56 protein-coding genes (2 of these 56 only partly in view) are annotated in these 57671 nt (G+C 45.8%); 17 read left to right on the top strand and 39 right to left on the bottom strand.

All coding sequences use genetic code 11. From position 1 onward, the window contains the following. From ICN22_RS05415 to ICN22_RS05385, 7 genes are all read left to right on the top strand, one after another. Positions 1-208, top strand: the 3' portion of a protein-coding gene (locus ICN22_RS05415; RefSeq protein ID WP_216169232.1) for a VOC family protein. It extends 251 nt beyond the left edge of the window; only the last 208 of its 459 coding nucleotides appear in the window; its start codon lies off the left edge, out of view; the stop codon is at positions 206-208. Positions 209-214: 6 nt separating this feature from the next. Further along, positions 215-1453 (top strand): FAD binding domain-containing protein, encoded by a 1239-nt coding sequence (locus ICN22_RS05410; RefSeq protein WP_216169231.1) that lies wholly within the window; start codon positions 215-217, stop codon positions 1451-1453. Positions 1454-1557: 104 nt separating this feature from the next. Continuing rightward, positions 1558-2793, top strand: a complete 1236-nt coding sequence (locus ICN22_RS05405) for an ABC transporter substrate-binding protein (protein WP_255533850.1) — start codon at positions 1558-1560, stop codon at positions 2791-2793. Between the two features lie 88 nt (positions 2794-2881). Beyond that, the gene (locus tag ICN22_RS05400; protein ID WP_216169230.1) at positions 2882-3766 is read left to right on the top strand and encodes a branched-chain amino acid ABC transporter permease; all 885 of its coding nucleotides are present in this window, start codon (positions 2882-2884) and stop codon (positions 3764-3766) included. Between the two features lie 14 nt (positions 3767-3780). Next, positions 3781-4743 (top strand): branched-chain amino acid ABC transporter permease, encoded by a 963-nt coding sequence (locus ICN22_RS05395; protein ID WP_216169229.1) that lies wholly within the window; start codon positions 3781-3783, stop codon positions 4741-4743. Further along, the gene (locus ICN22_RS05390; RefSeq protein ID WP_216169228.1) at positions 4740-5495 is read left to right on the top strand and encodes an ABC transporter ATP-binding protein; all 756 of its coding nucleotides are present in this window, start codon (positions 4740-4742) and stop codon (positions 5493-5495) included. The genes ICN22_RS05395 and ICN22_RS05390 overlap by 4 nt, the downstream gene beginning before the upstream one ends. 10 nt (positions 5496-5505) lie before the next feature. Then, positions 5506-6210: an ABC transporter ATP-binding protein gene (locus ICN22_RS05385; RefSeq protein WP_216169227.1), complete on the top strand. Its 705-nt coding sequence runs from the start codon at positions 5506-5508 to the stop codon at positions 6208-6210. Between the two features lie 16 nt (positions 6211-6226). Here ICN22_RS05385 and ICN22_RS05380 read toward each other — a convergent pair whose 3' ends face one another. Continuing rightward, positions 6227-6730 carry a YqaA family protein gene (locus tag ICN22_RS05380; RefSeq protein ID WP_216169226.1) on the bottom strand — a complete coding sequence of 168 codons (504 nt, stop codon included), beginning with the start codon at positions 6728-6730 and terminating at the stop codon, positions 6227-6229. A 144-nt stretch (positions 6731-6874) separates the two neighbouring features. On the opposite strand from ICN22_RS05380, the gene ICN22_RS05375 reads away from it, so the two are divergent. Continuing rightward, a complete protein-coding gene (locus ICN22_RS05375; RefSeq protein ID WP_216169225.1) occupies positions 6875-8044 on the top strand; it encodes an acyl-CoA dehydrogenase family protein in 1170 nt (389 codons plus the stop codon). Between the two features lie 46 nt (positions 8045-8090). Next, positions 8091-9275 (top strand): CaiB/BaiF CoA transferase family protein, encoded by a 1185-nt coding sequence (locus tag ICN22_RS05370; protein ID WP_216169361.1) that lies wholly within the window; start codon positions 8091-8093, stop codon positions 9273-9275. On the opposite strand, the gene cls is transcribed toward ICN22_RS05370, so the two are convergent. From cls to ICN22_RS05355, 3 genes are read right to left on the bottom strand one after another with little or no spacing between them, the layout of a single operon-like run. Further along, a complete protein-coding gene (gene cls / locus ICN22_RS05365; protein WP_216169224.1) occupies positions 9272-10747 on the bottom strand; it encodes a cardiolipin synthase in 1476 nt (491 codons plus the stop codon). The two genes, ICN22_RS05370 and cls, sit on opposite strands and share 4 nt — an antisense overlap. Further along, positions 10744-11463 (bottom strand): endonuclease/exonuclease/phosphatase family protein, encoded by a 720-nt coding sequence (locus tag ICN22_RS05360; protein ID WP_255533849.1) that lies wholly within the window; start codon positions 11461-11463, stop codon positions 10744-10746. The genes cls and ICN22_RS05360 overlap by 4 nt, the downstream gene beginning before the upstream one ends. 32 nt (positions 11464-11495) lie before the next feature. Then, a complete protein-coding gene (locus ICN22_RS05355) occupies positions 11496-11741 on the bottom strand; it encodes a hypothetical protein (RefSeq protein ID WP_216169222.1) in 246 nt (81 codons plus the stop codon). A 21-nt stretch (positions 11742-11762) separates the two neighbouring features. On the opposite strand from ICN22_RS05355, the gene ICN22_RS05350 reads away from it, so the two are divergent. Together ICN22_RS05350 and ICN22_RS05345 are read left to right on the top strand one after the other, a co-directional pair. Beyond that, on the top strand, positions 11763-12458 hold the full coding sequence (locus tag ICN22_RS05350) for an ABC transporter permease (protein ID WP_216169221.1): 696 nt from the start codon (positions 11763-11765) through the stop codon (positions 12456-12458). Then, positions 12451-13161 carry an ATP-binding cassette domain-containing protein gene (locus ICN22_RS05345; RefSeq protein WP_216169220.1) on the top strand — a complete coding sequence of 237 codons (711 nt, stop codon included), beginning with the start codon at positions 12451-12453 and terminating at the stop codon, positions 13159-13161. The genes ICN22_RS05350 and ICN22_RS05345 overlap by 8 nt, the downstream gene beginning before the upstream one ends. Here the strand turns inward: ICN22_RS05345 and ICN22_RS05340 are convergent, their stop codons facing one another. From ICN22_RS05340 to ICN22_RS05285, 12 genes are all read right to left on the bottom strand, one after another. Continuing rightward, on the bottom strand, positions 13162-13446 hold the full coding sequence (locus ICN22_RS05340; protein WP_216169219.1) for a hypothetical protein: 285 nt from the start codon (positions 13444-13446) through the stop codon (positions 13162-13164). Positions 13447-13455: 9 nt separating this feature from the next. Then, positions 13456-14514 (bottom strand): formate dehydrogenase subunit gamma, encoded by a 1059-nt coding sequence (locus ICN22_RS05335; RefSeq protein ID WP_216169218.1) that lies wholly within the window; start codon positions 14512-14514, stop codon positions 13456-13458. Between the two features lie 29 nt (positions 14515-14543). Continuing rightward, a complete protein-coding gene (locus tag ICN22_RS05330; RefSeq protein ID WP_215327476.1) occupies positions 14544-14795 on the bottom strand; it encodes a hypothetical protein in 252 nt (83 codons plus the stop codon). Then, positions 14792-15451 carry a formate dehydrogenase FDH3 subunit beta gene (fdh3B, locus tag ICN22_RS05325; protein ID WP_216169217.1) on the bottom strand — a complete coding sequence of 220 codons (660 nt, stop codon included), beginning with the start codon at positions 15449-15451 and terminating at the stop codon, positions 14792-14794. Before fdh3B ends, ICN22_RS05330 begins: the two co-directional genes overlap by 4 nt. A 27-nt stretch (positions 15452-15478) precedes the next feature. After that, positions 15479-18463 carry a formate dehydrogenase subunit alpha gene (locus tag ICN22_RS05320; protein WP_216169216.1) on the bottom strand — a complete coding sequence of 995 codons (2985 nt, stop codon included), beginning with the start codon at positions 18461-18463 and terminating at the stop codon, positions 15479-15481. A 61-nt stretch (positions 18464-18524) separates the two neighbouring features. Continuing rightward, complete coding sequence (locus tag ICN22_RS05315; protein ID WP_216169215.1) at positions 18525-18746, bottom strand: formate dehydrogenase; 222 nt, start codon at positions 18744-18746, stop codon at positions 18525-18527. A 133-nt stretch (positions 18747-18879) separates the two neighbouring features. After that, positions 18880-19524 carry a TorD/DmsD family molecular chaperone gene (locus ICN22_RS05310; RefSeq protein WP_216169214.1) on the bottom strand — a complete coding sequence of 215 codons (645 nt, stop codon included), beginning with the start codon at positions 19522-19524 and terminating at the stop codon, positions 18880-18882. Beyond that, complete coding sequence (locus tag ICN22_RS05305) at positions 19521-21611, bottom strand: 4Fe-4S binding protein (protein WP_216169213.1); 2091 nt, start codon at positions 21609-21611, stop codon at positions 19521-19523. The genes ICN22_RS05310 and ICN22_RS05305 overlap by 4 nt, the downstream gene beginning before the upstream one ends. A gap of 10 nt (positions 21612-21621) precedes the next feature. Further along, positions 21622-22182, bottom strand: a complete 561-nt coding sequence (locus ICN22_RS05300; protein ID WP_216169212.1) for a DUF3306 domain-containing protein — start codon at positions 22180-22182, stop codon at positions 21622-21624. Continuing rightward, complete coding sequence (locus tag ICN22_RS05295; protein ID WP_216169211.1) at positions 22182-22721, bottom strand: DUF3305 domain-containing protein; 540 nt, start codon at positions 22719-22721, stop codon at positions 22182-22184. The genes ICN22_RS05300 and ICN22_RS05295 overlap by 1 nt, the downstream gene beginning before the upstream one ends. Before the next feature lie 6 nt (positions 22722-22727). Next, positions 22728-23816 carry an iron-sulfur cluster carrier protein ApbC gene (apbC, locus tag ICN22_RS05290; protein ID WP_216169210.1) on the bottom strand — a complete coding sequence of 363 codons (1089 nt, stop codon included), beginning with the start codon at positions 23814-23816 and terminating at the stop codon, positions 22728-22730. A 132-nt stretch (positions 23817-23948) separates the two neighbouring features. Further along, positions 23949-24143, bottom strand: a complete 195-nt coding sequence (locus ICN22_RS05285) for a heavy-metal-associated domain-containing protein (RefSeq protein WP_216169209.1) — start codon at positions 24141-24143, stop codon at positions 23949-23951. Between the two features lie 73 nt (positions 24144-24216). Here ICN22_RS05285 and ICN22_RS05280 point away from each other — a divergent pair, with 73 nt between their 5' ends. Continuing rightward, positions 24217-26502, top strand: a complete 2286-nt coding sequence (locus tag ICN22_RS05280; protein ID WP_216169208.1) for a heavy metal translocating P-type ATPase — start codon at positions 24217-24219, stop codon at positions 26500-26502. Between the two features lie 4 nt (positions 26503-26506). Here ICN22_RS05280 and ICN22_RS05275 read toward each other — a convergent pair whose 3' ends face one another. Beyond that, the gene (locus ICN22_RS05275; protein WP_255533848.1) at positions 26507-27271 is read right to left on the bottom strand and encodes a DUF3047 domain-containing protein; all 765 of its coding nucleotides are present in this window, start codon (positions 27269-27271) and stop codon (positions 26507-26509) included. Positions 27272-27361: 90 nt separating this feature from the next. Here ICN22_RS05275 and ICN22_RS05270 point away from each other — a divergent pair, with 90 nt between their 5' ends. Genes ICN22_RS05270 through ICN22_RS05250 form a run of 5 tightly spaced genes read left to right on the top strand, consistent with a single transcriptional unit; the run spans position 27362 to position 32901 of the window. Continuing rightward, positions 27362-28858, top strand: coding sequence for a glycosyltransferase family 39 protein (locus tag ICN22_RS05270; protein ID WP_216169207.1), 1497 nt, complete (start codon positions 27362-27364; stop codon positions 28856-28858). Between the two features lie 48 nt (positions 28859-28906). Beyond that, positions 28907-29950: a lysylphosphatidylglycerol synthase transmembrane domain-containing protein gene (locus ICN22_RS05265; protein WP_216169206.1), complete on the top strand. Its 1044-nt coding sequence runs from the start codon at positions 28907-28909 to the stop codon at positions 29948-29950. A gap of 19 nt (positions 29951-29969) precedes the next feature. Further along, the gene (locus ICN22_RS05260) at positions 29970-31229 is read left to right on the top strand and encodes a glycosyltransferase family 9 protein (RefSeq protein ID WP_216169205.1); all 1260 of its coding nucleotides are present in this window, start codon (positions 29970-29972) and stop codon (positions 31227-31229) included. A 5-nt stretch (positions 31230-31234) separates the two neighbouring features. Then, positions 31235-32032, top strand: a complete 798-nt coding sequence (locus tag ICN22_RS05255; RefSeq protein ID WP_216169204.1) for a phosphatase PAP2 family protein — start codon at positions 31235-31237, stop codon at positions 32030-32032. 2 nt (positions 32033-32034) lie between these two features. After that, positions 32035-32901: a 23S rRNA (adenine(2030)-N(6))-methyltransferase RlmJ gene (locus tag ICN22_RS05250; RefSeq protein ID WP_216169203.1), complete on the top strand. Its 867-nt coding sequence runs from the start codon at positions 32035-32037 to the stop codon at positions 32899-32901. Positions 32902-32944: 43 nt separating this feature from the next. On the opposite strand, the gene ICN22_RS05245 is transcribed toward ICN22_RS05250, so the two are convergent. From ICN22_RS05245 to ICN22_RS05140, 22 genes are all read right to left on the bottom strand, one after another. Then, entirely contained in the window at positions 32945-33316 is a 372-nt protein-coding gene (locus ICN22_RS05245) for a phosphate-starvation-inducible protein PsiE (protein WP_046330394.1), read from the bottom strand. A 55-nt stretch (positions 33317-33371) separates the two neighbouring features. Beyond that, complete coding sequence (locus ICN22_RS05240) at positions 33372-34223, bottom strand: cobalamin B12-binding domain-containing protein (RefSeq protein ID WP_216169202.1); 852 nt, start codon at positions 34221-34223, stop codon at positions 33372-33374. 241 nt (positions 34224-34464) lie between these two features. Beyond that, entirely contained in the window at positions 34465-35742 is a 1278-nt protein-coding gene (locus ICN22_RS05235) for a Coenzyme F420 hydrogenase/dehydrogenase, beta subunit C-terminal domain (protein WP_216169201.1), read from the bottom strand. Next, the gene (gene dxs / locus ICN22_RS05230; protein ID WP_216169200.1) at positions 35690-37573 is read right to left on the bottom strand and encodes a 1-deoxy-D-xylulose-5-phosphate synthase; all 1884 of its coding nucleotides are present in this window, start codon (positions 37571-37573) and stop codon (positions 35690-35692) included. The genes ICN22_RS05235 and dxs overlap by 53 nt, the downstream gene beginning before the upstream one ends. Positions 37574-37579: 6 nt before the next feature. Beyond that, positions 37580-38881: a glutamyl-tRNA reductase gene (hemA, locus tag ICN22_RS05225; protein ID WP_216169199.1), complete on the bottom strand. Its 1302-nt coding sequence runs from the start codon at positions 38879-38881 to the stop codon at positions 37580-37582. Positions 38882-38893: 12 nt separating this feature from the next. Continuing rightward, positions 38894-39346: a TspO/MBR family protein gene (locus tag ICN22_RS05220; RefSeq protein ID WP_216169198.1), complete on the bottom strand. Its 453-nt coding sequence runs from the start codon at positions 39344-39346 to the stop codon at positions 38894-38896. Between the two features lie 29 nt (positions 39347-39375). Continuing rightward, complete coding sequence (locus ICN22_RS05215) at positions 39376-40581, bottom strand: geranylgeranyl diphosphate reductase (RefSeq protein WP_216169197.1); 1206 nt, start codon at positions 40579-40581, stop codon at positions 39376-39378. 5 nt (positions 40582-40586) lie between these two features. Beyond that, entirely contained in the window at positions 40587-41915 is a 1329-nt protein-coding gene (locus ICN22_RS05210) for a BCD family MFS transporter (RefSeq protein ID WP_216863482.1), read from the bottom strand. Continuing rightward, the gene (gene chlG, locus ICN22_RS05205; protein WP_216169196.1) at positions 41912-42793 is read right to left on the bottom strand and encodes a chlorophyll synthase ChlG; all 882 of its coding nucleotides are present in this window, start codon (positions 42791-42793) and stop codon (positions 41912-41914) included. The genes ICN22_RS05210 and chlG overlap by 4 nt, the downstream gene beginning before the upstream one ends. Before the next feature lie 115 nt (positions 42794-42908). Further along, positions 42909-43850, bottom strand: a complete 942-nt coding sequence (ispH, locus tag ICN22_RS05200) for a 4-hydroxy-3-methylbut-2-enyl diphosphate reductase (RefSeq protein WP_216169195.1) — start codon at positions 43848-43850, stop codon at positions 42909-42911. Between the two features lie 12 nt (positions 43851-43862). Continuing rightward, entirely contained in the window at positions 43863-44621 is a 759-nt protein-coding gene (gene puhE / locus ICN22_RS05195) for a putative photosynthetic complex assembly protein PuhE (protein ID WP_216169194.1), read from the bottom strand. A gap of 6 nt (positions 44622-44627) precedes the next feature. Further along, positions 44628-45704 carry a magnesium-protoporphyrin IX monomethyl ester (oxidative) cyclase gene (gene acsF, locus ICN22_RS05190; RefSeq protein WP_216169193.1) on the bottom strand — a complete coding sequence of 359 codons (1077 nt, stop codon included), beginning with the start codon at positions 45702-45704 and terminating at the stop codon, positions 44628-44630. Then, complete coding sequence (locus ICN22_RS05185; protein ID WP_216169192.1) at positions 45701-46054, bottom strand: O2-dependent cyclase accessory protein; 354 nt, start codon at positions 46052-46054, stop codon at positions 45701-45703. Before ICN22_RS05185 ends, acsF begins: the two co-directional genes overlap by 4 nt. After that, positions 46054-46500, bottom strand: a complete 447-nt coding sequence (gene puhC, locus ICN22_RS05180; protein ID WP_216169191.1) for a photosynthetic complex assembly protein PuhC — start codon at positions 46498-46500, stop codon at positions 46054-46056. The genes ICN22_RS05185 and puhC overlap by 1 nt, the downstream gene beginning before the upstream one ends. Beyond that, a complete protein-coding gene (puhB, locus tag ICN22_RS05175) occupies positions 46497-47177 on the bottom strand; it encodes a photosynthetic complex putative assembly protein PuhB (protein WP_216169190.1) in 681 nt (226 codons plus the stop codon). Before puhB ends, puhC begins: the two co-directional genes overlap by 4 nt. Continuing rightward, entirely contained in the window at positions 47174-47938 is a 765-nt protein-coding gene (gene puhA / locus ICN22_RS05170; protein ID WP_216169189.1) for a photosynthetic reaction center subunit H, read from the bottom strand. The genes puhB and puhA overlap by 4 nt, the downstream gene beginning before the upstream one ends. 23 nt (positions 47939-47961) lie before the next feature. Then, positions 47962-49392 (bottom strand): BCD family MFS transporter, encoded by a 1431-nt coding sequence (locus ICN22_RS05165; RefSeq protein WP_216169188.1) that lies wholly within the window; start codon positions 49390-49392, stop codon positions 47962-47964. Then, complete coding sequence (gene bchM, locus ICN22_RS05160) at positions 49389-50090, bottom strand: magnesium protoporphyrin IX methyltransferase (RefSeq protein WP_216169187.1); 702 nt, start codon at positions 50088-50090, stop codon at positions 49389-49391. Before bchM ends, ICN22_RS05165 begins: the two co-directional genes overlap by 4 nt. A 2-nt stretch (positions 50091-50092) precedes the next feature. Next, on the bottom strand, positions 50093-51004 hold the full coding sequence (bchL, locus tag ICN22_RS05155; RefSeq protein ID WP_046330404.1) for a ferredoxin:protochlorophyllide reductase (ATP-dependent) iron-sulfur ATP-binding protein: 912 nt from the start codon (positions 51002-51004) through the stop codon (positions 50093-50095). Then, positions 51004-54765 carry a magnesium chelatase subunit H gene (locus ICN22_RS05150; protein WP_255533845.1) on the bottom strand — a complete coding sequence of 1254 codons (3762 nt, stop codon included), beginning with the start codon at positions 54763-54765 and terminating at the stop codon, positions 51004-51006. The genes bchL and ICN22_RS05150 overlap by 1 nt, the downstream gene beginning before the upstream one ends. Positions 54766-54775: 10 nt before the next feature. After that, complete coding sequence (bchB, locus tag ICN22_RS05145) at positions 54776-56407, bottom strand: ferredoxin:protochlorophyllide reductase (ATP-dependent) subunit B (RefSeq protein WP_216169185.1); 1632 nt, start codon at positions 56405-56407, stop codon at positions 54776-54778. A gap of 9 nt (positions 56408-56416) precedes the next feature. Further along, positions 56417-57671, bottom strand: partial view of a ferredoxin:protochlorophyllide reductase (ATP-dependent) subunit N gene (locus ICN22_RS05140; protein ID WP_216169184.1) — the 3' portion only. It continues 38 nt past the right edge of the window; the window shows 1255 of its 1293 coding nt (coding positions 39-1293); its start codon lies beyond the right edge, outside the window; the stop codon is at positions 56417-56419.

The following is a 57671-nucleotide window of genomic DNA, read 5'->3' as shown; positions in this document are numbered from 1 at the left end:
CTCTGGGGCAGTAGATCACATCGCCTTCTTTGCTACGGGATTAGAGGCCAAACTGGCACTGCTGGAGAAGTTGAGCGTACCTTGCAGACAGCGCACCGTTCCTGCAATTAAATTACACCAAGTGTTTATGGATGATCCTAATGGCATTGTGGTTGAACTGAACTACCCTGCTGCAGAAAAGGCAGCCCTAGACGCCAAGGCTGCATAAGTAAAGATGGCCAAAATACTTGTCATCGGCGGATCTCTTGGAGGCTTATTTGCAGCCAATATATTGCTGCGCCAAGGGCATGATGTCACCTTGCTTGAAAAAGCCATCGGCTCTTTAGATGGTCGAGGTGCTGGAATCGTGACCCACGATGCTCTTGCAGATGCTTTAAGTGAAGCAGGTATTCAGGTTGATGACAGTCTAGGAGTTGCTGTATCGAAACGGGTTACCTTAGGTGTTGATGGCGAGAACCTCGGTGAAATGCCGCTCCCGCAAATCTTGACTTCATGGAGCCGTTTGTATCACCTACTTAAAGAGAATTTTCCAAGCGAGCGTTACTTGCAGGGTAAGAATGTCAAAGTAGTGACACAGGATACTAATAGCGTTCAGGTCATCTGTGAAGATGGTAGCACCTATCAGGCAGAGCTTCTGATTGCATCAGATGGTATACGCTCCACAGTCCGATCCCAAGTAGCACCAAACATCCAACCTGAATACGCAGGATATATTGCGTGGCGTGGAGTTTGTGATGAGAGCAATTTATCAAATTACACCTTAGATACCCTATTTAATTATTTTGGATTCTGCTTACCTAATGGTGAACAGATGCTGGGCTATCCAGTTGCAGGGCCTGGCAATGACACCAGACCAGGCAAGCGTCGCTATAACTTTGTTTGGTATCGCCCTGCTTCTGAAGATGGTGAGCTAGTCAAGCTGCTAACTGATGCGGATGGTCATTATTATCCGACTGGTATCCCGCCACTAAAAGTCTCATGGAAGCATATTGCCGAAATGCGCACAATTGCGCGCGATATTCTGGCGCCACAATATGCTGAAATTTTAGAAAAAACGCCCTCACCTTTTTTGCAGACGATTTATGACGTTCGTTCAGAGCAAATCGTCTTCGGGAGAATTGCCTTAATGGGTGATGCTGCTTTTGTTGGTCGACCTCATGTTGGTATGGGGGTAACCAAAGCAGGTGATGAGGCAATGGTAATTGCACGTCACATCGCAGCCTTAGGGGCAAGCCCTGCAGCACTCGAAGCGTACAGCAAAGAGCGTCTTGAGTTTGGGCAACAGGTTGTTGCAAGAGCGCAATACTTAGGGCGCTATATGCAAGCACAAGGTAGCAAAGGCAGCAGAGACAATACTAGCCTTCGTAGAAATGCAGATACCGTCATGGCAGAAACGGCCATCGATATCAGTACTTTGTTGGTGGCTGGAAAAGCAGTGCCAGAGTCACATTAACTTAAAACTGTTGTAGATTTTAGTATCACTAGAAGCATTCAGTTAAGATTTATATATTACGAAGTAGCCCTATTAACAAACTGCTTTAAATGGAGGAGACAACCATGAAACAAAAAGTAACGAATCAAACGAGAAGAAAAATGTTGATCGGCGGAGCTGCTGCTGCAAGTACTCCACTGTGGATGAACGTAGCAAGCGCCCAGTCTGAAACAATTAAGATTGGCTTTCCGACACCGCTGACCGGGCCATTTTCCGCAGAGGCGCAAGATCAAGTAAAAGCAGCTGAATTAGCCATTAAAGAATTTAATGATGCTGGTGGCTTTAATGGTCGCAAAGCTGAACTGTTGGTTCGTGATGACAAACTCAATCCAGGTGAAGCTGCAACGCGTACTCTTGAGTTGATCGAAAAAGATAAGGTCAATTTTGTTGTGGGCTCACTGTCTGCTGCAACCCAGCTCTCTATCAATGCCGTTTGTAAAGAGCGTAAAGTTCTCTTCAATTCAATTAGCCAGTCTGATGCGATTAACGAAGTGAAAGACTGGAGTATTTACACATTCCACGAAGCACTTAATCCAACGATGACAGCAGGCGCTGTAGCACGCTACTCCATTCCCCGTTTCGGGAAAAAGATCGTCTTCCTCACCGCTGACTATGCTTATGGCCACGAGATGGTGCGCGCTTTTGAGCGCGTAGGTAAGGAAATGGGTGCCACAACCTTGGCCGATATTCGTCATCCCTTGGGCGCATCTGATTACTCTGCTTTCTTGCCGCGTATTAAAGCCTTAAATCCTGATATCTTGGTGCTTTGTAACTTTGGTCGTGACCTCGTGAATGCGGCTAAACAATGTACTGACTTTGGCTTGAAGTCCAGCATGAAAATTGTGACGCCAGTCTTGCTCTACACTGCACGCCTTGCTGGTGGACCAGAGGCATTTGAAGGCATCGTCGGCGGCACCTCTTACTACTGGGGTCTCGAGGACCGTATCCCTACAGCCAAGACCTTTAATGATGCATTCCGTAAGATGTACAACGGTTCAGTGCCATCAGATTACGGTGCACTAGGTTACGCCGGAGTAAAAACAGTTCTCACTGCTGTGAAGAATGCTAAATCTACCGATACAAATAAGGTAATTACTGCACTAGAGAATCTCAAGTACGACTTTTATAAAGGTCCTGAGTACTATCGCAAGTGCGACCACCAAGCGGTGCAAACGGTCATCATTGTGGAATCTAAATCTAAGAATATGAAGGACAAGTATGACGTCTTTAATATTCTAACGATTGAACCGACTACTGAGAAGAATATGCGTAGTTGCGCGGAGCTAGGCCACAAGGCTTAAATCTGAAATTTCAAGGCAAATCAACTGATTTGCCCTGAGCACCTCCCCTGATGCCAATAGCTGATGGGGAGTTTTTCTGAGTATATATATGACCGGTCTTACATTTGAACTTCTCTGCATGCAGCTACTCACAGGAATTGCCCTGGGTAGCATCTATGCACTTCTGGCACTGGGCTTGTGTCTTATTTTTGGCATGCTCAATGTAGTGAACTTTGCACACGGCGCTTTCTTCATGGTTGGCGCATTTATGGGCGTCTATTTTTTAGGCGTCACTGGTAACTTTTGGTTCAGCTTAATTCTCACACCACTCGCCACTGGGGTTCTCGGATTATTGACCGAGCGATTCTTGGTGCGCCCACTATACGGTCGAGGTATTGACTACCCATTGCTCCTCACCTTTGGATTGTCTTATGTCCTGATTGAGGCAATGCGCGTCACTTTTGGTATCGAAGGTTTACCCTCTCTTACTCCTGATGGACTAAAAGGTACCCTCGACGTTGGTATTGGCTACTTCCCTAAATATCGTCTGTTCCTGATTGCAGCTACAGCTGTCATTATTTTTGCAGTCTGGTTTTTTATTCAAAAGACTCGCTACGGACTCATCATCAAAGCAGGTGCTGCCGATCAAGAGATCGTTAAGGTACTTGGCGTAGATATTGCCAAGGTGTGGTTAATGGTATTTGGACTAGGCTGTGCAATCGCTGGCCTCTCTGGGATATTGGCTTCACCGACTCGCTCGGTTAATCCAGAAATGGGTATTCCAATCTTGGCAGAGTCCTTTGTTGTGACAGTTGTTGGCGGTATGGGCTCGGCAGTCGGTGCAGTTGTTGCAGGCCTACTGGTTGGCGTGGTTTACAGCATGACTTCCCTATTCTTCCCAGATCTTGCCGAGCTTTCCATCTTTGTGCTGATGGCAGTAGTACTCTTAATTCGCCCACAAGGTTTATTTGGTAAAGCGGGGGCGATGGGTTAATTCCCGAAATATTTATGAAATCATTTGTCCAACTCATTGCCCGCCACCGGGTGCTAGCAAGCAGTCTCTTCTTGATAGTTTTTCCTTTCATCATGCCGTATGAAGCGCTTGCTATCAATATCTTGATCTTTGGCTTATTTGCTATGGGATTCAATCTCTTGTTTGGCTACATGGGACTACTATCCTTTGGACATGCCGCCTTTCTCGGTATCGGTAGCTATCTCACCGGTATTGGGATCGTCCATTACGCCATGCCTTGGGGTGCAGCTATATTGGTAGGCGTCATTGGTGCAGCTATCGGTGGACTGCTAATGGGCTTTCTAGCCATTCGCACCAGAGGCATTTACTTCTCTATGGTGACACTCGCATTAGGTCAAATTGTGTTTTATTGCTTCTACAAGGCGGAGAGTTTGACTGGTGGGGAGAATGGCTTACGAGGCGTCCGCGTTGATAACTTCAACATTCTTGGTATCACGGTGGATTTTCTAAACCCCTTAGTGAAGTACTACATCATTCTCTTTTTTGTAGTCATCGCAATGTGGCTCATATCCCGAATATTGAGCTCCCCTCTTGGCGCCGTAATGGAGGCGATTCGTGAGAATGAAAAACGTGCTGCAGCTTGCGGCTTTGATGTCGCTCGTACAAAACTATTGGTATTCGTGTTGTCAGCTGCAATCTGCGGTTTGGCAGGCTCATTGCGCGCTTTACACCTTTCCATTGTTCCCATCGATTCGCTTCACTATCTCCAATCTGGACAAGCCGTCATGATGAGCATCTTGGGCGGCATGGGTACTTTCTTTGGGCCGTTTATTGGTGCCGCTGTCATGCTCTATTTAGAAGATGTGGTCACTACCTTTACCAAGCATTGGATGGCTGTTATTGGTCTGGTATTTATGTTCTTCGTTTTGTTCTTCCCTAAAGGAATTTGGGGAACCATCTTGAGCAAGCTAAATCTCAATCAGGATTCGAAATCATGAGTAGCTCAAATCAAACTCCAATTCTAGAGGCTCGTAATGTCAGCAAGAGCTTTGGGAAATTTATAGCACTGCAGGATGTCTCAACCACATTTATGCCTGGCTCCCTTACGGCGATCATTGGGCCAAATGGTGCAGGCAAGAGTACCTTCTTTAATGTGCTTAGTGGTGCGTTTCCACCCTCTAGCGGACAAATCTTATTTAACGGTAAAGATATTACTGGTATGGAGCAATATGAGTTTGCTCGTATCGGTATCTCTAAGAGCTTTCAGATTACCAACGTCTTTAAGCAGCTCACTGTTCATGAAAATGTGCGCGTTGCCGCCCAAATGGAAACAGCGCGTTATAACTTTTTACGTAATGCACAAAGTTATCCAGAGCCCATTGAGCTTGCAGATCAACTCTTACGTCGCGTCAACTTAGAGCATCTCAGAAATAAAAAAACAGGTGACTTGGCTCATGGTCAACAACGTGCTTTAGAAATCGCAATGGCCCTCGCCTGCAATCCCAGTCTTCTTTTGCTTGATGAGCCGACCGCAGGCATGTCTCCCGAGGAAACACTCGTCATGATGGACCTCATTCGCACGCTTGCAAATGAAAGAACAGTGATTTTGGTTGAACACAAGATGAAACTCATCATGGGTTTATGCAAACGCATTATTGTTCTCCATCATGGTGAGTTTTTAGCTGAAGGCACGCCAGAAGAAATTCAAAATAATGCAGAGGTACGACGTGTGTACCTAGGTCAAGGTTAAAGGTTCATATATGTTGCGTGTAGAAAATTTAAATGCCTGGTATGACCGTAGCCACGTTCTGCAAGGCGTCTCCTTAGAAGTCAATAGTGGTGAAATCGTTACCTTAATGGGCCGCAATGGTGCTGGTAAGACCACTACCCTGCGCTCCTTAATGGGCCTACTCTCGAAGAGAGAAGGTAAAGCCTCGATTGATGGCACCTCCTTCTTGGATCTTGCAGCACATGAGCGCTACCACCTAGGCTTAGCTTATGTCCCAGAAGATAGGCGGATTGTTCCAGGACTAACTGTTAAAGAAAATTTAGAGTTGGGTGTGATTGCCAAGAAAAGTCGTGGCGATATGAGCACTCTGGTTGATGAAATCGCAGAAACCTTCCCTCGCCTGAAAGAGCGATTGCAGCAGGATGGCACTTCGATGTCTGGTGGAGAACAGCAGATGCTAGCGATTGCTCGCGCCATGATTGCTAAACCAAAAGTAATCTTGCTGGACGAACCATCAGAAGGCATCATGCCGGTATTGGTTGAAGAAATGTTTGAACTATTTGCCAAACTAAAGCGGCAGGGTTTAACCATTCTGCTTGTGGAGCAAAATGTTCAGCAAGCGCTCAAGATCTCCGATCGAGCTTACATACTGGATCAAGGTCAAATTGTTTTCCACGACACCGCTCAAAATCTTTTGAATAACGACGAGATTCAGCAAAAATACTGCGCTGTTTAATCTTTCAAAGTCTTGCCTAGATTAGGTCTAGCCAATGTCCTAGTTGGTGCCAAAAGCTGGTAGGTACTAAGGTTAACAACCAGGTCATCGTGAGATAGCGTAGTAGCTTGCCAATAAACATGTAAATTAAGCATGGTCCCCAAGCCAATCTAAGCCAGCCTGCTGCCAAACATAAGGGGTCGCCAAAGCCTGGCAACCAAGATAATAAGAGCATCTTTGGCCCCCGCTCTTCCAGCCAGCGCTGCATTCTGCCATTAGTAGGCCCTTTGAGGGACTCAAAACTATTACGGCTAATCAGTCCGAGCCACCAATCCAACATACCCCCTAATGTATTACCGATAGTGGCCACCATAATGGCGATCCAATACAAGTGGGGATTAACTGAAACATAGCCAAAAAGTATGGGCTCCGAGCCAAAGGGTAGCAAGGTTGCGGAGATAAAAGCACTGATAAACACCGCCGGCAAACCAATCGCTGGCATTCCAAAGAAGTCAAAGAATTGACTGAGCATTTGCTCCATTAAGCAATGACTCCGGATAAGCGGACATTAAAGGGCTGAATCATAAGCTCAGTATGCCCCATCCTCGACCGCCCGCTATTCTGAAATCTTGCTTAAACTATAGGTCTTGAACATTAATTGCTCCATTAACTCACTCATTAATCTATGAATCACCCCATCCCTAAGCCAGATCAATATCAAGACATGCGTGAAGCTTTGCGCGACCTCTGTGGCAGCTTTGATTCTGCTTACTGGCAAAAGGTAGATCACGAACGCGACTATCCCGAAGCGTTTGTTGATGCTATGGCCAAAGCAGGCTGGTTAGCAGCATTAATTCCTGAGGAATACGGTGGCTCTGGTTTGGGTTTAGCTGAGGCCTCAGTCATCATGGAAGAGATTAATTTTTCCGGTGGCAATGCCGGCTCTTGTCATGGCCAGATGTACAACATGGGCACCTTGCTGCGTCATGGCTCTGACCTACAGAAGAAACTCTATCTCCCCAAAATCGCTACCGGTGAATTACGCCTCCAAAGTATGGCGGTGACTGAACCCACTACGGGCACCGACACCACCAAACTCAAAACTACTGCCGTCAAACAAGGTGATAAGTACATTGTGAATGGTCAGAAGGTATGGATCTCTCGTATTCAGCATTCTGATTTGATGATTCTGCTAGCGCGCACCACCCCCCTGGCAGATGTGAAGAAAAAATCAGAGGGCATGTCGATCTTTATCGTCAACCTCAAAGACGCTATTGGCAATGGCATGGCGATTCAGCCGATTGCCAATATGGTTAATCATGAAACCAATGAAGTCTTCTTTGATAACTTAGAGATCCCCGCTGAGAATCTCATTGGCGAAGAAGGTAAAGGCTTTAAGTACATCTTAGATGGACTCAATGCCGAGCGTGTTCTCATTGCAGCCGAGTGTATCGGTGATGCCTATTGGTTTGTGGATAAAGCACGTCGTTATGCCAATGACCGCGTGGTGTTTGATCGCCCCATTGGCAAGAACCAAGGTATTCAGTTTCCGATTGCCGATGCTTTTATTGAGACTGAGGCGGCTAATCTAATGCGTTTTAAAGCATGCGAACTATTTGACAACAATCAAGCTTGTGGTGCAGAGTCCAACATGGCAAAGTACTTAGCTGCAAAAGCCTCTTGGGAGGCGGCAAACGTTTGTCTACAAACGCATGGTGGCTTTGGTTTTGCTAATGAATATGATGTCGAACGTAAGTTCCGCGAGACCCGTCTCTATCAAGTTGCGCCCATTTCCACGAACTTGATCTACTCCTACGTTGCAGAGCATATTTTGGGTCTGCCACGCTCCTTTTGATGTTGTAGATCTTTTGATTGATGCAGTTTTTCAGATAAGTAATGACATGAGTATTCGTCCTTTGGATGGCATCACCGTGATTTCCCTAGAGCATGCTATTGCAGCTCCTTTTTGCACGCGCCAATTAGCCGACTTAGGTGCGCGCGTTATCAAGGTGGAGAGACCCGGTGCCGGGGACTTTGCCCGCGCCTATGATGAGCGTGTCAATGGTATGTCCTCTCACTTCACTTGGGTCAATCGTTCCAAAGAAAGCCTGACCTTAGATCTCAAGCAAGAATCTGCGTTAGCGGCACTGAAGATGCTACTCAAAACGGCTGATGTCCTAGTACAGAATTTAGCACCTGGTGCAGCGGCACGGATGGGATTGACTGCAGAGCTCTTACAAAAAGACAATCCTGGTTTGATTTTGTGCGACATCTCAGGTTACGGAAACAATGGCCCTTATCGCGATAAAAAAGCTTATGACCTGTTGATTCAGAGTGAGGCTGGGTTCTTATCCGTTACCGGCACTCCAGATACCCCTAGCAAATCAGGTAACTCCATTGCCGATATTGCTGCAGGCATGTATGCGTATACCAATGTACTGGCGGCACTCTTGCAACGGGGTAAGACTGGCAAGGGATCTACGATCGATGTTTCGATGCTCGAGTCTTTAGGCGAATGGATGAGCTACCCCCTCTACTATGCCTATGAAGGTGAAACGCCCCCTCCTCGTAATGGTGCATCCCATGCAACGATCTATCCCTATGGGCCATTTAAGGCTGGCGATGGCGGCACCATCATGCTGGGCTTGCAAAATGATCGTGAGTGGGTTTTATTCTGTGAGGTGGTGCTTGAGAATCAAGCACTGGCCAAAGATGAGCGCTTTGATAAAAACTTCAAACGCAATGAAAAGCGCGATGAATTACTTTCCATTATTGATGCGTGTTTTAGTAAACTCACTACCGAGCAGGTCATAGCAAAGCTGGATCAAGCTCAAATCGCCAATGCCCGACTCAATGACATGCAGGGTTTGTGGAATCATGATCAACTCAAAGCACGCGAGCGCTGGGTACAAGTTGGATCACCCGTAGGTCCCATTACAGCAATGCTGCCGCCTGGTAGCAATAACAGCTTCGAATACCGCATGGATGATATTCCTGCTGTTGGGCAGCATACGGAAGCAATCCTATCTGAGCTTGATATTGCCGTAAGCGAAATTGAGTTAATGCGTAGCCAAGGAGCGATTTAAAGTAGAGGTGAAGCTAAGTGTGCCGCGTTCTCTAACAAAACACGCCAACGTGGTCGCTTAGCCCAACTTATTGGATCAACTAAATCAGATTGGGCTAAGTAGGACTCAATCAAGGTCTCGAGTTTGGCGCAAAACGCATCGTTGTAGACGATTAAGCTGATCTCAAAATTAAGACGCAAGCTACGTTGATCAAAATTCACGGATCCAAAAATTGATACTTGCTTATCTATGAGCAAACTCTTGGTATGCAATAAACCACCATGAAATTCAGCGATATTGACACCCGCATCCATCAGGTCAGCATAAAAGCTATGGCTACTCCAGGCGACTAGCGCTGAATCGTTCAATTTAGGAACAATTAAAGTTACCTTCACGCCACGGCCAGCCGCTGCCATCAGCGCCTGAATCAAGCCATCATCCGGACCAAAGTAAGGTGTAGTAATGATGAGCTCTTTGCGTGCATCTATGATGGCGGAGAGTAGCACCTGGTACAAGATATCGTCGCGATACACCGGTCCAGAAGAAAACTCCTGGGCAAGCACTTGTCCCTCGTTCGGACTAGGAGTTGGTACCACATCATTGAAATGGGTGATCTTGGGATTATCAACACTCCAGTCAAAAGAGAATGTCAACTCGAACTGAGATGCAACCGGGCCTTCAATTCTGACCATAGCATCTACCCACTCACCCACACCAGAGTCTTGCTTAAAAGTGCGCGGATCGACCATATTCATACTGCCAGTCCAAACGACAGTGTTATCAATCACAAATATTTTTCGATGTAACCTGAGGTCAGCACGACGAAATTGAAAGCGACCAATTTGAATTGGTAACGCCTCAGTCACTTGAATGCCGGCATTTCTAAAACGATTAGGCCAGCTGGATTTAAACCAGTCTTTGCTTCCTAATGAATCCAGTAACACCTTACAAACCACGCCACGTTTAGCCGCTGCAATTAAGGCCTCGCCCACTCGATCAGCATCGCCACCCAATGCCCATATATAAAACTCTAAATGCAGTGATTTTTTTGCCTGATTAATTTCGTTAATGAAATCCTGCAGAATTTCTAGTGAGCTCGTAAATAACTCGATCTTGTTACCAGCAATCACAGGGGATCCATTTTTTGATTCTGCTAATACGCTAAGAGCCCTACCCTCGATTGGGAGTTGCAACTTATCGGCTTGATAGTGCTGACGCATCTCTGCCGTGATAGCTGCGTATTCTTTATCCATCCGAATAATTTTTCTCGTGAGCTTGCGACCTACAGGGCGTTCTCCAATCAAGATGTAGAGACTGATACCTAGAATTGGAAATAAGACAACAATCAAAAACCATGCAATCGCAACACCGACTGGTCTTCTCACGGAAATTAATCTAAATCCAAACAGAATCACAATAACCGCATGGATTATGGGAACCCATATTAAAGAGAACCCAAAAATAGAGCCCAGTAGAAAATTTAATATGCTCATATGATTTCCAGTTCAGCAGTAATACCCAAGTGATCAGAGAGCTTTAGCCATTCATGCAAAACTGCTGCTGAATGAATCTTTAAGCCTCGTACATAAATTCGGTCCATGGGAAGCATAGGCTTCACACTGGGAAAGGTTTTTGCAGGAGCACCTGTCAGCACCTCAAAAACCTCTTGAAAACCAGCGGCGCGCATCGGGGCACTCACGCGATTGCGCCAATCGTTAAAGTCACCCGCCACAATAGTTGGGCCACCCTCTGCAAGCGAATCAATGTAACGAATAATTTCATCTAATTGACGCTCTCGCCCTCTTTCAAATAAAGCCAGATGCACACAAAAACAATGGATCGGCGTTTCATTGCCTTCTAGCTGAGTAACGCTATGAAGCAAACCCCGCCTCTCGAATCGATAGGCCGAGATGTCATAGTTTTCACCCTTGTGCAATGGTCTCTTTGAGAGAATAGCGTTGCCATGATGACCGTCTGGATACTCAACATTCTTACCGTAGTGCCAATCATGCCAAAAGTCTTCGGATAAAAAATAGGTAAGCTCTGTTAGCGGCCACTGGCCAAATCTCCTGATCCGCCCACGATGTTCTTGCTGAAGCTCTTGTAGAAATAGCAGGTCTGGATGATGGCTGCGCATTTTTTGACGCAACTCATAAATCGTAGATTTTCTATGTAGAGGCGATAGTCCTTTGTGGACATTCATGGTCATGACACTAAAGCGACCGAATTGCACTAGCGTCATCAAAACTGTCCTGCAGCGCGCTGTCGTCGCACCCGCGCCAAATAGATTTCACCCTCAACTAATTCTTGGCACTGCATGCACTTATTACAAATAGAGGCCTGCTCGCGCAAATCTTCAATCGAATCGATCGGATGCCCATCGAGATATTCGCGAAGATCAACATCGAGGACCTCATTACAGAGGCAAATGACTTCAGCCATGAGTGCAAAAAAGAGAAATTGTGTGCATTCATGCCATTTTGCCATCCCCTTGCTAGAATCTAGCCCATGTTGATGACCTTTCAGGATGCTTTCAGATTACTTTTGCATTTAGATGCTGGAGTTATTGGCATTGTGCTGGTCTCGCTTCAGGTCAGTTTGAGCGCTCTATTACTGGGCACCTTACTAGGACTTCCCATTGGCGCCCTATTAGCTACAGAGGAATTCCAGGGCAAGCAAACCATTACGCTGATCTTAAATACCCTCATGGGCGTCCCAACCGTGATTATTGGCGTCATTGTCTATCTACTGCTCTCTAGAACAGGGCCTTTAGGAGTGTGGGGATGGCTTTTTACACCCAAGGGCATGATCCTAGCCCAAACACTGCTCACAACCCCCTTAATTGCTGCTCTGAGCCGTCAAATCCTGGAGGATTCTTGGAGAATTCACCGGGATTCCTTTATGGCCCTTCGCCTACCTAGACTTTCTGCCCTCAAATGGCTTGTTTGGGACTGCCGCTTTTCTCTTACGATTGCAGTTTTAGCAGGACTGGCCAGAGCCATTTCTGAGGTCGGTGCAGTCATGATCGTCGGCGGCAATATTGATCAATCTACCCGCACTATGACAACAGCAATTGCCCTAGAAACCAGTAAAGGCGATCTCCCCTTAGCGCTTGCCTTAGGCATTGTTCTGTTGGGCATTGTTTTACTGGCAAATCTCTTTACATTTGCAGTTCGCCAAATTGCGGAGCGTCGCTATGGTTAATCATTCCGAACAATTCAAACAATTTGTCGAGTTCAAAGACGTCATTGTTAAACGTAATGGACGCATCATCTTAGACATCCCTCATGCAGTCATTCCTGCAGATCGTATTTGCGCTTGCATTGGACCTAATGGTGCTGGTAAAACGACTTTCCTAAAATTAATTGATGGCCTAATCAACCCAGACTCAGGTACTGTTACCCATTCAAGTGGCTCAATAAAATCATCTCTGGTATTGCACCATACGCCAATGATCAAAGCCTCAGCACGAACTAATATTGCGATGGTGAAAGACTCAGACTCTTCAATTAATTCTCTGGCTATTGATGTGGTGATGGAGCAGATCGGCTTAAGTCATCTTGCCAACAGTCCTGCACACAAACTCTCGGCAGGTGAAAGACAAAAGCTTTGCTTGGGTAGAGTCATTTTGCAAAAGCCTCATTTAGTTTTACTAGATGAACCTACTGCTAATTTAGACCCAAATACCACAGAGCAAGTAGAAGAGATCATTCGCCAATTTAAGTCTCAAGGCTCTGACGTCATCTTCACATCCCACCAACTTGCACAAGTACAAAGAATCGCTGAGTACATCATCTTCATTGATCAAGGCCAGATTAAAGAAAAGGGACCCGTAGGTCCCTTCTTTGCCGATCCCCAGACACAAGCAGCTAAACGCTACTTACATCAAGAGTTGCTAGTCGACTAATTACTTTGCTGCTGGTGCTGGCGCTGCTGCTGTTGGTGCACCCGGCGCAACAAATGGTGGCGGAGCCACACAAGCTGCTGGTGCTGGAGTACCAGGAACACGGTATTGATCAGCCACCTTATTAATTGCCTGACATAACTGAAAAGCACCTACTCGACCTGCATAAGCTGTTTTAGCTTTTGCGAGATCATCAGCTGCTTTGGCTTCTGGTGTAAGTGGCGGCAGAGTAGCAAACACTGATGCACTTGCAAATGTACAGAGCATAAAAGCAATGAGTTTTTTCATGGCTTGACCTTATTTATTAACCTTGTTGTACCAAATTTCATGGTGTTCTTTAGCCCAGGTAGCGTCTACGTAACCATTCTTCATACCATCGAGCGAACCTTGCATACCAATCGATCCGATGTAGATATGACCCATAGCCATCGTAGTCATCAAGATTGAAGCTGTACTGTGGATGATGTTCGCCAACTGCATGGTTCCACGAATGTATTGAACTTCCATGAATGGAACAATCATGTCGAGCACAAAACCAGATCCTGAGATGACTAAGCCTAGGAAAGTCATACCAAACCAGAACCAGATTTTCTCACCGAAGTTAAAGAAGCCTGCAGGAGGATGTTTTCCACCAAACATGCCGCCAAATGACTTGATCCAAGTGAGATCACCCTCTCCAGGAATGTTTCTAGTTGCGAACAGCAAGAAGAAAATCACCACGCTCAAAGTAAAGAGTGGGCCGGAGTAGTTATGAATATTTTTGCAAATATTCAAGAAGGTGCCATAGGCAACACCGCCCATCATTGGCATCACAAAATATTTACCCCACAAAATCAACATACCAGTCAAAGCTAGTCCAATGAAACTGAAAGCCATTACCCAGTGAGTAAAGCGCTCAAAGCCGTTAAACCGTTTAATTTTTTGACCAGACATCGGGGCATGTAACTTGATTGGGCCCTTGATGATAAACACGGCAGCAATACCGAAGAAAGCAAGAGCTAGCAACCAACCACCGTAAACAGTGATCACGCCGTTACGGATAAAGCGCCATTGCTGACCAGCTCGCTGAATCAAAACGCTCGCCTCTTTGTCGGGGATGCTAACAAAGTTGTAAGGATCACTGTTCGCTGAGTTCCAAAGGAACTGCTCACCCACCTGAGCAGAATTCGCAGGCTGGGATTGAGCTTGAGTGCCATCAGAAACAGCGCCAAGGTTCTTTGGATAATCAATACCACTTGGAGATGGAAGCGGTGGCATTGGGGCACGTTCTGCCATGGATACACCGCTAAGCAAACTGAGCGATACGCCAAGGGCTAGCAACCAGGAGCGACTAACACTAGAGAATGATCGATTCATACAAATATCCTTAAACGTTTTCATTTTATTTATTGTTTAACTGATGACTTAAAGCGTGAATACTCAGACTGATTCTGATTACGCTTATCGACCGATTCGGTCCAGCTTTTTTCATCCTTTGGAGTCCAGCCCTTAGTCATGAAGCCGTTATCAGCTCCCATGTAAGGCGCAACGTCTGGACGCTTTGCAGCTTTAGCCGCAATCTCAGGAGGCTCGGAGCAAGCAGCCAAGGTGGCGCCTGCAACGAGACATAAACCAATGGTTTTCAGATTGAATCTCATGATTTAGCTCCTGGGATTTTGGCAGCAGGCGTTGGTTTTGGCGCAGGAGAATCCATTGGGCCGTAAGCAGTAGACCAACCGAAGATATCCTTACTTGGATACCTACCATTAGCTTCGCGTACAGAAACACGCTTGGCGTAAATAGAGGAGATCACTTCGCTATCACCACCGATCAATGCCTTGGTTGAGCACATCTCTGCGCACAAAGGCAACTTACCCTCTGCCAAACGATTGCGACCGTATTTCTCAAATTCCGCAACGCTTCCATTAGCTTCAGGACCACCGCTACAGAAAGTGCACTTATCCATCTTGCTACGGACACCAAAAGCGCCTGAGCTCAAGAACTGTGGCGCACCGAATGGGCAAGCGAATGAGCAGTAACCGCAACCGATACAGATATCTTTGTCATGTAAGACAACGCCTTCGTCCGTACGGTAGAAACAGTCGACCGGACAAACAGCCATACATGGTGCATCTGAGCAGTGCATACATGCCACTGAGATTGACTTTTCCTTGCCAATGATCCCGTCGTTCACCGTAACTACACGGCGACGGTTAACGCCCCAAGGTACTTCGTTATCGTTTTTACAAGCAGTGACGCAACCGTTACATTCAATACAACGCTCTGTATCACAAATAAATTTCATTCTTGCCATTGTGTTCTCCTGACTTTATTTTTTAACTTAGGCAAATTTTTCGATTTGGCACATGGTAGTTTTGGTCTCTTGCATCATCGTCACCTGGTCATATCCATAGGTAGTTGCAGTGTTAACCGACTCACCTAGAATGATTGGTGACGCACCTTCTGGATAGTATTTGCGCAAGTCATTGCCCTCCCACCAACCAGAGAAGTGGAACGGCACAAAAGCAGTTCCTTGATCAACACGCTCAGTAACCATCGCGCGAACTTTGATCTTGGCACCTGTTGGTGATTTAACCCACACATAGTCCCAGTTCTTGATGCCGCGAGCTGCTGCAGCTTTTGGATTAATTTCCACAAAGTTCTCTTGCTGCAACTCTGCCAACCAAGGGTTAGAACGAGTTTCCTCACCACCACCCTCATACTCAACCAGACGGCCAGAGGTCAGAATGATTGGGAATTTCTCGTACAACTTATCACTCAAGTTTTTATCTTGAACTGTTTTGTACAGAGTTGGCAAGCGCCAGAAATTCTTCTTATCCGCAGATGTTGGATATTTACGCATCATTGGCTCGTTAGTACTATACAAAGCCTCGCGGTGGACTGGAATCGGATCAGGGAAGTTCCAAACAACAGCACGCGCTTTAGCGTTACCGAATGGATGGCAGCCGTTTTTCATGACAACGCGCTGAATACCACCTGATAAGTCCGTCTTCCAGTTCTTACCTTCAGCAGCTTTTTGCTCATCCTCAGTCAATTGATTCCACCAACCTAGTTTTTTCACAAGTACGTGATCAAACTCTGGGTAGCCGGTCTTAATCGCAGAACCTTTTGAGTAAGAACCATCTTCAGCCAGCAAATTCTTACCGTCCTTCTCAACACCAAAGTTTGCGCGGAAGTTACCGCCACCCTCCATCACCGACTTACTGGTGTCATAGAGGTTCGGTGAACCTGGATGCTTGATCGCGGCAGTGCCATAGCAAGGCCAAGGCAAGCAATAGTAATCACCAGTTGTGTCGTAACCAGTGACAGGATCAACACCACCACGGGACTTCAATGTCTTTGGATCAAATACGCCTGCCATTCTCATGTGCGCTTTAATACGCTCAGGGGTTTGACCGGTATAACCAATAGTCCAAACAGAGCGGTTAATTTCTCTGAGGATGTCTTCAATCAGCGGCTCTTTCCATTGCTTACCAGCAAACTTGGAGCTCTGCATCTTGAAATTCTTGGAAAGCTCTTGACCAAAACCAAGGCGATCAGCAAAGGCTTGCATGATGACGTGGTCAGGTACGGATTCGAACAATGGATCGATGACTTTCTCGCGCCACTGAACTGAACGATTCGATGCAGTCGCTGATCCACAAGTTTCAAACTGGGTTGTAGCTGGCAAGAGGTATACGTTACGGTTCTTGTTAACTGAGTTACCTTCTGCAGGAGGCATTGCAGCCATCGCAGCTACTGCTGTTGGGTATGGATCAACTACAACTAGCAGATCTAACTTGTCCATCGCGCGCTTCATATCTAAGCCGCGAGTTTGAGAGTTTGCTGCGTGACCCCAGAAGAACAAACCTTTAACAGCGGTTTGCTGGTCAATCATGTCATTCTTCTCTAGCACAGCGTCGACCCAACGAGAAACAGTAGTACCTGATTTCTCCATCATGTCTGGTGCGTAGCGACCTTTAATCCACTCGTAGTCAACATCCCAAACAGTGGCAAAGTGCTTCCAAGAACCCGCTGCCAAACCATAGTAGCCAGGTAAAGAATCTGGGTTAGGACCTACGTCAGTAGCACCTTGAACGTTACAGTGACCACGGAAAATATTGGTTCCGCCGCCAGACTTGCCGACGTTGCCTAGTGCCAACTGCAAAATACAGGAGGCACGCACCATGGCATTACCGATGGTGTGCTGAGTTTGACCCATACACCAAACAACGGTACTTGGACGATTTTTTGCCAATGTCTCAGCAACTTTGTAAACTTCCGCCTCTGGAACGCCGCAAGCTTCTTCAACGTTCTTTGGAGTCCACTTTTCCATCACTTCTTTGCGAATCTCATCCATGCCGTATACGCGGTCATTGATGTACTTCTTATCTTCCCAGCCGTTATTGAAGATGTGATACAGGACACCAAACAAGAATGGAATGTCTGTACCTGAACGAATTCTGACAAATTGATCAGACTTAGCAGCTGTTCTGGTGTAGCGTGGATCAACTACAACAACCTTACAGCCGTTTTCCTTCGCATTCAGAAGACTCAACATCGATACTGGATGAGCCTCTGCTGCGTTGGAGCCAATGTACATGGCGGCCTTGGAGTTCATCATATCGTTGTAGCTATTGGTCATTGCGCCATAGCCCCAGGTGTTTGCAACACCAGCAACAGTGGTTGAGTGACAAATACGAGCTTGATGGTCTGTATTGTTTGTTCCAAAGAAAGAAACCCACTTACGCAATAAATAAGCTTGCTCGTTACTGTGCTTGGAAGATCCGATAAAGAACAGTGAATCAGGGCTGTATTTTGTGCGGAGATCTTTCATCTGCGCAGTGATTTCAGTTAAGGCCTGATCCCAAGAAATCTTTTGGTATTTGCCATCAACTAACTTCATTGGGTAACGGAGGCGGAATTCACCATGACCGTGCTCACGTAGTGATGCACCCTTGGCGCAATAAGCACCCATGTTGATTGGGGAATCAAAATTGGAATCTTGGCGAACCCAAACACCGTTTTCAACAGTCGCATCGGTTGAGCAACCTACTGAACAGTGTGAACAGACCGTTCTCTTGACTTCAATCTTGCCCTTACCATCTAACATAGCCCTATTCGGCTCAGCAACCGCTTTTTGTACGAAGCTCAGTTGGCTAGCTGCAATTCCTGCACCCACACCAACGCCAGAGCGCTTCAAAAAGGTTCGACGATCCATCGTTGGAACCGCAGACTGAAGTCCGCGTGAGAGGCTGCCAATGAGGCGCGATGCAGGCGTAGAGCGGCTGCTTTGTGAAGTATTAGATTTGCGAGTCAGACTCATATCTTGTCCCTGAGTAATATTTTTAATTAACTATTTCGAAATGACTAAATCAACAAATGGTTTAAAGCATGGTGGTCTCGTAATACTTACGAATGTGCGCAGTGAGTTGATAGCCATCATCTTTACCCTTCACTGTGCTGCCAATTTCTTGAATAACTGCTTTGCCAATAGGCGTTTGGGAGGCTATTGCTACGGCACCAACAGTGGCACCTGCCCCGATGAAAAACTTCCTGCGGGAAGGTTTGTTCTCTTCGTTTACTACGGCTGTAGATTTGGTGCTCATCTTATGCTCCTGTTTAGTGCTCATTTGATATCCATCAAGTTTAAATGGTAATTGCATTTCTGACATATTAGCGACACAAAATCTATATAAGAACGGGGGTAAACACTAGTCCCTTTTTTGATGCAATGCAACATCAAATCATGTCAAAGCCTTGACCCTCAATAGCAAGAAATTCCCTAGCCAGAGAGGCCACAGAGTGATAAAGACGCATCTCGGAGACCGCATCGATTGCATCGAATAAGTCGTCATGCCATGGTCGAATGTGGTCATTAAAAAAGACCCTTTGATTTGTAAGGTTGGAGATCTCAACGTCATCACCGGCAATCAGATAGCGCATCACTTCACAAAGTGCAGAGATATGGTCTTCAGTCTCAGAGATTTCCTCAGCAGATTCCAAACCAAAAGCATCCAAAGCGCGGCGGATTTCCACCAATGGCCTCTCGTTTAAATAACCGGCCATGTAAAAAGAGCCGTTCAGAATGATGATGGGGCGTCCAACACTGATGAAGTTCTGATCAAACTCATCCTGCCAAGCTTTAGCGGGATTGGCTTTAGCCATTTCGACCAGATTCTGCCAAACCCTAGCTAAAGGGGCAGCTTCAGACTGAGCCTCTTGACCCTCTGGAATGGAAGACACAATTTGATCCAACAACTCTTGATCAGGCGCCTCATGAAAGAGTCTAGCAATCAAGCCATACAAATCTGCTCTAGCCAAATCTTCCGGCAAGCCCACATCGCCCACTTCGGTCGCGGAGCTTTCTTTTATCTGTTCACTCATGTTTCTTTTTTCACCATATCGACAACACGACAATCACTGCACATTTTGAGTCTTTCTAAGGCTTCTCCAGCAAAGGCACTGTGAGCGCCTAGCTTCATCAGCATCAGATCGACCATTTTTGCTGTACCAAATACTTTTCCACAGCCGATGCAATGAAAAGGCTTAGTCTCATTAAGCTCTACCTTTTGCTTGCGCTGCTCCACCGTTTGTAAGCGAGGGGCTAAAGCCAAAGCCTGCTCTGGGCAAGTTTGAACGCAAATACCGCATTGAACACACTGTTTTTCAATAAAGGAAAGCTTGGGCTCATCTAAGTTATCGAGTAGAGCGCCTTCAGGACAGCTACCCACACAAGACATACAGAGCGTGCAAGCGTCCTTGTTAATTTTTATTCCTCCCAAGAAAGATGACTGCGGTAAAGCTGCTCCCTCAGGTGGTAACGGCACTTCCGCTTGCTTTTGCAAATGCTCTAAGACCGTTTCAATCGTTTCTCGTTTTTGATTGGACAAACCAAAGCTAGCGGGAGAACAAATAGCTGATAAAGCACCACGTTGACGAAGTTTGCCCATCGCCTGCGAAGCTGACTGAAGATCAGAGGTTGAACCCAGCTGTATTTGCGAGAGTCTGGCGTCAAATCCATAGGCAGCCAAAATGGCATTGCCTAAATCAATTTGAGTTTCTAGGGCGGCTCGATAGCTAGGATCCTCATCTCCCGTCAGCAACAAAACCACTTCACCAAAGCCGTAGCTAAGCGCACCAAGCCATAGATCCAAACCAGTAGAGGCTATATGCTCGATCCCGTAGGGCAGTACAAAGCACGGCAAGCCCTCAAATTGTTTTGGTCTGAGGTGAGCAGATCGCCCGAGAGAATCTAAGACCTGAGTCCCTGCCTTGAGTGTATGCAGCAACAGAGTTGGACTAGAAGATTGTTTAGCTTTGGCACTGTGGGCAGTAAACACCGTAGCCAGCGTTTTAATTTCTTTACCCTGATGCGGCACACTTGGATAGTTGTAACGCATTGCACCAGATGGACAAACTGTCGAGCAAGCCCCGCAACCCATACAAAGATTCGGATTTACCTCAACCGTGCCCTGCCCATTCTTAAACAATGAAGATATGGCGCCAGTAGAACAGACATCGATACAGGCATTGCATCCCACTTTGCCATTACGACCATGGGCGCAAACTTTCTCGTTGTAAGCAAAGTATTTGGGCTTCTCAAACTCACCAACTAATCCGAGTAATTGATTGGCTACTAAAGATTGCTCGAATGGATCCTGACCTGGGGCGAAGTAGCCTTGCGGAGTTTGACTCATAGGCATTTGAGGGTTAGCGCGCAGATCCATAATTAAGTCAAACTCAGAACTACGCTGACGTTCAACGCGATCAAAATTAATAGCACCAATACCAGCACAGGCTGTGATGCAATCACGGTGAGACTTACATTTGTTGAGGTCAATTTGGAAAGAGTCATCAATCGCACCTTCTGGGCAGACTTCAACACAGGCGCCGCAACGGGTGCACATCTCTGGATCAATTGGATTTTGTAAATTCCAGTCGACTGTAAAGTGGCCAAGATAACCATCTAGCTTAGTCACCTCACCTGTATAGGTCGGGAAATTTCTGGCGATCGGTAGTGCTCCTGGCTCGCTACACAACACTGAGACATCAAGAGAGTCGCTCAATTTTTCAGCCCAAGGCAAGGCCTGATTTCCAGGCCCAACAATGAGTAAGCGCCCCTGACTTTCGTAATTCACGACTGGAACGGGCTCGGCTTCCGGCATGTCCGCCAAGGCAAGTAGAGCCGCAATCTTGGGTCCAGAAGTTTTAGCCTCTTGAGTCCATCCAGCCACCTCACGAATATTGACAAAGCGTAGTGGCGATATCAATGGCTTCTCGGATTGCTCCGCTAGCTCGTTAAATAAGGCACCCTCTTGAGTACAAGCGATCACGAGTGAGTCATTGCCATTCATTGCCTGAATGGCGATACCCACCTCTTGCCTACACAAAGAGGTATGCATCGTTACACCCAGCGCCTTTGCATCCAAAGGCATGGTTCCGTTGCAATTACAAACTAGTTTTAGACTCATTGATTTCTTCTTAACTGGTTTTTTTATCCACGGGTACGGAGGCTTGATTCCCCACCTCCTGAATGGATGTTGGTGTGGATGTTAAATCAGTCTGGTCAGGAGCGGGCAAAGTTGGGTCTTGGAATCCCGAATTATCGATGCCGACAACAGTAGTAGCCTCAGACTCTCCATCATCATCCTTGCGGAAGATGTTCAACATATCGGACTGAACCATACGCTTAAGCATCTCTAAGGGAATCGGGTCTGGCTTTGAATAATCATCGATATAAATATCCAGACCATCCATGATATTAAAGTGCGGGTCTGAAAACATCTTCTTCATTGCCGCTTGCTGTACTGCTGGATCAACTCCGGGCTGCATAAAGGCTGAGAAATCTGGCGCAAAGCGATCTATCTTTTCAACATCATCTAATGAAGCGGGCGGCGGAGCATCTTCAATCTCGGTTGATTGCTGCATAGTCTGCGGACTGACAGCTAATTTCTCCTTAGCGAGCTCGCCTGATTTTTTCTCAGGCTCAATATCTTCACCTAACTTACGACGCGACCATCGACTTAAAAAACCATCAGCCATCAATCCTCCACTGGGCGGTTTGCACCCTTGAATGATTCAGGACGATGGCGTTTTTTCGGCTCAGGACGGTAATGTTCATTGACATACTCTTGCAACCAAGAGGCATGCTCTGCAGACAAAAGAACACTATCAACCGACTCGCCGCCATCCAATAGACGCCCTGCTTCGTTGTAGCTTACGCTGATCCGATGGGGAATGGCAAACGTAGGCTCTGTTTTAGCTAAGTCAATAGATTGTGTGTCAATATATCTCTCAACATCTTCCTCAAGACGCCACATGACAAACCAAGCAGGAAGAGTTGCCGATAAGTTGAGGTAGTAGCCTTCAGCTTCATCTGGATAAAGATTGAGTTCGTATCCAGTAAACAACCAGGACTCACCCTGCTCATCGCGCCCAAGAAATTGTCCAGAGATCTTATTGTCTGCTATAGATGTACTGGTAAATTGCCCAAAATCCGGCAATACCTCGTGCGGCGCCCACCGATATGAAATCCACGGATTATCAACAAACTGCTTGCGCATGATCACAGCAAAACGCATAAGGCCTTAAGTGTTTTGAACCACAATGTTCGGAAATTTATTGCTCATATCTTTAGAGAGCGCTGCCACTTTAATTGCAACTCGTCTTGCAATCGTTTTATAAATTTCGCTGATAGCGCCATCGGGATCCGCTACAACTGTTGGACGACCAGCATCCGCCTGCTCACGTATCGATAAGTTCAGAGGCAATGAACCCAAGAAGTCTGCACCATATTCTTGGCACATCTTTTGGCCACCACCAGTACCGAACACATGCTCTTCATGACCGCAACTTGGGCAGATATAAGTACTCATATTTTCGATGATGCCCACAATGGGTACGCCCACCTTTTCAAACATCTTCAGACCCTTACGCGCATCCAGCAAAGCAATATCTTGAGGCGTAGTCACAATTACCGCGCCCGTAACAGGCACCTTCTGAGCAAGTGTTAATTGGATATCGCCAGTGCCAGGAGGCATATCCACAATCAAATAGTCGAGATCACGCCAACGGGTTTGACGCAGTAGTTGCTCTAAAGCAGAGGTCACCATGGGGCCTCGCCAAACCATAGGGGCATCGTTATCAATCAAGAAACCAATCGAACTCGCTTGGAGGCCATGACCTTCCATAGGCTCCATCGTGTTTTCTTCAATGGATTCTGGTCTACCGGTAATACCCAACATCATTGGCTGGCTTGGGCCGTAGATATCTGCATCCAACATCCCTACTTGCGCACCTTCAGCAGCTAAAGCTAATGCGAGATTAACGGCGGTAGTGGACTTGCCTACCCCACCCTTACCGCTGGCTACTGCAATGATGTTTTTTACATTAGGTAATAGTTTGACACCGCGCTGAACAGAATGCGCAACGATTTGACTACTTACATTCACGCTGACGTTTTTAACTTCAGGCAATTCACGGAGAACGGCAATCACCGATTTACGAATAGCTTCAAATTGACTTTTTGCTGGATAGCCTAAAACAATATCCAAACTAACATCACCGCCATCAACGCGTAAGTTTTTAACACTCTTAGATGTTACAAAATCAATTTTAGTATTTGGGTCAATCAGACCCTTTAGTACTGCTTGCACAGCCTCTACAGTAAGCGACAAAACTCTCTCCTATTTGGAAGTGCAGGCTTTATAAAGCCTTTTCCACCTCTTTTATTAAGCCTGATGATGAAAAATCAAATAATGCGTAGATTAACCGCACATGCAAAAAATTGCTAAAACCAAAATTAATTGCTAATGTGCAACTGGGAATCCAGCCTCCCTTATGAGCCCGGAGGCTAGCTCTGGAGAAAGGCTTGTTTCTAGCGTGACCAACTGAGTCGCTAGGTCCACCTGAATCTGAGCCTGAGGATCTTGAGCTTGCACCGCCCGAGTAACTGCGTTGATGCAAGCACCACAAGTCATCCCTGAAACCTTGAGCGTAAACATGGCTAACCTTTCAAAACAGTCAAAATGCAGTTGTTAATGGCTTTTTTTCACCTTCAAGTAGATTATCTTCTACATGAGCCCTACAGAATCGTCTAATTCAGAGTTTTATACCCTCGACATTGATGGGATGACCTGTGCCTCCTGTGTTGGCCGGGTAGAAAAAGCTTTAGACAAGATTCCTGGGGTAGAGGCCGCTAGCGTCAATTTAGCCACTGAACAGGCAAGAATTCGTGTTCATCGAGGCTCATCAAGCCTTTCTGACATCATCGCACTCGTTAAAAAGACGGGTTACGAAGCTAAAGAAAGCTCCGCTCGGGGCAATCCGGATCAGAAGATTAGCAAGCCATTTTGGGCTGCCGACGGCTTAGGCCGAGTGATGCTGAGTTTTGCCCTGTCAGCCCCGCTCTTCTTGCCGATGTTCTTCATGCCTTTTGGCATTCATTGGTCCTTATCAGGGTGGTGGCAGCTCACCTTAGCCACACCAGTCCAGTTCATTTTGGGATGGCGCTTCTACGTAGCGGGCTATAAATCCATCATAGCTGGTGCGGGCAATATGGACCTACTCGTTGCCTTGGGTACCAGTGCTGCTTATGGACTCAGTCTCTATATCTTGCTCACTTCAAATCACCCGCATGAACTTTACTTCGAGGGATCAGCGGTCATCATCTGCATGGTCTTGTTAGGTAAATGGCTAGAGGCACGCGCCAAGCAACAAACCAGTGAAGCGATTCGCGCCCTGCAAAAACTCTGGCTAGAGCATGCCAAAGTTTTAAACGCTGACGTTGATGTTCAGGGAAATGCGGGTATTGGCGCCGATCAATATCGCGACTTACCTTTAGAGCAAGTGCTGCCTGGCGATAGCGTCTTCATACTTCCTGGTGAACGCATTCCGGTAGATGGTGTCATTATTTTTGGTGCTAGCCATGTTGATGAATCCCTACTCACCGGCGAAAGCAAGCCCGTTAAAAAATCCATTGAGTCAAAAGTCATTGGGGGCGCATTAAATGGTGAAGGTGCGCTAATAGTAAGAGCGCAGGCGGTTGGTGTTGAAAGCGTGCTTTCACAAATCATTAACTTGGTAGAGGAAGCGCAAACACAAAAAGCGCCGATTCAAAAGTTGGTTGATCAGGTGAGTGCAATCTTTGTGCCGACCGTCATTGTGCTTGCACTCATAACAGGCCTAGGCAACTGGCTTTACTTAGACTCCATCTCCATTGCCATCTTACGCGCCGTATCGGTCTTAGTGATTGCTTGTCCTTGCGCACTTGGCTTAGCTACTCCAGCTGCGATCATGGCCGGCACTGGCATAGCCGCACGCTTTGGTATTTTGATTAAGGATCCTCAAGTATTAGAGCTGGCTCATAAGCTCAATATCGTTGCCTTTGATAAGACTGGTACCTTAACGATAGGCAAGCCACGCATGCTCGCCCTACTGCCCTTAGATACATCACTTGCCGATGCCGATCAGATCCTTGCTACTGCTGCAGGCTTGCAATTAGGCAGTGAACATCCTTTAGCCAAAGCACTGCTAGCTTCATCAAAGGAAAAAGGCATCGCACCAATTGCCACCTCATTTAGCAAGAGCTTGCTTGGTATTGGAATTGAAGGCATTCCAAGTAGCGGTCCTTTTGCAGGACAAAAAATGCGTTTGCAGAGCGTAGCCTCTCTCGAGGACGGCAGCCAGCACAAACTCGTTTTGCAAAAAGCACAGCCTTATTTTGAACAAGGTCAAACTGTTTCCGTATTGATGAGCTCGGGTAGTGAAAGTAGTGGGTTGCCCTTACCAATTGCTGTAATTGCTTTTGGGGATGAACTGAAGCCCAATGCAAAATCAGCGGTCGATGCATTACATGCATTACATATTCGGACAGTAATGCTGTCTGGTGATAATTTAGCCGCTGCTACTCGCGTGGGAAAAATCATTGGCATTGATGAAGTTTTTGCACAAATCCTGCCAAGCGATAAAGCACACATGATTCAACAGCTGCAAAATCCGCCTGCACTTCAGAAACAATATGTCGCGATGATTGGTGATGGCGTGAATGATGCTCCGGCATTGGCGATGGCGGATGTGGGTATGGCGATGTCTACTGGAACTGATGTAGCAATGCAAGCGGCTGGTATCACCTTAATACGTGGCGATCCTACTTTGGTGGCTGATGCAATTGATATCTCTAAGAAAACTTGGAATAAGATTAGGCAAAATTTATTTTGGGCATTTGCATTTAATACGATTGGCATTCCAATGGCAGCTTTAGGTTATTTGTCGCCCATGCTAGCGGGCAGTGCAATGGCACTCTCCAGCTTTTGTGTATTGAGTAATGCTCTGCTCTTAAAGCGCTGGCGGCCTCAGAATTGATAGGCTATTTAGAATTCTTACGCAGTAATTCAATATCGCCGTAAAGAGCACGGGCCTCTGATTTTGTGTTGTCTGTATCAGTAAGCAGTGCGATACCAATAACATTACCTGGCGCTTCTCCATAGGCTAGCTTGTAGTCCGCCGCTAAATCTCGCTCGTGCTTGCGCCACTCACCCAAACTATCTGAACCAGAGTCCACCACAATCATCTTTACACGAGAAGTATGGGCATTGTTCAAAACTGTGTTGACTGAATTCTTACCTGACCAGATATACATTACTGTGGCGTAAGGCATTTCTTGACCGCTAATTAAGCTAGCCATCTCAAAGGTGAGTTTTTCCTTAAGGGGAAGTTTGGATTTATTACCATCAAAGGCTACCAAGATACGCAGTGGTGCATCGTCATGCTGACTATCTGCATTATCTGCTTGTGGTATTGCACCTATCGCCTTCCACTCCCATTGCAACCATAAGTTCTGCGCTGAGCGGGGGCGAAGTTTTACCGCGAGACCAGATGCTGAGGTTTTGGAATTGGCAGCAAGTACGGTACGACCTTGATAATTTTCAAGGCGGTAAAGCGTGTTCTTTTTATACGGTGCGATGCGATAGAAATGCCAACCATCCGGCATACCAGCATGCGGCTTTTCAGCAGAGAACTTAGGTAAATCCTCTTGAGCTTGTAACTGATCCGCATTGAATGGCTGCCCCGCCTCATTCTCAATCGAGTTTCCAGTCAAGCCTGCACAGCCCGCTAGGGAGATGGCTATCATAGGCACAAGTAACAGGGATCGAAAAGGAATTTTTATCAGCATTCGCTTGATTGTCCCAAAGAATGGCTTGCTTAAGTCTAAAATCATCAAATGCGTCACCAATCACCCTCAAGCTGGGCCGTCATCAGCATCTGCATTGCTGCACTAGTGCATTTTGCTCTGGGTTTCTCGATTGAGTTTTCTGTCGATGAAGCCCACTACGCTTTATATGCAAAACATCTTGCCTGGAGTTATTTTGATCACCCGCCACTAGTGGGCTGGATTCAGTGGCCGCTGGTTAACCTAACTTCATCCGAGGGAATTATTCGCTTAATTCCCGAACTGCTCTGGGTGCTCTCCGCTTTCTTGGTGTATCGAGTAAGCCTTGAAATTCATCACTTGATACAAGGGCGTAATGCAGGCTACCTCACTACCGCCCTTCCCTCCGCAAACCTGTGTGGGTTGATGGCTGTCTTGGCCATCATTGCCGCGCCATTGCCCCACGTTTTAGCAATCGGCCTTTTGCCTGACACCCTGCTTGCCCCCTTAAGTCTTGGCTTGATGTTGATGGCCTTACGTTGGACTCGTAAAGATCAGTTCACCATTGCGGACTGGATCATTACTGGCTTGTTACTGGGCTTGGCAGGTCTGAGTAAGTACACCGCTGCGTTTACTGCATTTGCTTTGCTCTTCGTATTGTTGGCCTCGCCCAAAAAAGTCTGGATTACTAAGACTGGTTTTTGGCTTGCAGTAGCGATTGCCTTGATCATGATTAGTCCTGTGCTCTATTGGAATTGGGTCAATGATTGGATCTCGTTCAAATATCAAATTGCTCATGGCAGTGGTGGCGCTTGGGCGTGGCGCAAAGTCGGCGCCTTTGTAGGCATCCAGATTGCCTGCTTTGGACTCCTCTTGCTTTTGGGTGCCTATACTTTTTTAAGGCATTGCCTCCACTCGCACAAGTGGGTTCTGATTGCTCTGCTGAGTTTCTTCATAATTCCTTTTGTAATTTTTGCCGCACTATCTGGTGGAGGTAGTCTGCCCCACTGGACTACGCCTGCCTGGTTTTGTCTTGCACCATTTGCCGGCATTGGTCTAGCTAAAGCATGGGCTGTGCAACGTCGCATGGCAATTCGGATATTGCTAGTTGGGCAGTTAGTGATTTGTTTGCTCAGTTTTGGCTTTGTGTTGGCTGGAGGCTTTACTAGCTCAGCAGTGAAATCCAACCCCATTGCTGATCTCTATGGCTGGAAGCTTGCTGGCCAGAAAGCAGCTCAATTAGCGCAAGCCACTAAGGCGAACGGAATTGCAGTGCAAAACTGGACTCTAGGCAGTCGTGCTGCCTGGTACGCGCAAGCTCTCCCAGTCTTTGTGCTGGACCAAAGACAGGATCAGTTTGACCTTTGGTTTGGGCAATTGCCGGCCGGTGCAAACGTCTTACTGATTAACTGGTCGGGAATGAGTTTTAGTCCACCTATCGGCCAAAATTTAGCCTTTGAAGTCTGTGAACCACTGGACCAGCTAGAAATTATTCGATTTGGGCAGGTTTTATCTAAATTTGACTACAGCCTCTGCCGGAACTGGCAGGATGCTGGTGTGGCACCTTAATTCCCCAAATTCAAGACCTTAGGAGCCGTAGGCATTATCCTTACGCCTATGAGTTCACAACCCCAAGCCACCCCCAAAGCCACATCTGGGTGGAAAGTAATCCTCAAGCGGGCTTGGCCCACAATTCGCATTTTGTTGTCGGTCGCTCTTCTTTGGAAGGCTACCAGCGGAATTGATTGGCACGCTCTCTTGGATTCCGATATTCAGATGCGACCTTGGTGGTTTTTAGCGGCCACATTAACCATGATCTCAGCGTTTGTTTGTGGTGGGCTACGCTGGGGATTTTTGATGCGCAAGGTTGGCTTTCAGGGAAGTCTCGCTAATTTTGTTTCACTCTACTTTGCTGGCGGACTCATCAATCAAGGCTTACCTAGTACGCTCGGGGGCGACAGTTATCGCGCCATTACTGCTACTCACTTAAATAGTAGCGGTAAGTTGACTGAGGCGAAGGAGCTTGATGAGGAGCTGCATCACTCAGTTGATCTAGAGCACGCAACTCCTAAGCTGCGTTTGAGTTTTTCCATGGTGTTAGTGGATCGCTTGCTGGGCTTAGCGGGAAATAATTTACTGGGCGGACTTGGTCTCATTTTGGGTGGCGCGACCTTAGCCGCCTGGGGCACTGATTTAGGATATGCAGTCACCGGCATCATGGTGGCGGCAGGTTTATTGCTCGCCGCTATTTTGGCATGGGGACCTAGCTGCAATTTATTGCAACAATTACTAGGCCGCATACAAATGAATCACGCACTACCTGGCATCAAGCTCGCTTTTTCTTGGCCCATGAATGTAGCTCAAGCCGCATTTGCAATTGGCATTCACTCTCTCACTATTCTGACGCTGCTCTTCTGCCTCAAAGCCTATGGAGTTGATGCACCGATTGAAGCCCTCATGATTGGCTTGCCTGCCTTGAGTCTTTTATTAATGCTGCCAATCAGTATCTCTGGCTGGGGCTTGCGTGAAGCTACACTCTCTTCTGTACTGGCACTATGGGGCGTTAGTCCATCTATGACAGTACTAGCGTCCATTAGTTATGGCGCCATTACCGTCTTATCAGTATTACCTGGCGCTTACTTTTTATTAAAACGGAAATAATTCTTTTTAGAGTCCCACTATGACTATTAGCGTCAACACCATGCGTGCGATTGACCACTGGGTCGGAGTGCCACTTTGCGCGATAGCAAGTCCAGTCGTTGCTCTGATCGATGGCATGAAGAATATTTTTTCTCGTAGCCCAGAAGTACCCCAAAAATTACTCTTTATTGAGTTATCCGAAATGGGTAGCGCAATCTTGGTTGATCCTGCCATGCGCAATGCACAAGCTCGTGGCGCTGAGTTATTTTTTCTGATCTTTAAAAGCAATCGAGCCAGCCTCACTCTATTGAATACCGTGAAGCCCGAGAACATCTTTACGATTGATTCTTCTAGCTTAGGCGGCTTAATTAAAGATACGCTGAAATTTTTACTATTAGCTCATCAGCATCGTATTGATACCGTGATTGATTTGGAGTTATTCTCTCGCTTTACCGCTTTACTTACCGGTCTGTGTGGCGCACGCCGTCGTGTGGGTTATCACATCTTTCATGGTGAAGGCTTGTGGCGTGGCTTTATGTTGACTCGTAAGGTTCATTACAACCCACACATCCACATTACCAAGAATTTCCTCTCCCTGATTCATGCGGCATTTGCTAAAGAGATTGAAGTGCCATTTAGCAAAATCCAGATTGCAGATTCAGAAGTTCACTTAGAGCAAGCGGTAATTGATCCAGTGGTATTGAGCAAAGTTCGTGAGCGCATTGAGAAACTGAGTGCGACTTTTGGTATTACGTTTAAGCAAGGTAAGCAACGCCTCATTTTGGTCAACCCCAATGCCAGTGATCTGTTGCCACAAAGGCGCTGGTCTCAACAGCGCTTTTCTGAGCTGATTCAGGGATTAAATCAACGCTATCCAAATGATCTCATTCTGATCACTGGCTCTCCAGCTGAATTTGACTATGTTGAAAAAGTCCGCGCAGTTGCCAATGTTAAAAATGCGCTGAACTTTGCAGGCCAAGTGAGCTTTGCAGAATTACCCCCGCTTTACACCCTGTCTGATGTGATGGTAACCAATGATTCTGGGCCTGGTCACTTCTCCGCCGTTACTTCATTGCGAACAGTTGTCCTTTTTGGACCAGAAACGCCGGCTTTGTACGGCTCCATTGGTAAATCGATTGCCATCACTGCTAATCTAGCATGTTCACCCTGCGTTAGTGCAGCCAATCATCGCAAAACACCGTGCCATGACAATGTCTGCATGCAAGCCATTACGGTTGCTCAGGTGCTAGAAAAGATGGCGCATCAATTAAATGAAGCCGATCAAGAGCGGGTGCATTAAGTCGCATGGCTGAGCAGCGCAAATCGGCTTTAGCAATTGCATCAATTGGAGTTTGGTGTGTTCCGCTTCTGCCACTGAGTCTAGCAATCGCCATTTACTTTGGTGAATTACAAACACCGACATTTTTATTTATTAATCGCTACACCCAATTACTTCCAGATACTTTTTGGACCTGGCTGACTTTTATCGGTAATGGCTGGGGCATCTTTGCATTGTGCTTTCCTCTCTTACTGTTAGCACCTCGATTGCTGGGTGCTGGACTGCTGGCATCCTTGATTGGTGGTGCCATCAGTCAAATCATTAAGCCTCTATTAGATCTTCCGCGTCCTGCTGGAGTATTGGCTTTAGAAGACTTTTATCGCATCGGTGAGCCTCTATTGCATAAAGCAATGCCCTCTGGTCATACGCTGACTGCTTTTGCGGTAGTTTCTGGAATCTACTTTGCTAGCGATCGAGATAAAAGAAGCTCTTTGTGGTGGATCTTCATCATTGCGGGTTTTTCAGGCATCTCTCGAAATGCGCTTGGCGCTCACTGGCTCACTGATGTTCTGGCGGGCTGCGCAATTGGACTGTGGTCAGGAATGCTGGGAGCAATATTGGCTGGGTTGATTCCAGAGAAGCAGATGGCACCTAATCAGATCGGGCCTCGCTTGCTTGCGCTGGGCGGAGTGGCAACCATCTATGTTCTCCTGACGCAAATCCTAGACTCAGAACTCAATCAGTCTTTGCAATATGCTTGTGTAGCATTAATTAGCATTACTTTAGCTCTGTTTATCAAAGCGCAAAAACCTAAGGCTATATAACGATGTTTAGTTATCGCCATGCTTTTCATGCGGGTAGTCATGCCGATATTCTGAAGCATCTGGTGATGATTCATTTAGTTGAATATTTACAAGAAAAGCCTGGCGCTTTGACTATTGTCGATACGCATGCTGGTGCTGGCATCTATAGCCTGATTGATGGCTTTGCAACCGTCAGCAAAGAAGCTGATCAAGGCATTTATCGCTTAGCTAAATTTGCAGAGAGTAATTCAGTTAGTCCTGGAATAGCTAATTATCTCGAACACGTGCGTTCCGAGAATACCGATCATGAGATAGCCGTCTATCCTGGCTCTCCATTTATCTTGGCACATCTACTGAGATCCCAAGATCGCCTGAAGCTCTTTGAGTTGCACCCTAAAGAGATTGATATCTTGCGCCACAATATCAGCCAACTCAAGCAGTCTAAGCAAGTCGATATTTATGCAGAAGATAGCTTTGCAAGACTGAAAGGCTTAATGCCGCCACCTAGTAGGCGCGGCCTCGTATTGATTGACCCCTCTTATGAGGATAAGCAGGACTATCGCTATCTCGATACTGCCATCGAAGAGGCTTTACATCGTTTCGCTACCGGCTGCTACGCAGTCTGGTATCCCTGCCTCTCCAGAAGAGAATCCGCTGCTCTGCCGGATCATATGAAAAAAATTGTGGCAGCCCACAAACGCTCCTGGTTACAAGCTGAGTTACGGGTTGAGAATGCCCCAAAAGAGCGCCGACTTCAGGCTAGCGGGATGTTCATCATCAATCCACCATGGACTCTTGAAAAGCAGCTTTTTGAAAGCCTGCCTATTCTTGTGAAGGCGCTGGGACAAGATAGTGGCGCTTCATTTTTGTTAAAGAGTTTTGAGGCCTGAGCGGAGCTGATCTAGGCTTCTAGTCATCATCAATTAAGGGGTTTTAAGCCTCTGAATCCGAAGTGCTCATAGCTTTTTTGATGATGATCGCTGAGAGAGCTAACAACAATACCGCCCCACTCTCATATATCAAGTCAATCGTACTAATTCCCTTACCCTGCAAAATAATAAGCCTACACAGCGCTGTGATGGCAATAAAGATGGGAATAGTAATTGGAATCTTGTTGTATTTATAGAAGGCTGCCACCATGCCCAGCACCTCGGCATAAATGAACATGAGCAACAGATCAGTTAAGGTGATTTTTCCATTGAGAAGAACGTTATACATCTCTATGCCAACACTAAAAATAGTAAAGAATGCAATGAGAATCAAAATTCCTTTTTCGGCTGCTGTAATCCATTCGTAAATTTTCATACTATGTGCACCTGAGTCATCGATATCGGAAAAATTTATCTACACTAAATTACAGTTAGCGCAATCGCTCAACATAGTAAGTTGCCTTCTCCAAGGCATCTGCTGCATCAAATCCAACCATATCAGCACCTAATTCATCTACTAACTCAGGATATTGATTAAAAACAGGGCTGCCAACAATCAAGCCAACACGTGGATTTTTTGATTTCAGCTTAATCTCTTGAATCAAGTCTTTTAATTGCGGGAACTGCTCTCGAAGGCTTGCGGATAGGCCGATGACGTCAAACCACTCTGTCTGCGCCATCGAAACAATGTCTTCTTGTGTGGCAGCCAATTCACCCCATATTCTCCAACCGGCTTTAGCGAAGAACTCAGAGACCATAAATAGACCTAAGTTGTGTTGCGAACCTGGCAGAGGAACGAGCATAATGCTCGATCCGGTTTTATTTTGCTCTGCATATTGCTGAAAGATGGGACTTAAGTCATACATGAGCTGCTTAATACGCCACAGTGCAATCGTGACATCCGTAAAGCTAGACTCATCACCCTCCCACATTTCACCAAGTCTTCTAGCGACAGGAGTCAATAAGAGCAGATAAATATTTTCGAGACTCACGCCAGAAGCATGAATGTCCTTGACGTACTTCACAGAGGTTTTCGCATCCTCTTGCAATACCAATTGCGTTAACTCAGCAATCGATTGTTGCGGAATGAGATCAACCGAAGGAGCCTTTAAAGCTAAGGAAATCGATGTTTCGAGGTGCTTCTCAACGATCAAGGGCAAAATATTATTTTCAATCGTCTTGACTAGCGACTCAAGATATTCCTCTTCCGTACAGGCTTTTTCTAATGGATGCGCAGTATTGTTTTTCTCAAATCTAGCCTTAGAGGGCGCATTTGAAACCAAGCAGTCCTCCCAAATGCTATTGGACTGATTTGATTGGGAATTCTGGTTAAGTTTGGAGTCGTCGTGGCTAGATCTCTTTTTAGATTTAGCGATGCTCACTAGCCTAGATAAATTCATGAACATCACTTGATCAGGTCACAGTCTCAAACCAAAACTTGAGATCGCTGTAGCTGTCTAAGAGCCTATAAATGGGAATGTTTACTTTATAGGCTCATTTTTGAAGATACTCAAATGAATTGTCTTAAGTACTTTCCCTAGACCCCTTTATTTCATCACTAGAAGGGCGTATCTCATATTTTTCAAGCAAAACCCAGGTAGATTTCGGCACCATATTTTTAATTTTGTGCGGTGCAATGCTGCGTAAATGAATCACCGATTCAATTGCTTTCATCTCTACCCTCGCTTTAGCAAACTCCAGCCCGCGAGGTCCAAATCTAGGCATTACCCAAGCAAAAATACTGCGCATAAAGTTTGGCATCCGCTGCAATGGCAAGCCACCTGCGGCGAGCTCCACATTCTTCATGAAACCCTTAACAGGGCCTAAACGATTGCCAGCGGAACTGACCGGCTCAAGTGATAGCTCGCTAGAAAGTAGATTCACAAGCCCTTGACCTTTTGGGTTTCGAACAATAATCCATTGCTCCCCTGTGCCTGCCATATACCCCACTGTGATGTCCGATAGGGAGTTGACATAATCAACGCAGGTTTTACAAGTCGTTGGGAAAAAATCTGCGGGTAAGGTGCTGAGGGGCAACTTTAAAAAAGGAATTTCTTGCACTTCACCATTTTTAAATCTCAATTCAACATGGTAGTCAGCTCTAAATTCTAGATACGTAATATCTTCAGGATTGGGACTCAACAAGCCTAAAAACTGATGGAAGTTTTCTGTTGTTGTGTTATCAGAACAAGGTGATCCAATAATGAGTAATTTCTCAAATCCAAGCTCTTTTTCTAAAGCTCTAGCAGCATAGACTTGGCAAGGTATGCCCACCATCGCTACTTTTTTATATCCCAAATCTTTAGCTTGTTCAAGGTACTGAATGATGGGTGCATAACCCATCTTCATGCCCCGACACTCGGCCATATCCTCTGCTTCAGTAACGATGACTGGACTCGGTTTCCAGCGATCTTCGGGATCAGAACGCATGGTAATAACAGCGTCTATCTCCCCCTTCTCCAGCAGAACCTCACATAGCCTACTAATAATTCCAGTCCATTGCGCACCAGGTAAAGGATTAATTAATCGGGCCCTAAACATGTGGAGGTAGGCCCCAAAAAATACTTCATCAGAATTTTCTAGCTTACGCTCTCTACCATGGACTGATAGTTCGTATTTTGGATAATCGGGTTGAATAAATTGGCAAGCAGTTGCGCAGCGCTTGGGGGCTGATGTGCGTGACACTCCACAATCAGTACATAAGTCCCGATAGGGAATCTCTTGAATTAAATCCTGCCCAACCAATGCTTTATCCAAATCGGGCAATAACACTCTGCTGTATCTTCTGAGCAGAAAGTCCATAGTGATCTAAGAGTAAATTGACATCGCCATGCTCTACATACTCATCCGGCAACCCAATTTGGAGGGTTTCTATTTGAATGTTTTTATTCGATAGCACCTCAAGGCAGGCGCTGCCAGCGCCGCCCTGAATTGCGCTATCTTCAATCAATACCAGGCCATCATGAGAGCGGGCAATAGTCAGGAGCAATTCCTCATCGAGCGGCTTAACAAAACGCATATCTACTACTGTAGCGTTGATCTCTTCCGCTACGGCTAAGGCGCTATATAAAATAGGTCCAAAGCAGATAAAAGCAATTTTTTTCGTTGGTGGCACTTCATTATTTAAAGTGCGCACTATGAGACCCTTACCCATCGCTAGGGTATCTAGCGAAGGCTCAGCTGGAGCTCCAATACCAGAACCGCGCGGGTAGCGGACAGCTGCCGGGCCATCATGTCTGAAAGCAGTGCTCAACATAGCACGGCATTCTTGCTCATTCGAGGGCGTCATCAAAATCAAGTTAGGCAGGCAACGTAAGAAGGCAATGTCAAAGGCACCAGCATGCGTTGCACCATCCGCACCAACAATACCGGCACGATCAATCGCGAAAACAATCGGGAGATTCTGTAAGGTAACATCGTGAATCAGCTGATCGTAGCCACGCTGTAAGAAAGTAGAGTAAATCGCAACTACTGGCTTTAAGCCTTCGCAGGCAATACCAGCAGCAAAGGTAACGGCATGTTGCTCAGCAATTCCAACGTCATAGTAACGATCCGGGAAGCGAGCTTCAAACTCGTTTAGTCCAGAGCCCTCACGCATGGCTGGTGTAATCGCAATGAGTCGCTCATCCGCAGCCCCCATATCGCACAACCATTCACCGAATACCTGGGTAAAGGTTTTCTTACTGGCTTTACCGGCTTGAATTCCGATGCTCGCATCAAATTTGCTTGGCCCATGATAAAGAATAGGGTCTGCTTCTGCCCGATCGTAGCCCTTGCCTTTCTTGGTAATGATGTGAAGAAACTGAGGCCCCTCAGTTTGTGCGAGATGTTTGATGTTTTCTAGGGTAGGAATTAATACATCTAAGTCATGCCCATCAATCGGCCCGTAGTAATCAAATCCAAACTCTTCAAAAATCGTAGCTGGGCCAACCATTCCTTTTGCATGACCCTCAAGCCTTTTTGCGAACTCGCGTATTGGCGGAGCAACCGATAAAACCTTGTCGATACCTCTTTTAGTGGCCGCATACATCGAGCCCGAGATGAGTTTCACTAAATATCGATTCAACGCACCAACTGCCGGTGAAATCGACATCTCGTTGTCATTCAGTATCACTATCAAAGGAACTTTTTTATTCACGCCAGCATTGTTCATGGCTTCGAATGCCATACCAGCACTCATAGCGCCATCACCAATAATGGCTACTACGCTGCGCTTTTCATTTTTGGTCTTGGCTGCTACGGCCATCCCCAAAGCAGCCGAGATACTCGTTGAAGAATGAGCAGTACCAAAAGCGTCGTATTCACTTTCACTTCGCTTTGGAAATCCTGAGATACCACCGTATTGACGAAGTGTGGACATTCCCTCACGCCGCCCTGTCAGTACCTTATGGGCATAACTTTGATGGCCTACATCCCAGATCATTCGGTCATGTGGGGTATCAAATACGTAATGTAGGGCAATAGCCAGTTCTACAGTACCTAGATTAGAAGATAAATGTCCACCAGTACTGGAGACTGAGTTGAGAATAAAGCTGCGTAATTCTTGAGCGATTTGAGGGAGTTGATTGGATTCATAATCCCTCAAATCAGCAGGGCTAGTGATGGTCTCGAGAAGATTGGTGATCTTTAACATGGCAATTTACTTTGTCGTATAGATTGTCGAAATAATCTTTTTAAAATCTTCCAAATTTTCATGGCTAGAATTCTGGAGCGCGCAAATTGGAGCGTGCATAAATTTATTAGCTAGCGCACTAGCCATTTGAGAAAGAACAATCATCGGATCCTCTCCTTTAGCAATTCTTCTGCCTGCTTTTTCCAGCTCAATTTTTTGATACCGCTCACCTTGATCCTGAATCGATTTGATGATGGGCACTACCGTTCTTTTTTCCAGGGCTTGATAAAACTCAATCACTCCCTTTTCAATGATTTTCTCTGCCTCATGAACAGACTCTGTTCGATTTGCTTTGCCCGCACTTACAATCTCACCAAGGTCATCGATTGAGTATAAGTAGGCATCCTTCACACTCTTAATCTCAGACTCAAAGTCTCTTGGCACAGCTAAGTCAATCAAGACCATGGGCCGATACTGTCTTGCTTTCAATGCAGTTTTGACCATCCCTAGACCAATAATTGGCAATGAACTCGCAGTGCAAGACACAACTACATCATATTCATGCAGATGCTGAGCTAACTCATGCAAGGGAAATACTTCGGTTACTAAATTTTGATCAGCAAAGGCCTTAATTAACTCACTGCCCCTATCTACCGTACGATTAGAAATTGTAATCTTCTTAGGCTTCTTACCAGCAAAATGACTTGCACAAAGGCCGATCATTTCACCTGCCCCAATAAACAGCACATTACATCCATTGATGTCGCCAAAAATACGCTGAACCAGTTTGATTGAGGCGCCCGCCATCGATACTGAATGAGCGCCAATTTGAGTGCTACCTCGAACCACTTTGGCTACAGAAAAAGTCTTATCAAATAATGGCTTTAGATAAGCGCCAACAGTTCCTACTTGATTGGCATAGTCAATCGCCTTCTTCATTTGCCCCAGAATCTGGGTCTCTCCGAGCACCATCGAATCTAGGCCACTGCCTACCCTGAAAGCATGCTTTACAGCATCTGCAGATGTCGCAGAATAAATATAGGGGCGTAGCTCATTACCCTGAACATTATTTTGCGCCGCCAACCAATCAAAGGCTCTTTTTTCAAAATCGTTATCTGCATACTCCACATCATTTGCAGCGCAGTAAATTTCCATTCGATTACAAGTCGACAGAATTGCTACCTCAGGGCTAGCACTTGAATTTTTACCTTGCAAGTACTTTCGCAGATCAATTAACGAGTCTTGCAAAATTTCAGGAGCTACAGCAACACTTTCCCGAATATCTATTGGAGCAGTGTGATGATTTACACCAAGGTTGAGTAGTTTCATGCTGGCCATTGTTTAATAAGCCCCCGGATTGAGAACCAGGGTCTCCCAGTTCAAACACATCGCGATCGTGACCCAGATCAAATAGGGCAACATTAAAAAGGCAGCCAATTTATGGATAGGCCACATGACCACCATAATTGCTAAGACTGATAACCATAAAAAACCCGCTTCAATCAGAGACCAATCGGGGTGGTGCATGCGAAAATAAAAGATGCTCCAAAGAATATTTAAGGCGCTATTAAGTACAAATAGGCCAACCAAAGAAATTCTTTGTGACCTTGTAGGGCGATTGTTAAAAGCAATCATCCAGGCCGCTGCCGATAGTATGAAAATAATCGTCCAGATCAAACCAAAGGCCCAATCTGGCGGTTTCCATTCCGGCTGCTTCAATGAAAAATACCAAGGACCGATTTCTGTCGCTAAGCCACCTGCGACAGAAGTAATGATCATCCATGCAGCGATCATTAATAGGTACTTGTGTTTAAAGAAAAGCATCATGCCTTAGCTAGCCCTAATAAATGCCCCATATCTTTGAAGAAGATCTTGACATGAGCCAAAGGCTTTTTGCGCACCAGTTTTTTATTCATATAAGACTCGAATGTCAGCTTCTGAACATCCTTGTCTTCGCACATCTTGACAAAACTCTCGCGTCGCTTATCAGTTGAGTACCAGAAATACTGCATGATTCCTAAAACCCAGAAAGTCATGCGATGCTCTTTCATAAAGCGCTTTCTGGCTAACTGTAACTTTGCAGGATCATTACTCTCTACAAATTCATATACAGCCTCACCAGCTAATTGACCACCTAGCATGGCGTAATAAATTCCCTCGCCAGAGGCCGGCGCGACAACACCAGCAGCATCACCAGCCAGCACAACTTGTTGTCCATCGTCCCATTTTTTTAGAGGCTTCATTGGTAACGGTGCACCTTCATGCCTGACCAATTCTGCACCCTCGAGACCCACATCTGCGCGCAGCTTAGCAACAGCATTCCTTAAGGAGAAGCCTTTGTCAGCACTGCCAGTACCAATACTGATCGTATCGCCGTGAGGAAATACCCAGCCATAAAAATCGGGGGAGATTGGCTTTTGATACACAACATCACAGCGAGTGGAATCGAAATGATGGGGCGTGTTTGGCGGAGTTTTAATGATTTCGTGATACGCGAAGACATAATTCGCCTCTGCACAACCCTGAACACCAGCGCTTCTGCCCACTTGAGACTTAGCGCCATCAGCACCAATGACTGCTTTGGTGAGAACGCTTTTCATGGCACCAGTATCGCCATCACGCGCACCTCTAGTGCGATAGTGAATTCTGGCGAGCGAACCTTCACGTGTCAGAGCTTCAAAAAGCCCGTCCTCTCGAGTCGCTCCCGCTTCAACAGCACGCATGCGTAACCATTCATCGAATTGAGCTCGATCGACCATGCCAACAAAACCATTCTCAATTGGAATATCAACCGCTTTGCCGACAGGAGAAACCATGCGCGCTGATTTTGCCTTGGCTACCAATAGCTCATCCGGAATCTCAAAGTCTTTAATCAAGCGCGGAGGTATTGCACCACCACAGGGCTTCACCCTACCTCGCTTATCCAGCAATAACACTTGCTTGCCTTTTTTAGCCAGTGTTTGGGCTGCAGTAGCGCCTGCTGGACCGCCACCAATCACCACCGCATCATAAATAAATTCTGTTCCCATTCGCTTTACCTCGCTTGACTCATAGTGCTATTTTTTCTCTCAACTAGAGAGGCCATATATGCTGAAACAACAAACAACAATGCTTCGATAAAAAAGACGCTGGAGTATGCAAAGGCAGGATTAGCAAAAATGGATCTGGCTAAATCACTAGCCCCAGCCCCAATCAGTCCACCCATGCCAAAGGCAATGGCTTGCGCACCGCCCCAAAGCCCAATGCGCACTCCCTCTTTACCCGCTCCGCCAACCACTGCTAATCTCATCATGGAGGCAATCGCCGCTATTGAAAAAGCGCCATTGGCTAAGCCCAGCAAAAATACATTGGGCTTCAATGGCCAGTCACCTTCTAGTAAACCAGCCAAAACCAATCCGAACATGGCTAATGCAGATGCAAGGCAGCCATAAATCATCCACGATCGTAGTGAGCCAAAATATTGACGCAATCTACTCGATCCACATACAGCCACCAATAACATTCCGGTCAATACACCAGCATGCTGGATACCCGATAGGCTGGTTGTCTCACCCAAGGTATAGTTAAAAATCATTCCCGCAAATGGTTCCAAAATTAAATCTTGAGCACTAAATGCCAGCATCGATAAAAAGATAAAGATCGTAAATCGCTTAGTATCTGGATCAGCCAAGATATCGCTCAGGGCTTTTTTAAAGGGGACTTTTTTATCTGCATGAGCTTTACTATTTTGCAGATCATGACCTTCTAGTTTGAACAGGGCTGCAAAAGAAAGCGCCATAGCAGACAAAGAGATGATTCCGGATATCAAGATCACTTTTTCTGGTTCATATGGATCTAAAAACTTTCCAGCAATCCCACTTGTCATTGCAAAGCCAAAAATCATCATGAGCCACACAGTCGTAGCGGCAGCCGCCCTGCGCTCATCGCTCACACCTTTCGCTAGTAGGGCTAGCAAGGATGTGCCGCTCATACTCACGCCTATACCAATTAAGAAGAAAGCAACAATGGCTGAGGCAATGCCTAAGAGAAGATGTACCCCCATTAATGTTGTCGCGATAGCAGCACCAAAACCACCAATGGCTAATAAAGTGATTCCGCCCAATATCCAAGGCGTTTTCTTAGCCCCGCTATCAGACTCAAAGCCCATTCTTGGGCGAATAACTTGCACAAAATAATGAATCGCTACTAAAAAACCTGGGAGACTTGCTGGCAAGGCTAGCTCAACCACCATGATTCGATTTAAGGTGGATGTGGTCATCACCACAATAGCGCCAATACAAGCTTGTACAAGTCCGATGCGAACGATACTCAACCATCCGAATGTCGAGAGATTTAATAGCGGTTGACTGATTGCGATACTCATGAGTTATTCATCCCCGTCACTGCAAAAGCAGAAACCATCATTCCAGCAACCAAGACAGGCACTCCAAAGCTGCTATAGAAAAGTGCTTTTTCTATAGGTCGCCTTAAAAAATCTTTTAATAAAATCACTTGGGCTACGATTAGAAGGCTAATGACTAAGGCGTACATTTCCTTGCCCCAAGATAGAAGCAGGCATAGCACCACTAGCTGTGGAATCAACATGAATGCTGCTGCAACTTGCGCTGCTCTTTTAGCTCCGAGCTGAACGGGTAAGGAGCGCACTCCCATTTGCCGATCACCTTCAATCGCTTTGAAGTCGTTCAAGGTCATGATGCCATGAGCACTTGCGCTGTAAAGGCCGGCAAGTATTAGTGATGGTTTGCTTGGCATTACGCCGCCTGAGATTAAGGTGGCGCCAGTAACCCACGCCAAACCTTCGTAGCTAATTCCGCACGCAAGATTTCCAAACCAGCCATTATTTTTAAAGCGGATTGGCGGCATGCTGTAGAGCCAAGCAAGCACCAAGGCTAATAAGGTTGCCGCGAATCCAATCGGACCCAGATAGCTTCCCACCCAGATAGAAATCAAAGACCATACAATCGCGATGTATAGACCCCAACGACCAGGTATGCGACCGGAGGGTATTGGACGCAAAGGTTCATTGATCGCATCGACGTGTCGATCAAACCAATCATTGACCGCCTGACTTGAAGCACAAACTAGTGGTCCAGTGAGAGCTAATCCAAGGAGAAAAATGGGTAGATTGTCAGCGATTGCCTCGCTACCAGTAATCGATCCACAGGCAAATGCCCACATTGGCGGGAACCAAGTAATAGGCTTTAAAAGCGTCAAAATTGCTTTCGGATCAGGCAGATTCATGTAAATGATTTTGTCATTGACATTTGAAAGTGTCAATTAAATTTGACACTTTTATTGCCTGTTTTTACAAGTGAAAACCCTTATAGATCAGCACTTAAACGAAAAAAGAGGGGGTTTAGGCTGCCCTGAGAAGCTCTTTTGGGAGGGAAAAATTCACTGTTTCTTCAATTCCCTGGAGTGGTGAAATAGTTCCACTAGAAAATATACTAATAGCCTCCACGATTTGGGCTGTCAATGCCTCTGGAGCGGAAGCCCCTGCAGTTACCCCAATATTTTGAACCCCATCAAACCACTCCCCCTGAAGTTGAGACGGATCATCCACTAAATAGGCAGGCACATGCATGCTTTGGGCCAACTCTTGAAGGCGCTTTGAGTTAGAGCTATTTGGACTACCGACTACCACCACTAAATCGACCTGAGGAACCATTGCTTTGACTGCATCCTGACGATTCTGCGTGGCGTAACAAATGTCCTGGCGTTTGGGGGCGTGAATGTTTGGGAATCTTTCCACCAATGCTTTGGTGATCTCCAATGTTTCATCGACCGATAAGGTCGTTTGAGTGACATAAGCTATGAGTGCGTTTTCTTCAAAGTGAAGTTTGGCAACATCTTGCACGTCCTCAATCAAATAGATCGAAGAATCCACCTGCCCCATCGTACCCTCAACTTCTGGATGACCACGATGTCCAATCATGATAATTTGATATCCACGCTCTTTTAAGCGCACCACTTCAGTATGTACCTTAGCCACCAAAGGACAGGTTGCATCAAATACCTTGAATTGACGGTTGTTCGCTTCAATTCTGACTGCTTGCGAGACACCATGCGCACTGAAAATTAGAATGGCGCCCTGCGGCACATGATCCAATTCATTGATGAAGATTACGCCACGAGATTCAAAATCTTTAACAACATAGGCGTTATGAATGATTTCGTGTCGCACATAAATCGGCGCACCATAGATTCTTAAGGCCTCCTCCACTATCAAAATAGCCCTTTCAACTCCAGCACAAAAACCGCGGGGTTGAGCTAAGAAAATCGTTTTATTAGCAAGCATATTCGAATCAGATTAATGATTTTTTTTGTAGCCCCACTTCCAAAGTAATTCACTTGGAAACGGCAGAATTAAAAAGAGGTGCTCCAATAAACCAAGAGCCAACAAGGTTCCCAGCAAAGCATATGAAGCTCTATCGAAGGGCGAAGAATCGACTCCCACACTTGACCAGATCGGGATCAACATCAGCACCGAAACTAAGATAGATAATGGCATCAGGTAATTCATTGCCCTGCGTCTGAAATAAGTAACCAAGTACTGTAAGTGCTGGGGCAAGAAAGATTCATTGAAATTGAGGACGCCCAAGAAGATATTGATCTTGGTGCTTTGGCGCATACCCCATAGAATCACAAAGGTCCAAAATCCAGTTTGATTGACTGAATCTAGACTAATAAAAAATAGAATCACTCCCAAGCTGAGCAATGCCAACTCGTGGTAATTGATTGTCTGAAATGCGTACCACGCTCTTGTCATGGGGCTCAATCCGTTAGGACATTCTGAGCGCCGTGATCCAGTGATATAGCCCAAAAGAAAGGCCAGCTCCTGCCAACCCCAAATAATGATTGCACAGGTAAATGAACAATAAGCTCCAGCAATTGTCGCCTGCTGACTAGAAATGGATAGGCCCCAAAAGGCAAGCAATAACACTGCAATTGAAGCCGCAAATATAGACTTGAAGAATCGTTTTGGAAGGCTATGCACCTTCAAAATAAGCCCTGTGCTAAACCACCATATAAAGATGGTGAATATCAGCGGGCTTATCCAGAAATACATAGTAAATTACCAAACAGGTGCCATGCGAATATCGCTTGGTAGTTCGTTCGGAACCACAGGCAGCATGTAAAGACGTAAGAAAGTAGCGGTAGCTACAACTACTAGGATGCCTCGTTTGATGGCTGAGAAAACACCACCCACCTGCTTCAAATGATCGACCTCATCTGAAACTTTTCTCAGCTTTTCAAAACACTCCCAAATTCTTGGGTCATCTAAGTTGATAGTAAAAGGAAAAACCTGCCTAGTAATGTCAGAAGTAATTTCCAGCACCTTACGGTCATAGTCTGTTGGTGATACTCCAAGCGCTTTATGAAACTCAGGTCTAGAGTGGTCGCGCACATACATCGTTGCATACACCGCCAATAAGAAGAAACGAATCCACAGTCGATTGCCGCCATTGAGTAACTTCGGCGTAGAGCGCATTAATAAAGCAAAGGCTTCGCCATGACGGAATTCATCATTACACCATTTCTCAAACCAGAGAAAAATCGGATGAAAGCGTAATTCGGGTTTGTTTTGAATGATGCGATAAATCGTGATGTAGCGTGCGTAGCCAATTTTTTCAGATAAGTAAGTTGCATAAAAAATAAACTTTGGCTTAAAGAAAGTATATTTTTTAGTTCTGGCTAAAAATCCTAGATCAACGCCAATCCCAAAATCTTTGAGCCATTGATTAATAAAGCCTGCGTGCCGACTCTCATCACGAGCCATATAGGAGAACAAGTCTTTCAAGTCAGGATTCTTAATTGACTTTTTAATCTCTGAATACAGCACACAACCTGAGAACTCTGAAGTAATGGAACTGATCAAGAAATCTAAAAATTCTTGGTACAGGCCCTCCGGTAAGTGGGAGTAGTCCTTAGACATATCTTCGGGACGCTGAAAGTGAGCCTGATTGATATCTGACTCAAATTCTTGCATGAGCTTATCCCACTCAGGCTTTACTGAGCTGATATCAAAACGATCCATCTCATCAAAATCAGTAGTGTAAAACCGAGGACTTAAGATCGTACTTTCTAGAGCGCGATCAGTTGATTCATTAATGGGGCGAACTGTATCCATGGTGGGGGCATTAGCGCTCATACTTTGATACCTTTAGTCACAATAAGGGGTTGGGCGTGCGCTACTGAGTGCACTCTTGGATATTTTTTTGCTTGACTGAATCGGGTAGTAGAAAAGCTCACTTCGTATAACAAGGTAATTTCGAGTCTTGCAGTGAGATATACCCATAAACGCGATAACCAGCCAGCTTTAGAAACTGTCGCTGTTCTTTGGTAACTCAAAACCTCACCAAATGAAATTTCTGTAATCGGGTCATGCACTAGCACCTCATCCCCTGGACCGACTTGAACGCCGTCAAGATCCACGTGGGCATATAAGTACTCTGAAGTATTGGACATATCCACAGAACATTTGACCAGCTGTTTAGACATTATTGCCCCGCGCTATTTAAAAATGCAGCAAACTGCGCCGCGTTATCTCGACCAAATGATTCCAAATCAATGCGATTGCCCGTTGCTAGATCTACTAAAGTCAACCTGCCATCAGACCGACTCATTAACTCAAATGCATCATCACTGGTAATTTGCTGAATACGACGTTCACGAGCCAAAGCTCGCAAAATTCCCCTTACAAAACCAGCCTGACCTTCTACTTGAGCAATCATTTTCCCACTAGAAGCCGATATAACCCCTACCGATCCATCAGGGAGATCCCTAAAATAAAGTGTTTTTTTCGCAATCACACTGGCATCCGCCTGTGTTTCTGATTTGCCAGACTGAACGGCATTGGCAACTAGCAAAATTATCCCCACCAAAACTGTCACCACAAAAAGTGCGATGTAGTTTTGGATGCGGATAGGATTCATACGCAAAATCATGCTGCTTCTACCCCTGAGTAAGGGGTATTCATCATCGATGGATTGTGTTGAGCAGCTTGAACGGAGCGAGCAATGACATTGTTCTGAATAGACCAAGCATCAACCAAAATTTTGGCCACTTCGGAACAGTTGTTAATGCACCTTAGGGTAGGCTGCGGACTGGCCCAATGAGATGGTCTTGAATGCGGCCATAAGTGAAATATCGCAATTTTTGTTTCTTTACTGAGCTTCAGAGAAATATCTCCCGTACCCTGCTTAGTGACACAGCAATCAGCCGACTCAATCATCTTAAGTGGGAAATTGAAAGTCATATTCAACACAATCCCAATCCGCATCACTACACGCTTATTGGTAATTGTGTAGACCGCAGTAGATGCCATGAGGTAAGCAAGTAAGGCAACTAGAGACAAGCCAATAGCTGAAAAAATTGCAATCCTTAGGGAGGAGAAAAATATCGCACTAAAGACTTCACCATCAGTAACACCTGTAACAATCTGATAGAGCAAGATCAGGCCAAAATAAATCAATAGCCCTTTGAAATGAAACACTCGCAGAAGCATCGCTTTTACATCAGGCGAGCCCTGCCACAAAATACGCTCACCCGCAGGTAACTTTTCAGGAAGTCCCAGCTCTGGCTCAAACTCATGCTCTGGACTACTAGGAATGTTCAGGCTCATAATATTGGCTCCTGGCGTTCAGGTGTCGCATATAAAGTACCTGCACCAAAGTACGCCATGATCTTATCTTCTTCCAGTAAGGTGATTTCCTCTGGATTCTTTGTTTTTGGCACAGCCGCAAACTGATCTGCAAGGATTGATGCCACTTGCACATCTTGCTTGCCAATACGTGAAAAATTGACCGGTAATAATACTGCCGCCCCTTTGACATCAATCTCCAAGTAACGGATCAACATTTCCATATGATCAACCCAGACGTCTTTCACAACGCCGGCTTTGTGACCATCAGCGCCGATAACACTTAAACCGATCGGATTGATGTCTTGCTTTGCAATTGCGAAATCATTCAACTTCCTCAGTGGACGAATGCGCGCATGGCCCTCTAGATCGTAATCAACATGATCAGCACGGTTGGCATAAGAACCTGGCCCTACTCCTGCTAATAATGGATTGCCAATTGGGGCAATTGGTGCGCCATTCCATGGATGAATTGGCTCTGCCGATAAACGCTCTGTGTCCGGCGGGGTTTCTAAAGGAGCGTAATAGGTTTTGCCGAATTCTGTGACATATTTCTTCGTCTTTGGCATACCTAAAATGCCATCTTCGCGTCGAACCTTACCGAAGCGTTCGGTTTCAAGAGGGAAACCCTCTCTCTTTCCTTCTAATGTTAGGTATATCACTAGACCAACAAAAAAAAGTAGAAATAGATAAAACGCTAATTGAGCGACATCTATATATTGTGTAATTGCACCAGTACCCATTTTTTCTCTCCCTCTTTAATAAACTAGCTTGGAAAATCCGCTAGGCCAAACTGACTCATTTTTGAAATATCCAGGTTTCGCTTTTTGGCTACTAGTGGACCTAAAGCTATCAACGTAATAAACAACAAATAAATTTCAATGTGATAAACAAAGCTATACCCGGTAGCAGGGTTCATTAAGGTAGAACCAATTGCACCGCCCATCGCCAAATCCGAAACGAGATCACGAATGACTCCTCCCAGTGACATGCCAATTCCAGAACAGCTTGCGGTTACTGCACCCCATGCACCAATTACCAATCCAGTTTTATTCTCCTGATCCATGCTCATGGCAATGGTGAGCGTACTGACTGCAAACAAGCCTCCACCAAAACCGATCAGAAGTGCACCGAATCTAAAGAGGTTTGCCGAACCTAAGGGCTCTGAAAATATCACCATGGTGAATGCAATTAACCCAAGTAGGAGACCAGATGCAGCAATTCTGTAGGCGTTATAGCCCTTGCTTAGCCACCGTGCTGATAGCGTAAATGCGAGTAAAGAACCGCAGGCAATCAATGCAGTCAAAAAGCTAGTAGCGGATACATCTAATAAGAGTATTTCTCCACCATAGGGCTCCAAGATAATGTCTTGCATGCTAAAGGCAGTGGTTCCAAGACCTAGCATGATGAGGAAGCGACGAACCTGTGGTGCCTTAATGAACTCGCTCCAACTTTGTGAGAATTTGGGCTGAACAATAGTTGGCGAGGTATTTTTAGGCTGTCTTGCCTCTTGCTTCCACAAAGCAAACAGATTCAGAAGCAAAGTAATAAGAGCAACTCCCTGAATCACCTTAATTAGTTGAATGGGGCTAAATGGATCCAGGAAGACACTAAACATGACACCACTTAAGACCATACCAACGAGCAGCATGACGTACATCATCGCCACAACACGGGGGCGATTTTTTGCATCTGCCAAGTCTGTGGCAAGAGCTAAGCCAGCAGTTTGAGTGGTTTGCATTCCTGCGCCGACCAGTAAAAAAGCCAACGCACTGCCAAGGTAACTAAACCAAGCCGGCCAATGCGTATCTCCAGATAAGATGATGAGCGCAAAAGGCATGATGGCTAAGCCACCAAATTGCAACCAAGTCCCGATCCAAATATAAGGAACTCTTCTCCAGCCCAATATGGATCGATGGGTATCTGACTTATGGCCAATCAAGGCCCTAAATGGAGCAAAGATGAGTGGGAGGGCAACCATTAAAGCCACCATCCAAGCATCCATGTGAAGCTCAACAATCATGACTCGGTTTAAGGTGCCAACCAATAAGGCCGTAGCCATACCTACTGAAACTTGAAACAAAGATAGTCTTAAGAGGCGGCTCAGAGGTAAATCTGGGGTGGCCACATCAGCAAAAGGCAGAAAGCGAGGATCAATCCTCGTCCATGTCTTAGCCATCTTAGACAGATTAATCATGATACTTTTTCAAGCTCCATGAGTTGTGACTTATAAAAACCACTGGAAACTAATTGGGTATAGGGAATCTTCCAATCCACAAACCAGGGTGATTGATTAATTAACTTACTTAACTTCACATGACTAATCGGCTCGATAAAAGGCGCCCGGTCTTTTCTAGGAAATAGACGACCAACACGAATCATCACTTCAAGCGCTAAGGTACTTGGTGCGAAAGTAAATACAATTTTGTTTGACACTCGGGGCGCCAACTTCTCAAGTACCACTAACATATCAGCCGCGCAATAATGGATCATCGAATCCATGCCCACAACGTAATCAAATTCTCCTAAGCCCTCATCGAGCATATCGCCAGATCTAAAGTCAATATTTTGACGATCAACAGAAGAAATTCTCTCTTTAGCTAGCTCAATGAGATTAGGTGATAAATCAATCGCAACAACGCTCGCTCCTTTTTTCGCTAACTCGAGAGCCAATGCACCAGTGCCACAGCCTGCATCCAGAATCCGCTTACCAGCTAATGACTCTGGCAAGCGTGCAATCAGATTTGCGCGCATTTGGTCACGCCCTGCTCTGACCGTTGCCCTAATACCACTCACTGGAACATCAGACGTTAATTTTGCCCAAGCATCGTTTGCAGTCCGATCAAAATAGTCCTGCAACTTACTCCGTCTATTTAAATAAGAGATTGCGTCCATAATTAATCAAATCCTAGCAAGTCAAATATTTCACGGTCTTTGAGCGACTCTGTAAGGATAGGATCGTCATCTAAAAGTAGGCTGGCAGCTAAACGCATGTATTCGTCTTTGACCTTTTCAATCTCTGGGGTCGATTCCATTTCAAAAACAGTACATTTTTTGAGACGGCTTTTACGAATCGCATCGAGGTCTGGAAAATGCGCCATTGTTTTTAACCCGACCCGCGTATTGAATTTATCAATCTGGTCTGTATCCGCGCTTCGATTAGCGATCACGCCACCTAAACGCACGTTATAGTTTTTTGCTTTGGCACTAATAGCCTGGACAATGCGGTTCATGGCAAAAATAGAATCAAAATCATTTGCCGCAACAATGAGGGCCCGGTCAGCGTGCTGCAATGGGGCTGCAAAGCCGCCGCACACCACATCGCCTAAGACGTCAAAAATAACAATGTCGGTATCTTCAAGTAAGTGGTGCTCTTTCAAGAGCTTTACGGTTTGACCAACGACGTAACCACCGCAGCCGGTTCCTGCTGGTGGGCCGCCAGCCTCTACGCACATCACGCCATTAAAGCCTTCGTAGACAAAGTCTTCTACTCTGAGCTCTTCCGAGTGGAAATCTACTGACTCTAGAATATCAATTACGGTAGGGACTAATTTTTTAGTCAGTGTAAAAGTGGAGTCATGCTTTGGATCGCAACCGATCTGAATAACTCTCTTACCCAGAAGTGAAAATGCTGCAGACAGGTTAGAAGAGGTTGTACTCTTACCAATCCCTCCTTTGCCATAAATCGCGAATACTTTGGCATTCCCAATTTTTTCATTGGGGTCCAGGTGAACCTGTAAGCTCCCCTCACCATCGGTTGGCTTGCTTCGAGTGTTAATTGAAGAAACTGGCACACTAACTGTATTCATTAAATAGGTACTCCCTCATAAACGCCTTCAAGTCGATCTTCAAAGTCATTAGCAACGCGACGCAAGGTCTCTAACACTGATGGCTCTGGCTTCCAATAATTTCTTTCTGATGCTTCCAATAGTCGACTTGCAACTTTTGCTGATGAAGCAGGATTGAGCTTCATCAATCGCTCCCGCATTTCTGGGTCTAATATGAATGTTTGTGTTAGATGTTGATAAACCCAGGGCTCTACTTGGCCGGTTGTAGCAGACCAGCCAACAGTATTAGTTAAGTGACTCTCTAGCTGACGAACGCCCTCGTAACCATGCTTGAGCATTCCCTCGTACCACTTTGGATTGAGCATGCGTGAACGGGTCTCTAGTGATACCTGCTCATTCAGGGTTCTGACTACTGCAGTGCCGCGAGTTTGATCACCGATATACACAGGCGCAGCTTTTCCACCCTTTGCTCTTCTCACAGCCCTACTAACGCCACCTAAAGTATCAAAATAAGTATCAATGGTTGTGACGCCAAGTTCAATGGAGTCTAGGTTTTGATAAGTGAGCTCCACATCAGCCAGGATATTGTTCAGAAGCTCGCTTTGTAGCATTGGGACACCGGTTCTTCCGTATGCAAAGCTTTTGCGACGGGTATAGGTTTCCGCTAATTCGTTTTCGTCTTTCCATAAGCCGTTATCAATCATCATGTTGACATTGGCACCGTATGCACTCTCAGCATTACCAAAGACCCGTAGAGCAGCAGTCTCAAGATCGCAGCCATTTTGTGCCTGATAGGCTAAGGTATGCTTTTTAATAAAGTTTTGATCAAGCGGCTCATCAGCACTAGCTGCTAAGAAGGCTGCCTCTGCAAGAATGCGGATTTGCAAGGGCATCAAATCTCTGAAGATCCCTGAAATCGACACCATGACATCAATTCTGGGTCGGCCCAATTCTTCCAGAGAAACTAGTTGAGCGCCAGCTAATCTACCGAAGCTATCAAAACGCGGCAGTGCACCCATCAGCGCCAAAATCTGGGCAATCGGTCCACCTTCAGTTTTTAAGTTGTCAGTACCCCACAAGACCATGGCGATGGATTCTGGTAGAGGATTGCCATCCAGCTTATATCTCTCCAACAGCATATTGGCCTGAATCAATCCATCCTTCATTGCAAATTTACTTGGGATACGGAAAGGATCGAAGCCATGAATATTGCGACCAGTTGGCAATACCTGTGGGTTGCGAAGAACATCACCACCTGGTGCAGGACGAATATAGCGCCCCTCTAAAGCCTTCATCACACCCTGCATTTCGCTATCAGCTTGTAACTCACTGAATACCGCAAGCAATTGTTCTAACTCAGTACGTAGCGCAGGAGTCAGATTCATTTTTTGGGCTTTTACAAACTGTTCCAAACTATCGCTATTAATGAGCTTTTCAATACTAGCTCGATCAATATTTTTGAGTTCGCCTTCTTGCACAGACAAAAAGCTCACCAACATATCTAAGCTCTGCTCCATGCTAAGCGGACTACCAAGCACATGCAGGCCATAAGGAATTAGCGTGTATTCCAGCTCTAATATCTGTTCACTCAGATGCATTACAGTCTGATTGACTTTGCTTGCACTTAAATTCTTCCAAACAGGCTCTGCAGCAGAGAATTCGAGTTCAACCGCTTGCGCTTGCATGGAATCAAGTAACTCTTTCTCAGTGTCGCTCCAAGCTTGGGCTGTCTCATTTGGAACTAACTTACGCCAGTGCTCTACCGCTTCCTTGAATTCCAACAAACCTTGATACAGACCTGCTTGCGAGACAGGTGGAGTTAAATAGCTAATTAAGGTTGCGCCAGCACGACGCTTGGCAATCGCACCTTCCGATGGATTGTTTGAGGCATATATGTATAGGTTCGGCAAATCATGAATCAAGCGATCTGGCCAGCATGCCCCTGACATGCCAGATTGCTTGCCTGGCATAAATTCGAGGGCACCATGGGTACCAAAATGCAATACCGCTGATGCTGCAAAATCTTCGCGAATGTAACGATAAAAGGCTGAGAAAGCATGAGTCGGTGCAAAACCTTTTTCATACAACAAGCGCATGGGATCGCCCTCGTAACCAAACCCAGGCTGAAGCGCTACAAATACATTTCCAAACTGTTTACCTAATACAAATAGTGATGAGCCATTACTCAGTAGATTTCCAGGTGCTGAGCCCCACTGCGCTTCAATCTCTTTTAACCAAGGTTCACGACGAATGTGATCCGCAGTACTAATGAGAGTATGCACATTGGCATCTGTGCCATGCTCTTTCGCATTACCAATCAGAATCATGTCCCGGAATTCATCGATAGATGCGGGTACATCGACGCTGTAACCCTCTGCTTTCAGGCTTTTAAGCGTGTTAAATACGGATTCAAAAACACTTAAGTGGGCAGCAGTACCAACTCTTCCCGCATTTGGGGGGAAGTTAAACATCACTAGAGCTACTTTGCGGTCTGCACGCTCAGCCTTGCGTAAGGCAATCAGTTTTGATACGCGCGCAGCTAACATTGCTGTACGTTCAATGCATGTATGCATGTCATGACGATTAATGCTGGCCTCAAATACGCAGCCCTTATGACAACCTTTGCACTGCACATCTGAATCACCGGCTCTACCACCAAACACCATTGGGACAATCGCACCATCGAGCTCTGGTATGGCAATCATCAGCGTGTTTTCTACTGGCAACAGTCCTCGATCAGAACTACCCCATTCATTGAGGGTCTGAAACTCTAAAGGCTGAGCTGCGAGATAAGGTACATCTAAAGAAGCAAGCACCTCTTCAGCTGCTTTTGCATCGTTATAAGCAGGTCCGCCCACCAAGGAGAAGCCAGTGAGCGATACAACCGCATCAACTATTTTTTCGCCATTCTGATAAAAGAATTGATCTATAGCAGGTCTTGCATCCAAACCTACCGCAAATATAGGCAACACTTGCAGTCCTTGCGCCTCGATTGCAGCGATGACTGAGTCATAGTGCAAAGTATTGCCAGCCAAAATATAGGATCTGAGCAGCAGCAATCCAACGCGACCTTTGGATTTCTTATCAGAAACCAATTTAGGCAAATCATGAATAGACTCACTCATACGGCCTTTGAGCCGCGGATGATAAATACCGTTATCAGGGTAAATGACTGGCTCAACCAGCTTTTCTTTGGTCTTTAAAACTTCTCTCTCACCAGCGGCATAGCGATTGACTAGATTAGTCACCATGTGGAAGAGGTTCTCCTCGGAGCCGCCCAACCAATATTGCAGAGTTAAGAAATAGGCTCTGACATCTTGTGCGTTACCTGGAATAAATCGAAGAATTTTTGGCAGGCGACGCAACATTCGCATTTGCGCTGCACCACCAGTTTGGGCTTTCTCTTTATTTCCACGCAAACGCTTTAACAAAGCCATCAAGCCGGTGGCTGGCTTACCCATATCAAACCCGCCCATACGAGTCAGGGAAACTACTTCACCTGCTGACATTGCGCAAATCATTGCATCACAGTGATCACGGCGCGCTTTTAAGGCCTCAATCACTGGTTTGTAGTGATCTTCCATGAATAGCATTGTCACAATCAGAATGTCTGCAGACTCAATATCGGTAATGCAGTTTTCTAGCGCCTTAGCATCAACAGTCCAACTAGAAGCCGCATGAATGCTTAACTCAAGACTTGGTAACTTTTTCTTCAGGGCATAACGAGCCCGCTCTGTCGCACTACTCAAGTGCGTGTCCATCGTAATAATGGAGACTCTCATGGGGATTTTCTTATCTGCCATAGTGAGCCTTTGCATCGTAGAGCGTTTCAATAGTGATATGGCTAATGCCATGCTCAACTGCAAACTTCTCGGTGTTGCGTCGTGCTTTGCCTCTAACAAAGAATGGAATTTTTCCCAATTCTTTTTCTGCCTCTGAATCCCATAAATTTCCTGGCTCTGTACCGCTAAATATTTCAGCGTTAACCTGAGTGTGACTGACTACTGGAGTAATTTCTTTTGATTGTGGTTCCGGTGAGTGCAGATTTTCTTTAACAGCTGCTGAATGACCTAGATGGGAAGGTGCTGCCTTGGCACTAAATTCAAAATCATCGCGGAACATCATAATGAGATGCTCTTCAAGACCCATCATGAGTGGATGAATCCAGGTGTCAAACAATACATTGGCACCCTCAAAGCCCATCTGTGGTGAGTAACGTGCTGGAAAATCCTGAACATGGACTGGCGCAGAAATTACGGCGCAAGGAACACCTAATCTTTTAGCAATATGGCGCTCCATCTGCGTACCCAAGACTAAGTCTGGGGTGAGCTCAGCAACTTTTTCCTCGACTTCTAAATAGTCATCGGTAATTAAAGCCTCTACTTCATACAATTTTGCAGCTTCACGAACTTCGCGGGCAAACTCACGGCTATAAGTTCCTAAGCCAACTACCTTAAATCCAATTTCTTCTGATGCGACTTTTGCAGCGGCAATGACATGACTTGCATCGCCAAATATAAATACACGCTTATCGGTGAGATAAGTAGAGTCAACTGATTTTGCGTACCAATGGGCCCGCTCATCTTGGGACTGTAAAAATACTTCTGGGTTGATATTTGCTAATGCGGCGACTTCTTGAACAAAGGCTCTCGTAGCTTTGGTACCAATTGGAATTGTCTTTGTGAAAGGCTGTCCAAATGTTTTCTGCAACCAAGTACATGTGAGTTGAGCAATTTCTGGATATAGCATGACATTAAAGTCAGCCTCAGGTAATTGGGTAATGTCTGCAACCGAAGCATTCAGAGGTGCAACTACTTTCACCTCAATACCCATCGCTTCCAATACAGACTTGATTTCTTGAATATCGTCGCGATTTCTAAATCCTAATGCAGTAGGTCCGAGAATATTGCAACTAGGCTTTTGATCTTGTTTTGCGTTAGCAGCACGCATCTCTTGATACTGCTGGGCACTGATGGATTTATCGAAAGCCACCAATCCACGAGTAATGTGATAAAAAGTTTCTGAAGCGCCCCAGTTTTCTTTTTTCTGATACGAAGGGAGTTCGAGTGCGATAACCGGAATTGGTAAAGTGAGTGCTCTTGCCAAACCACCTGGATCATCCTGAATTAACTCTGCTGTACATGAAGCACCAACGATCATCGCCTTTGGTTGGAAACGTTCATAAGCAGAATTAACAGAATCTTGGAATAGCTGCGCTGTATCCCCGCCCAAGTCTCTTGCCTGAAATGTCGTATAGGTGACTGGAGGACGGGTTTTAGCGCGTCCAATCATCGTAAACAAGAGATCAGCGTAGGTATCACCCTGGGGTGAGTGCAAGACATAGTGCAAATCAGTCATCGAGGTGGCAATGCGCATAGCACCTATGTGTGGCGGGCCTTCATATGTCCAGAGTGTCAGTTGCATATGAGTCCTTTAAGCCGCTAGTTTCAGGCTGCGATTTAAGGGTCGCGCAAAGAGCTCTGCTAAATCAGCAGCCTGCTCATATCCATGCACAGGGCTAAAGACCAACTCAATTGACCACTTAGTCGTAATGCCTTCAGATTCAAGGGGATTGGCTAAGCCAAGTCCACAAACTACGATGTCAGGTTTATCACTCCGACAACGATCTAATTGCTTCTCGACATCCTGACCCTCAACGATGCGAATATTTTCTGGCAATAAATCAAACTCGCATTCCAAATGTTGCTTATGAATATAGGGTGTGCCTATCTCCAGAACTTTCATGCCACATTCTTTGGACAAGAAGCGCGCTAAAGGAATTTCTAACTGAGAATCTGGAAAGAAAGAAATACTTTTATTTTCCAAAGCTGGTAGATAACGTGCGAGACTCTTTTTGGCACGATCAATTCTGACTTGGGTTACTTGATCAAATTTGCTTTCATCAATGCCCCAGGCTTTGGCAGCAGTCTTAAGCCATGCTGTAGTGCCTTCAACTCCAAACGGAAATGGTGCAGACAATCTTTTTGCGCCTCGCTCCTCAATGAGTCTGGCAGTTTCAGCCAAAAAAGGCTGTGCAAGTAGATATTGAGTATTACTATTTATCTCAACCACTTGTTTTGAGCTCTTTGGTGGGAAGAAGGACACATTAGTAATGCCCAGCTCATTAAAAATGCGTTGGAATTGATCTTCAACGATATCTGGCAAGCAACCAACGATGAGTAAATTTTTCTCAGCTGCAGGAGTTTGTTTTGGTGTATCGGTTATTAAGGATGCCAAACAAGCATCCTCACCTTGAGTAAAGGTTGTCTCAATGCCGCTGCCTGAGTAACTCAAAATGCGGCATTGATTGACCATTTCTTTATTCAGTCTTTGTGCTGCACGAGATAGGTCTAACTTAATGACTTCTGATGGGCAAGAGCCTACTAAAAATAGCATCTTGATGTCAGGACGCCTTGTCAGCAAGGCCTTAACAACCCGGTCAAGCTCATCATGAGCATCTGCAATTCCAGCCAGATCACGATCATCAATAATGGCTGTCGCAAACCTCGGCTCTGCAAAAATCATGACTCCAGCCGCTGATTGAATCAAATGCGCGCAGGTTCTGGAGCCAACAACCAAGAAGAAAGCATCCTGAATTTTTCGGTGCAGCCAAATGATCCCTGTAAGACCACAAAATACTTCTCTTTGGCCACGCTCTTTGTAGATGGGAATATTTTTACCAACATGG

Origin of the sequence: Polynucleobacter bastaniensis, from assembly GCF_018882205.1 — a bacterium.
Lineage (GTDB): Bacteria > Pseudomonadota > Gammaproteobacteria > Burkholderiales > Burkholderiaceae > Polynucleobacter > Polynucleobacter bastaniensis.
Note: the sequence above shows the minus strand (reverse complement) of the source record. Positions and strands in the feature narration are given on the sequence as shown.

What these genes read in the sequence shown, in the direction of transcription:
- ICN22_RS05410 (WP_216169231.1), top strand. Translation starts at nt 215, where the DNA reads ATGGCCAAAATACTTGTCATCGGCGGATCTCTTGGAGGCTTATTTGCA.
- ICN22_RS05405 (WP_255533850.1), top strand. Translation starts at nt 1,558, where the DNA reads ATGAAACAAAAAGTAACGAATCAAACGAGAAGAAAAATGTTGATCGGC.
- ICN22_RS05400 (WP_216169230.1), top strand. Translation starts at nt 2,882, where the DNA reads ATGACCGGTCTTACATTTGAACTTCTCTGCATGCAGCTACTCACAGGA.
- ICN22_RS05395 (WP_216169229.1), top strand. Translation starts at nt 3,781, where the DNA reads ATGAAATCATTTGTCCAACTCATTGCCCGCCACCGGGTGCTAGCAAGC.
- ICN22_RS05390 (WP_216169228.1), top strand. Translation starts at nt 4,740, where the DNA reads ATGAGTAGCTCAAATCAAACTCCAATTCTAGAGGCTCGTAATGTCAGC.
- ICN22_RS05385 (WP_216169227.1), top strand. Translation starts at nt 5,506, where the DNA reads ATGTTGCGTGTAGAAAATTTAAATGCCTGGTATGACCGTAGCCACGTT.
- ICN22_RS05380 (WP_216169226.1), bottom strand. Translation starts at nt 6,730, where the DNA reads ATGGAGCAAATGCTCAGTCAATTCTTTGACTTCTTTGGAATGCCAGCG.
- ICN22_RS05375 (WP_216169225.1), top strand. Translation starts at nt 6,875, where the DNA reads ATGAATCACCCCATCCCTAAGCCAGATCAATATCAAGACATGCGTGAA.
- ICN22_RS05370 (WP_216169361.1), top strand. Translation starts at nt 8,091, where the DNA reads ATGAGTATTCGTCCTTTGGATGGCATCACCGTGATTTCCCTAGAGCAT.
- cls (WP_216169224.1), bottom strand. Translation starts at nt 10,747, where the DNA reads ATGAGCATATTAAATTTTCTACTGGGCTCTATTTTTGGGTTCTCTTTA.
- ICN22_RS05360 (WP_255533849.1), bottom strand. Translation starts at nt 11,463, where the DNA reads ATGACCATGAATGTCCACAAAGGACTATCGCCTCTACATAGAAAATCT.
- ICN22_RS05355 (WP_216169222.1), bottom strand. Translation starts at nt 11,741, where the DNA reads ATGGCAAAATGGCATGAATGCACACAATTTCTCTTTTTTGCACTCATG.
- ICN22_RS05350 (WP_216169221.1), top strand. Translation starts at nt 11,763, where the DNA reads ATGTTGATGACCTTTCAGGATGCTTTCAGATTACTTTTGCATTTAGAT.
- ICN22_RS05345 (WP_216169220.1), top strand. Translation starts at nt 12,451, where the DNA reads ATGGTTAATCATTCCGAACAATTCAAACAATTTGTCGAGTTCAAAGAC.
- ICN22_RS05340 (WP_216169219.1), bottom strand. Translation starts at nt 13,446, where the DNA reads ATGAAAAAACTCATTGCTTTTATGCTCTGTACATTTGCAAGTGCATCA.
- ICN22_RS05335 (WP_216169218.1), bottom strand. Translation starts at nt 14,514, where the DNA reads ATGAATCGATCATTCTCTAGTGTTAGTCGCTCCTGGTTGCTAGCCCTT.
- ICN22_RS05330 (WP_215327476.1), bottom strand. Translation starts at nt 14,795, where the DNA reads ATGAGATTCAATCTGAAAACCATTGGTTTATGTCTCGTTGCAGGCGCC.
- fdh3B (WP_216169217.1), bottom strand. Translation starts at nt 15,451, where the DNA reads ATGGCAAGAATGAAATTTATTTGTGATACAGAGCGTTGTATTGAATGT.
- ICN22_RS05320 (WP_216169216.1), bottom strand. Translation starts at nt 18,463, where the DNA reads ATGAGTCTGACTCGCAAATCTAATACTTCACAAAGCAGCCGCTCTACG.
- ICN22_RS05315 (WP_216169215.1), bottom strand. Translation starts at nt 18,746, where the DNA reads ATGAGCACCAAATCTACAGCCGTAGTAAACGAAGAGAACAAACCTTCC.
- ICN22_RS05310 (WP_216169214.1), bottom strand. Translation starts at nt 19,524, where the DNA reads ATGAGTGAACAGATAAAAGAAAGCTCCGCGACCGAAGTGGGCGATGTG.
- ICN22_RS05305 (WP_216169213.1), bottom strand. Translation starts at nt 21,611, where the DNA reads ATGAGTCTAAAACTAGTTTGTAATTGCAACGGAACCATGCCTTTGGAT.
- ICN22_RS05300 (WP_216169212.1), bottom strand. Translation starts at nt 22,182, where the DNA reads ATGGCTGATGGTTTTTTAAGTCGATGGTCGCGTCGTAAGTTAGGTGAA.
- ICN22_RS05295 (WP_216169211.1), bottom strand. Translation starts at nt 22,721, where the DNA reads ATGCGTTTTGCTGTGATCATGCGCAAGCAGTTTGTTGATAATCCGTGG.
- ICN22_RS05285 (WP_216169209.1), bottom strand. Translation starts at nt 24,143, where the DNA reads ATGTTTACGCTCAAGGTTTCAGGGATGACTTGTGGTGCTTGCATCAAC.
- ICN22_RS05280 (WP_216169208.1), top strand. Translation starts at nt 24,217, where the DNA reads ATGAGCCCTACAGAATCGTCTAATTCAGAGTTTTATACCCTCGACATT.
- ICN22_RS05275 (WP_255533848.1), bottom strand. Translation starts at nt 27,271, where the DNA reads ATGATAGCCATCTCCCTAGCGGGCTGTGCAGGCTTGACTGGAAACTCG.
- ICN22_RS05270 (WP_216169207.1), top strand. Translation starts at nt 27,362, where the DNA reads ATGCGTCACCAATCACCCTCAAGCTGGGCCGTCATCAGCATCTGCATT.
- ICN22_RS05265 (WP_216169206.1), top strand. Translation starts at nt 28,907, where the DNA reads ATGAGTTCACAACCCCAAGCCACCCCCAAAGCCACATCTGGGTGGAAA.
- ICN22_RS05260 (WP_216169205.1), top strand. Translation starts at nt 29,970, where the DNA reads ATGACTATTAGCGTCAACACCATGCGTGCGATTGACCACTGGGTCGGA.
- ICN22_RS05255 (WP_216169204.1), top strand. Translation starts at nt 31,235, where the DNA reads ATGGCTGAGCAGCGCAAATCGGCTTTAGCAATTGCATCAATTGGAGTT.
- ICN22_RS05250 (WP_216169203.1), top strand. Translation starts at nt 32,035, where the DNA reads ATGTTTAGTTATCGCCATGCTTTTCATGCGGGTAGTCATGCCGATATT.
- ICN22_RS05245 (WP_046330394.1), bottom strand. Translation starts at nt 33,316, where the DNA reads ATGAAAATTTACGAATGGATTACAGCAGCCGAAAAAGGAATTTTGATT.
- ICN22_RS05235 (WP_216169201.1), bottom strand. Translation starts at nt 35,742, where the DNA reads ATGGACTTTCTGCTCAGAAGATACAGCAGAGTGTTATTGCCCGATTTG.
- dxs (WP_216169200.1), bottom strand. Translation starts at nt 37,573, where the DNA reads ATGTTAAAGATCACCAATCTTCTCGAGACCATCACTAGCCCTGCTGAT.
- hemA (WP_216169199.1), bottom strand. Translation starts at nt 38,881, where the DNA reads ATGAAACTACTCAACCTTGGTGTAAATCATCACACTGCTCCAATAGAT.
- ICN22_RS05220 (WP_216169198.1), bottom strand. Translation starts at nt 39,346, where the DNA reads ATGATCGCTGCATGGATGATCATTACTTCTGTCGCAGGTGGCTTAGCG.
- ICN22_RS05215 (WP_216169197.1), bottom strand. Translation starts at nt 40,581, where the DNA reads ATGGGAACAGAATTTATTTATGATGCGGTGGTGATTGGTGGCGGTCCA.
- ICN22_RS05210 (WP_216863482.1), bottom strand. Translation starts at nt 41,915, where the DNA reads ATGAGTATCGCAATCAGTCAACCGCTATTAAATCTCTCGACATTCGGA.
- chlG (WP_216169196.1), bottom strand. Translation starts at nt 42,793, where the DNA reads ATGAATCTGCCTGATCCGAAAGCAATTTTGACGCTTTTAAAGCCTATT.
- ispH (WP_216169195.1), bottom strand. Translation starts at nt 43,850, where the DNA reads ATGCTTGCTAATAAAACGATTTTCTTAGCTCAACCCCGCGGTTTTTGT.
- puhE (WP_216169194.1), bottom strand. Translation starts at nt 44,621, where the DNA reads ATGTATTTCTGGATAAGCCCGCTGATATTCACCATCTTTATATGGTGG.
- acsF (WP_216169193.1), bottom strand. Translation starts at nt 45,704, where the DNA reads ATGAGCGCTAATGCCCCCACCATGGATACAGTTCGCCCCATTAATGAA.
- ICN22_RS05185 (WP_216169192.1), bottom strand. Translation starts at nt 46,054, where the DNA reads ATGTCTAAACAGCTGGTCAAATGTTCTGTGGATATGTCCAATACTTCA.
- puhC (WP_216169191.1), bottom strand. Translation starts at nt 46,500, where the DNA reads ATGATTTTGCGTATGAATCCTATCCGCATCCAAAACTACATCGCACTT.
- puhB (WP_216169190.1), bottom strand. Translation starts at nt 47,177, where the DNA reads ATGAGCCTGAACATTCCTAGTAGTCCAGAGCATGAGTTTGAGCCAGAG.
- puhA (WP_216169189.1), bottom strand. Translation starts at nt 47,938, where the DNA reads ATGGGTACTGGTGCAATTACACAATATATAGATGTCGCTCAATTAGCG.
- ICN22_RS05165 (WP_216169188.1), bottom strand. Translation starts at nt 49,392, where the DNA reads ATGATTAATCTGTCTAAGATGGCTAAGACATGGACGAGGATTGATCCT.
- bchM (WP_216169187.1), bottom strand. Translation starts at nt 50,090, where the DNA reads ATGGACGCAATCTCTTATTTAAATAGACGGAGTAAGTTGCAGGACTAT.
- bchL (WP_046330404.1), bottom strand. Translation starts at nt 51,004, where the DNA reads ATGAATACAGTTAGTGTGCCAGTTTCTTCAATTAACACTCGAAGCAAG.
- ICN22_RS05150 (WP_255533845.1), bottom strand. Translation starts at nt 54,765, where the DNA reads ATGAGAGTCTCCATTATTACGATGGACACGCACTTGAGTAGTGCGACA.
- bchB (WP_216169185.1), bottom strand. Translation starts at nt 56,407, where the DNA reads ATGCAACTGACACTCTGGACATATGAAGGCCCGCCACACATAGGTGCT.